This window comes from Paraburkholderia tropica (assembly GCF_014171495.1).
GTDB classification, from domain to species: Bacteria; Pseudomonadota; Gammaproteobacteria; order Burkholderiales; family Burkholderiaceae; genus Paraburkholderia; species Paraburkholderia tropica.
The window spans coordinates 1197432-1253785 of record NZ_CP049135.1 but is presented as its reverse complement, the minus strand read 5'-3'; the positions used below and the strand labels follow the sequence as shown (position 1 = coordinate 1253785).

At 66.0% G+C, this 56354-nt stretch carries 52 protein-coding genes (1 of these 52 only partly in view); 29 read left to right on the top strand and 23 right to left on the bottom strand.

Annotated elements, in window-relative coordinates; all coding sequences use genetic code 11:
* The 4 genes from G5S35_RS20400 to G5S35_RS20385 form a co-directional block, all read left to right on the top strand.
* Nucleotides 1-861, top strand: partial view of a LysR family transcriptional regulator gene (locus G5S35_RS20400; RefSeq protein ID WP_110325907.1) — the 3' portion only. It extends 48 nt beyond the left edge of the window; 861 of the gene's 909 nt are visible here — the last part of the coding sequence; its start codon lies beyond the left edge, outside the window; the stop codon is at nucleotides 859-861.
* Nucleotides 862-1371: 510 nt separating this feature from the next.
* Complete coding sequence (ahpC, locus tag G5S35_RS20395) at nucleotides 1372-1935, top strand: alkyl hydroperoxide reductase subunit C (protein WP_065057593.1); 564 nt, start codon at nucleotides 1372-1374, stop codon at nucleotides 1933-1935.
* 178 nt (nucleotides 1936-2113) lie between these two features.
* Nucleotides 2114-3715, top strand: a complete 1602-nt coding sequence (ahpF, locus tag G5S35_RS20390) for an alkyl hydroperoxide reductase subunit F (RefSeq protein WP_065057594.1) — start codon at nucleotides 2114-2116, stop codon at nucleotides 3713-3715.
* A 174-nt stretch (nucleotides 3716-3889) separates the two neighbouring features.
* Nucleotides 3890-4156 carry a cupin domain-containing protein gene (locus tag G5S35_RS20385; RefSeq protein ID WP_065057717.1) on the top strand — a complete coding sequence of 89 codons (267 nt, stop codon included), beginning with the start codon at nucleotides 3890-3892 and terminating at the stop codon, nucleotides 4154-4156.
* An 81-nt stretch (nucleotides 4157-4237) separates the two neighbouring features.
* On the opposite strand, the gene G5S35_RS20380 is transcribed toward G5S35_RS20385, so the two are convergent.
* Both G5S35_RS20380 and mprF read right to left on the bottom strand, forming a co-directional pair.
* The gene (locus G5S35_RS20380) at nucleotides 4238-5674 is read right to left on the bottom strand and encodes a virulence factor family protein (protein WP_237181385.1); all 1437 of its coding nucleotides are present in this window, start codon (nucleotides 5672-5674) and stop codon (nucleotides 4238-4240) included.
* Nucleotides 5671-8235 (bottom strand): bifunctional lysylphosphatidylglycerol flippase/synthetase MprF, encoded by a 2565-nt coding sequence (gene mprF, locus G5S35_RS20375; RefSeq protein ID WP_183039465.1) that lies wholly within the window; start codon nucleotides 8233-8235, stop codon nucleotides 5671-5673. Before mprF ends, G5S35_RS20380 begins: the two co-directional genes overlap by 4 nt.
* Before the next feature lie 707 nt (nucleotides 8236-8942).
* On the opposite strand from mprF, the gene G5S35_RS20370 reads away from it, so the two are divergent.
* Nucleotides 8943-10106, top strand: a complete 1164-nt coding sequence (locus G5S35_RS20370; protein WP_065057596.1) for a porin — start codon at nucleotides 8943-8945, stop codon at nucleotides 10104-10106.
* 121 nt (nucleotides 10107-10227) lie between these two features.
* Here the strand turns inward: G5S35_RS20370 and G5S35_RS20365 are convergent, their stop codons facing one another.
* Entirely contained in the window at nucleotides 10228-10683 is a 456-nt protein-coding gene (locus G5S35_RS20365) for a DUF2917 domain-containing protein (RefSeq protein ID WP_074981231.1), read from the bottom strand.
* Between the two features lie 679 nt (nucleotides 10684-11362).
* Here G5S35_RS20365 and G5S35_RS20360 point away from each other — a divergent pair.
* The 5 genes from G5S35_RS20360 to G5S35_RS20340 all read left to right on the top strand — a co-directional run bounded on the left by G5S35_RS20360 (nucleotide 11363) and on the right by G5S35_RS20340 (nucleotide 16012).
* Entirely contained in the window at nucleotides 11363-11593 is a 231-nt protein-coding gene (locus G5S35_RS20360) for a hypothetical protein (RefSeq protein WP_065057598.1), read from the top strand.
* On the top strand, nucleotides 11574-12302 hold the full coding sequence (locus G5S35_RS20355; protein WP_065057599.1) for a GntR family transcriptional regulator: 729 nt from the start codon (nucleotides 11574-11576) through the stop codon (nucleotides 12300-12302). The genes G5S35_RS20360 and G5S35_RS20355 overlap by 20 nt, the downstream gene beginning before the upstream one ends.
* Nucleotides 12303-12850: 548 nt before the next feature.
* Nucleotides 12851-14098, top strand: a complete 1248-nt coding sequence (frc, locus tag G5S35_RS20350; protein WP_065057600.1) for a formyl-CoA transferase — start codon at nucleotides 12851-12853, stop codon at nucleotides 14096-14098.
* A 44-nt stretch (nucleotides 14099-14142) separates the two neighbouring features.
* Nucleotides 14143-14976: a fumarylacetoacetate hydrolase family protein gene (locus G5S35_RS20345; protein ID WP_110326030.1), complete on the top strand. Its 834-nt coding sequence runs from the start codon at nucleotides 14143-14145 to the stop codon at nucleotides 14974-14976.
* Between the two features lie 46 nt (nucleotides 14977-15022).
* Complete coding sequence (locus G5S35_RS20340; RefSeq protein ID WP_065057601.1) at nucleotides 15023-16012, top strand: hypothetical protein; 990 nt, start codon at nucleotides 15023-15025, stop codon at nucleotides 16010-16012.
* Between the two features lie 109 nt (nucleotides 16013-16121).
* Here G5S35_RS20340 and G5S35_RS20335 read toward each other — a convergent pair whose 3' ends face one another.
* Together G5S35_RS20335 and G5S35_RS20330 are read right to left on the bottom strand one after the other, a co-directional pair.
* Nucleotides 16122-17066 carry a LysR family transcriptional regulator gene (locus G5S35_RS20335; RefSeq protein ID WP_065057602.1) on the bottom strand — a complete coding sequence of 315 codons (945 nt, stop codon included), beginning with the start codon at nucleotides 17064-17066 and terminating at the stop codon, nucleotides 16122-16124.
* A complete protein-coding gene (locus tag G5S35_RS20330) occupies nucleotides 17063-17308 on the bottom strand; it encodes a hypothetical protein (protein WP_183038914.1) in 246 nt (81 codons plus the stop codon). Before G5S35_RS20330 ends, G5S35_RS20335 begins: the two co-directional genes overlap by 4 nt.
* A 129-nt stretch (nucleotides 17309-17437) precedes the next feature.
* Here G5S35_RS20330 and oxlT point away from each other — a divergent pair, with 129 nt between their 5' ends.
* Entirely contained in the window at nucleotides 17438-18766 is a 1329-nt protein-coding gene (gene oxlT / locus G5S35_RS20325) for an oxalate/formate MFS antiporter (RefSeq protein ID WP_065057603.1), read from the top strand.
* A 21-nt stretch (nucleotides 18767-18787) separates the two neighbouring features.
* The gene (locus G5S35_RS20320) at nucleotides 18788-19894 is read left to right on the top strand and encodes a LysR family transcriptional regulator (RefSeq protein WP_110326032.1); all 1107 of its coding nucleotides are present in this window, start codon (nucleotides 18788-18790) and stop codon (nucleotides 19892-19894) included.
* Nucleotides 19895-20022: 128 nt separating this feature from the next.
* Here the strand turns inward: G5S35_RS20320 and G5S35_RS20315 are convergent, their stop codons facing one another.
* The 3 genes from G5S35_RS20315 to gltS all read right to left on the bottom strand — a co-directional run bounded on the left by G5S35_RS20315 (nucleotide 20023) and on the right by gltS (nucleotide 23143).
* Nucleotides 20023-21000 (bottom strand): 2-dehydropantoate 2-reductase, encoded by a 978-nt coding sequence (locus G5S35_RS20315; protein WP_065057604.1) that lies wholly within the window; start codon nucleotides 20998-21000, stop codon nucleotides 20023-20025.
* Between the two features lie 212 nt (nucleotides 21001-21212).
* Entirely contained in the window at nucleotides 21213-21833 is a 621-nt protein-coding gene (locus tag G5S35_RS20310; protein WP_183038913.1) for a LysE family translocator, read from the bottom strand.
* A gap of 104 nt (nucleotides 21834-21937) precedes the next feature.
* On the bottom strand, nucleotides 21938-23143 hold the full coding sequence (gene gltS, locus G5S35_RS20305; RefSeq protein ID WP_176079663.1) for a sodium/glutamate symporter: 1206 nt from the start codon (nucleotides 23141-23143) through the stop codon (nucleotides 21938-21940).
* Nucleotides 23144-23417: 274 nt separating this feature from the next.
* Between gltS and G5S35_RS20300 the strand changes: the two genes are divergently transcribed.
* From G5S35_RS20300 to G5S35_RS20260, 9 genes are all read left to right on the top strand, one after another.
* Nucleotides 23418-24833 carry a DUF2252 domain-containing protein gene (locus G5S35_RS20300; RefSeq protein ID WP_065057607.1) on the top strand — a complete coding sequence of 472 codons (1416 nt, stop codon included), beginning with the start codon at nucleotides 23418-23420 and terminating at the stop codon, nucleotides 24831-24833.
* Nucleotides 24834-24998: 165 nt separating this feature from the next.
* Nucleotides 24999-25883: a LysR family transcriptional regulator gene (locus G5S35_RS20295; RefSeq protein ID WP_065057608.1), complete on the top strand. Its 885-nt coding sequence runs from the start codon at nucleotides 24999-25001 to the stop codon at nucleotides 25881-25883.
* 35 nt (nucleotides 25884-25918) lie between these two features.
* Nucleotides 25919-26716 carry an SDR family oxidoreductase gene (locus G5S35_RS20290; protein ID WP_065057721.1) on the top strand — a complete coding sequence of 266 codons (798 nt, stop codon included), beginning with the start codon at nucleotides 25919-25921 and terminating at the stop codon, nucleotides 26714-26716.
* Nucleotides 26717-26841: 125 nt separating this feature from the next.
* Nucleotides 26842-27054 (top strand): oxidoreductase-like domain-containing protein, encoded by a 213-nt coding sequence (locus tag G5S35_RS20285; protein ID WP_110325915.1) that lies wholly within the window; start codon nucleotides 26842-26844, stop codon nucleotides 27052-27054.
* A gap of 30 nt (nucleotides 27055-27084) precedes the next feature.
* Entirely contained in the window at nucleotides 27085-27978 is an 894-nt protein-coding gene (locus tag G5S35_RS20280) for an NAD-dependent protein deacetylase (RefSeq protein ID WP_065057610.1), read from the top strand.
* A 106-nt stretch (nucleotides 27979-28084) separates the two neighbouring features.
* Nucleotides 28085-28702 (top strand): pyridoxamine 5'-phosphate oxidase family protein, encoded by a 618-nt coding sequence (locus tag G5S35_RS20275; RefSeq protein WP_124260608.1) that lies wholly within the window; start codon nucleotides 28085-28087, stop codon nucleotides 28700-28702.
* Nucleotides 28703-28800: 98 nt separating this feature from the next.
* Nucleotides 28801-29454 (top strand): DUF938 domain-containing protein, encoded by a 654-nt coding sequence (locus tag G5S35_RS20270; RefSeq protein ID WP_074981390.1) that lies wholly within the window; start codon nucleotides 28801-28803, stop codon nucleotides 29452-29454.
* Between the two features lie 138 nt (nucleotides 29455-29592).
* Nucleotides 29593-31005 carry an NADP-dependent phosphogluconate dehydrogenase gene (gene gndA, locus G5S35_RS20265; protein WP_065057612.1) on the top strand — a complete coding sequence of 471 codons (1413 nt, stop codon included), beginning with the start codon at nucleotides 29593-29595 and terminating at the stop codon, nucleotides 31003-31005.
* Nucleotides 31006-31252: 247 nt separating this feature from the next.
* Nucleotides 31253-31579 carry a DUF4148 domain-containing protein gene (locus G5S35_RS20260; protein WP_065057613.1) on the top strand — a complete coding sequence of 109 codons (327 nt, stop codon included), beginning with the start codon at nucleotides 31253-31255 and terminating at the stop codon, nucleotides 31577-31579.
* 793 nt (nucleotides 31580-32372) lie between these two features.
* Here the strand turns inward: G5S35_RS20260 and G5S35_RS20255 are convergent.
* The gene (locus G5S35_RS20255; RefSeq protein ID WP_183038912.1) at nucleotides 32373-33236 is read right to left on the bottom strand and encodes a DUF2968 domain-containing protein; all 864 of its coding nucleotides are present in this window, start codon (nucleotides 33234-33236) and stop codon (nucleotides 32373-32375) included.
* A gap of 127 nt (nucleotides 33237-33363) precedes the next feature.
* Complete coding sequence (locus G5S35_RS20250; RefSeq protein WP_065057615.1) at nucleotides 33364-33684, bottom strand: hypothetical protein; 321 nt, start codon at nucleotides 33682-33684, stop codon at nucleotides 33364-33366.
* 337 nt (nucleotides 33685-34021) lie between these two features.
* Between G5S35_RS20250 and G5S35_RS20245 the strand changes: the two genes are divergently transcribed.
* Both G5S35_RS20245 and ltaE read left to right on the top strand, forming a co-directional pair.
* Complete coding sequence (locus G5S35_RS20245) at nucleotides 34022-34765, top strand: peptidoglycan DD-metalloendopeptidase family protein (RefSeq protein ID WP_065057616.1); 744 nt, start codon at nucleotides 34022-34024, stop codon at nucleotides 34763-34765.
* 190 nt (nucleotides 34766-34955) lie between these two features.
* The gene (ltaE, locus tag G5S35_RS20240) at nucleotides 34956-35960 is read left to right on the top strand and encodes a low-specificity L-threonine aldolase (RefSeq protein ID WP_065057617.1); all 1005 of its coding nucleotides are present in this window, start codon (nucleotides 34956-34958) and stop codon (nucleotides 35958-35960) included.
* Nucleotides 35961-36074: 114 nt separating this feature from the next.
* On the opposite strand, the gene G5S35_RS20235 is transcribed toward ltaE, so the two are convergent.
* Nucleotides 36075-37421, bottom strand: coding sequence for an MFS transporter (locus tag G5S35_RS20235; RefSeq protein ID WP_080180825.1), 1347 nt, complete (start codon nucleotides 37419-37421; stop codon nucleotides 36075-36077).
* A 575-nt stretch (nucleotides 37422-37996) separates the two neighbouring features.
* Here G5S35_RS20235 and G5S35_RS20230 point away from each other — a divergent pair.
* On the top strand, nucleotides 37997-40450 hold the full coding sequence (locus G5S35_RS20230) for a glycogen/starch/alpha-glucan phosphorylase (RefSeq protein ID WP_065057618.1): 2454 nt from the start codon (nucleotides 37997-37999) through the stop codon (nucleotides 40448-40450).
* A 121-nt stretch (nucleotides 40451-40571) separates the two neighbouring features.
* Here G5S35_RS20230 and G5S35_RS20225 read toward each other — a convergent pair whose 3' ends face one another.
* The 4 genes from G5S35_RS20225 to G5S35_RS20210 form a co-directional block, all read right to left on the bottom strand.
* A complete protein-coding gene (locus G5S35_RS20225; RefSeq protein WP_110325923.1) occupies nucleotides 40572-40994 on the bottom strand; it encodes a DUF6232 family protein in 423 nt (140 codons plus the stop codon).
* Nucleotides 40995-41183: 189 nt separating this feature from the next.
* Nucleotides 41184-42344, bottom strand: a complete 1161-nt coding sequence (locus tag G5S35_RS20220; RefSeq protein WP_065057620.1) for a porin — start codon at nucleotides 42342-42344, stop codon at nucleotides 41184-41186.
* 490 nt (nucleotides 42345-42834) lie between these two features.
* Complete coding sequence (locus tag G5S35_RS20215) at nucleotides 42835-43974, bottom strand: succinylglutamate desuccinylase/aspartoacylase family protein (protein WP_065057724.1); 1140 nt, start codon at nucleotides 43972-43974, stop codon at nucleotides 42835-42837.
* Between the two features lie 269 nt (nucleotides 43975-44243).
* A complete protein-coding gene (locus G5S35_RS20210; RefSeq protein WP_065057622.1) occupies nucleotides 44244-45011 on the bottom strand; it encodes an ABC transporter substrate-binding protein in 768 nt (255 codons plus the stop codon).
* 220 nt (nucleotides 45012-45231) lie between these two features.
* Here G5S35_RS20210 and G5S35_RS20205 point away from each other — a divergent pair, with 220 nt between their 5' ends.
* A complete protein-coding gene (locus G5S35_RS20205; protein ID WP_124260603.1) occupies nucleotides 45232-45489 on the top strand; it encodes a hypothetical protein in 258 nt (85 codons plus the stop codon).
* Between the two features lie 18 nt (nucleotides 45490-45507).
* On the opposite strand, the gene G5S35_RS20200 is transcribed toward G5S35_RS20205, so the two are convergent.
* From G5S35_RS20200 to phnG, 7 genes are all read right to left on the bottom strand, one after another.
* Nucleotides 45508-46641: an alpha-D-ribose 1-methylphosphonate 5-triphosphate diphosphatase gene (locus G5S35_RS20200; RefSeq protein ID WP_183038911.1), complete on the bottom strand. Its 1134-nt coding sequence runs from the start codon at nucleotides 46639-46641 to the stop codon at nucleotides 45508-45510.
* Between the two features lie 106 nt (nucleotides 46642-46747).
* Nucleotides 46748-47533 carry a phosphonate C-P lyase system protein PhnL gene (phnL, locus tag G5S35_RS20195; RefSeq protein WP_183038910.1) on the bottom strand — a complete coding sequence of 262 codons (786 nt, stop codon included), beginning with the start codon at nucleotides 47531-47533 and terminating at the stop codon, nucleotides 46748-46750.
* 13 nt (nucleotides 47534-47546) lie between these two features.
* Nucleotides 47547-48317: a phosphonate C-P lyase system protein PhnK gene (gene phnK, locus G5S35_RS20190; protein ID WP_074981256.1), complete on the bottom strand. Its 771-nt coding sequence runs from the start codon at nucleotides 48315-48317 to the stop codon at nucleotides 47547-47549.
* Nucleotides 48314-49252 carry an alpha-D-ribose 1-methylphosphonate 5-phosphate C-P-lyase PhnJ gene (locus G5S35_RS20185; protein WP_176079656.1) on the bottom strand — a complete coding sequence of 313 codons (939 nt, stop codon included), beginning with the start codon at nucleotides 49250-49252 and terminating at the stop codon, nucleotides 48314-48316. The genes phnK and G5S35_RS20185 overlap by 4 nt, the downstream gene beginning before the upstream one ends.
* Entirely contained in the window at nucleotides 49249-50343 is a 1095-nt protein-coding gene (locus G5S35_RS20180; protein WP_074981260.1) for a carbon-phosphorus lyase complex subunit, read from the bottom strand. The genes G5S35_RS20185 and G5S35_RS20180 overlap by 4 nt, the downstream gene beginning before the upstream one ends.
* Nucleotides 50343-51014, bottom strand: a complete 672-nt coding sequence (gene phnH / locus G5S35_RS20175; protein WP_237181384.1) for a phosphonate C-P lyase system protein PhnH — start codon at nucleotides 51012-51014, stop codon at nucleotides 50343-50345. The genes G5S35_RS20180 and phnH overlap by 1 nt, the downstream gene beginning before the upstream one ends.
* Nucleotides 51011-51451: a phosphonate C-P lyase system protein PhnG gene (gene phnG, locus G5S35_RS20170; RefSeq protein ID WP_183038909.1), complete on the bottom strand. Its 441-nt coding sequence runs from the start codon at nucleotides 51449-51451 to the stop codon at nucleotides 51011-51013. Before phnG ends, phnH begins: the two co-directional genes overlap by 4 nt.
* A 315-nt stretch (nucleotides 51452-51766) precedes the next feature.
* Between phnG and phnF the strand changes: the two genes are divergently transcribed.
* The 4 genes from phnF to G5S35_RS20150 all read left to right on the top strand — a co-directional run bounded on the left by phnF (nucleotide 51767) and on the right by G5S35_RS20150 (nucleotide 54898).
* Entirely contained in the window at nucleotides 51767-52522 is a 756-nt protein-coding gene (gene phnF / locus G5S35_RS20165; protein ID WP_065057629.1) for a phosphonate metabolism transcriptional regulator PhnF, read from the top strand.
* Nucleotides 52519-53298 carry a DUF1045 domain-containing protein gene (locus G5S35_RS20160; protein WP_124260597.1) on the top strand — a complete coding sequence of 260 codons (780 nt, stop codon included), beginning with the start codon at nucleotides 52519-52521 and terminating at the stop codon, nucleotides 53296-53298. The genes phnF and G5S35_RS20160 overlap by 4 nt, the downstream gene beginning before the upstream one ends.
* Nucleotides 53295-53870, top strand: a complete 576-nt coding sequence (phnN, locus tag G5S35_RS20155) for a phosphonate metabolism protein/1,5-bisphosphokinase (PRPP-forming) PhnN (RefSeq protein WP_183038908.1) — start codon at nucleotides 53295-53297, stop codon at nucleotides 53868-53870. Before G5S35_RS20160 ends, phnN begins: the two co-directional genes overlap by 4 nt.
* 134 nt (nucleotides 53871-54004) lie before the next feature.
* On the top strand, nucleotides 54005-54898 hold the full coding sequence (locus tag G5S35_RS20150; protein WP_183038907.1) for a LysR family transcriptional regulator: 894 nt from the start codon (nucleotides 54005-54007) through the stop codon (nucleotides 54896-54898).
* Between the two features lie 58 nt (nucleotides 54899-54956).
* Here the strand turns inward: G5S35_RS20150 and G5S35_RS20145 are convergent, their stop codons facing one another.
* A complete protein-coding gene (locus G5S35_RS20145; protein WP_074981269.1) occupies nucleotides 54957-55781 on the bottom strand; it encodes an IclR family transcriptional regulator in 825 nt (274 codons plus the stop codon).
* Between the last annotated feature and the right edge of the window lie 573 nt (nucleotides 55782-56354).

Genomic DNA, 56354 nt, shown 5'->3' with positions numbered 1-56354 from the left:
AATTTCACGGCGGCGGCCCACCGGCTGCGGCTTTCCAAGCAGTTCGTGAGCCGCCGCGTGGCCGCGCTGGAGGCCGATCTGGGCGCGCGGCTGCTGGTGCGCAACACGCGCAAGCTGGCGGTCACCGATCTCGGCCAGGACTTCTACGAGCGCGCGAAACGCATCCTCGCCGACGTGAACGAGGCCGAGCAGGCCATGTCGGCGCGGCGCTCGGAGCCGCGCGGGCTGCTCAAGGTCAGTGCGCCGATGTCGTTCGGCATGGCGCATCTGTCGCCGCTGGTCGCGGAATTCCTGCGCGAGCATCCGGACGTGCGCTTCGACATGGATCTGAGCGACCGCAGCGTGGACGTGATCGGCGAGGGCTTCGACATGGCGCTGCGCATCGGGCGGCTCGCCGATTCCACGCTGGTGGCGCAAAAGCTCATCGACGTGCGCATGATCGCGTGTTGCAGCCCCGGCTACCGCCGCCGACGCCGCGCGCCGCAAACGCCCGAGGATCTCGCGCAGCACGACTGTCTGCCCTACGGCCAGCAGGGGCGCGCGCCGTGGGAATTCATGGTCGGCGGCGTGCGTACGCCGTTCGAGGTGCATGGGCCGCTGCGCGCCAACAATGGCGAGGTGATCCGCGACGCGGCCATCGCGGGGCTCGGCATCTGTTATCTGCCGGACTTCATCGTGGCGGGATCGGTGGACGCGGGCGTGCTCGTCGAAGTGCTGGAAGACTACATGCCGCCGCCGAACGCGCTGCACGCGCTTTATCCGCAGCACCGCGAGGCGTCGGTGACGATCCGCGCCTTCACGCAATATCTGCGTGAACGGCTGGCCGCGCGGGCGGCCACGGCGCGCGGCGGCGCGCTTTGATGCAAGGCGCATGCGTGTTGTGCGGCAGACTGCGCCGGGCCTTGAGGAATAGCGGTTGCGCCTGCATCTGTTGAATACAGCGCGCGCAATAACTGGCGTCAGTTCCCCGGAACCCGGCGCGGGTTTGCGCGATCACAGCGGTTGCGGCTGACGCCCAGTCGCCCGTCGCGGGTCCTCATTTGTCATCAAGCCAGAGGCAAACTGGCGAGAACAGCCGCATGACGGCCGTTCTGCCGCCCTCGGATGCACCAAAGTGGGGCGCAAACGCGGCAGTGAAGTGAGGCGCGATGTCGCAGTTTCGTTGTATGCTCACCGCCCCGACGGTTGCGCGGGCCGCCCCCGGGCGGCGCGGACGCCCGGCTGGCGGGCATCGGCGGCTCTCATAGGGCTTTTCCGGGGTCCGATAGGCACGGTTTATTCCCGCGATCAAAGCAACCAATTTTTCAAATGGGCGTAGATCCCTTAATCTTCGTCCATACCTTTTCCCAACCCAGAGCGAGGAAACAACGCATGTCTCTCATCAACACGCAGGTCAAGCCGTTCAACGCAACCGCATACCACAACGGCAAGTTCGTTCCGGTCTCTGAAGAAAACCTGAAGGGCAAGTGGTCGGTTGTCGTGTTCTACCCGGCTGACTTCACGTTCGTGTGCCCGACGGAACTCGGCGATCTGGCCGACCAGTACGCAGAATTCCAGAAGCTGGGCGTTGAGATCTACGGTGTGTCGACCGACACGCACTTCACGCACAAGGCATGGCACGACACGTCGGACACCATCGCCAAGATCCAGTACCCGCTGGTCGGCGACCCGACGGGCGCGATCACGCGTAACTTCGACGTCATGATCGAAGAAGAAGGTCTGGCACTGCGCGGCACGTTCGTGATCAACCCGGAAGGCGAGATCAAGCTGTGCGAAATCCACGACAACGGCATCGGCCGTGACGCCAAGGAACTGCTGCGCAAGGTGCAAGCTGCTCAGTACGTGGCATCGCACCCGGGTGAAGTCTGCCCCGCCAAGTGGACGCCGGGCGCAGAAACGCTCAAGCCGTCGCTCGACCTGGTCGGCAAGATCTAAGCGTCGTTTCACCCGCGCGATCGTCATGACCGCGTGACGCTGAAGCTGTACCGCTGTATCTCCGGGCCGCGCCTTCGCGGCAGCGGCCCGGACGCCTGATCCGCCCCTGTGCAGGACGGCGAAATTTGCCAGGCAATACTTAAGAATTCCCCCGCTTCTTCTCTAGCCGGAAAACGCCATGCTCGACGCCAATCTCAAGACCCAACTGAAAAGCTACCTCGAAAAAGTCACGCAGTCGATCGAGATCGTCGCGTATCTGGACGACGGCGAGAAGTCGCAAGAACTGCAGCAACTGCTGCAGGACATCGCACCGCTCTCGGACCGTATTGCGCTCGAAGAACGCCGTGGCGCCGCAGCCGGCGACGCGCGTACCCCTTCGTTCGAGATCAAGCGCGCCAATTCGGACGTGAAGGTCACGTTCGCGGGCATTCCGATGGGCCATGAATTCACGTCGCTCGTGCTGGCGCTGCTCCAGGTGGGCGGCTACCCGGTCAAGCTCGAAGACGAAACGATCGAACAGGTCAAGTCGCTCGACGGCGTGTTCTCGTTCGAAGTCTATATGTCGCTGTCGTGCCAGAACTGCCCGGAAGTCGTGCAGTCGATCAACGCGATGGCGGCGCTCAACCCGAATGTGAAGATCGTCACGATCGACGGCGCGCTGTTCCAGGGCGAAGTCGAGAAGCGCCAGATCATGGCCGTGCCGACCATCTACCTGAACGGCGAAGTGTTCGGCCAGGGCCGCATGGGCGTCGAGGAAATCCTCGCGAAGCTCGATACGGGCGCCTCGGCGCGTGCCGCCGAAAAGCTGAATCAGAAGGACGTGTTCGACATGCTGATCGTCGGCGGCGGCCCCGCCGGCGCGGCAGCCGCGATCTACTCGGCGCGCAAGGGTATCAAGACGGGCGTGCTGGCCGAACGTTTCGGCGGCCAGGTGCTCGACACGATGTCGATCGAAAACTTCGTCTCGGTGAAGGAAACGGAAGGACCGAAGTTCGCGGCGGCGCTCGAACAGCACGTGCGTGCCTATGACGTCGACATCATGAACCTGCAGCGCGCCGAAGCCATCGTGCCGGTCGGCAAGGGTTTCGAAGTGCGCACGCAAAGCGGCGCGACGCTGCGCGCGAAAAGCGTGGTGCTGGCGACCGGTGCGCGCTGGCGCAATGTCGATGTGCCGGGCGAGCAGGAGTACAAGAACAAGGGCGTGGCGTACTGCCCGCACTGCGACGGTCCGCTGTTCAAGGGCAAGCGCGTGGCGGTGATCGGTGGCGGCAACTCGGGCGTCGAGGCGGCGATCGACCTCGCCGGCATCGTGAGCCACGTCACGCTGCTCGAATTCGGCGCGCAACTGCGTGCGGACGAAGTGCTGCAACGCAAGCTGCGCAGCCTGCCGAACGTCACGGTTCACGTGAACGCGCAGACGACCGAAATCGTCGGCGACGGCCAGAAGGTCACGGGCCTTGCGTTCCTCGAACGCACCACGGGCGAGAAGCATCATCTCGAACTCGAAGGCGTGTTCGTGCAGATCGGTCTGGTGCCGAACACCGAGTTCCTGAAGGGCACGGTGGCGCTCTCGAAGCACGGCGAGATCGAAGTGGATGCGAAGGGTCAGACGTCGGTGCCGGGTCTGTTCGCGGCGGGCGACGTCACCACGGTCCCGTTCAAGCAGATCGTGATCGCCGTGGGTGAAGGCGCGAAGGCTTCGCTCGGCGCGTTCGACTACCTGATCCGCTCGTCGGCGGACGACGAGGAAGATGCGAAGGTCGCCGCCGCGGTGGTCTGACGCGCGCCTCACACCGAAAGGTTTTAGCAGTCTCTCTTTGCGCCGGCTTCGTGCCGGCGTTTTTTTTGTCCGCGAATTTGTCTGTGGAATGCGGGCGCGGATACCCCGTGCAAGCGCCTCGCGGACGTGACACACTAAATGCACGGCGCGTTGCCGATCGAGAAGGAGACTGCCGTGGACCGCGAAACCTTTGTTCGCACGCTGGCCGAAGAAGGCTTTCCCGAACCCGTGCTCGTGACGCGCGAGCATGGCGCGATGGACGAGCATACGCATCCGTTCGAAGCGAAAGCGCTGATCGTGATGGGCGAGATCACGATCGGCGCGGATGGCGAGGAGCGGCTATATCGTGTCGGCGACGTGTTTCATCTGGCCGCCGGGCAGCCGCATGTCGAGCGCTATGGGCCGCAGGGCGTGCAGTATCTGGCGGGACGCAAGGATTGAGTCGAAAAAAATGGCTGCCGGAAGGCAGCCATTTTTCCTTGCAGCGATGCGCGAATCCAGGGACGCGTGGACCCGCACGGTCTAACCCCGCGCCGCAATTTCCTTCTTCCACCCTTCGATGATCTTCGCCGCAAGCGCGTTGTAATCGCCGTCGAAATGGTGGCTGCCGTTGGTCCTCACGAGATCGATGCCGGTGTTCGCGAGCGCCGGGCACAGCGTGTCCTTTTCGTCCTCGCCGTACACGCACTGCACGATCGACGGCGGCACTTTCGCGAGTTCCGGGCGCACCTTGAGCGCCTTGTCGCTCGCGGGCATGCCGAGCCAGCCCGTCACGCGGATCTGGAAATCGGCGTCCGGCGCGAAGCCGAGCAGCGACATGTACGACACCTTCGCGCGCAGCGCGTCGGGCAGGCGGTTGTAGGCGAACGGCATCACATCCGCGCCGAACGAGTAGCCCACGAGCGCGATGTGCTTCGCGTGCCAGCGCGACGCGTAGGTGTTGAGCACGCGTGCGAGATCGTGGCTCGTCTGCGCAGGCGGCTTCTCGCTCCAGAAATAACGCAGCGCGTCCCAGCCGACCACCGAAATACCCTGCTTTTGCAGGGCTTCCGCGATGGTCTTGTCGAGATCGCGCCAGCCGCCGTCGCCGGAAATCACCACCGCGAGCATGTCGGTCGGATGCGCGGCGGGCAGCTCGATCAGCGGCAGATCGGAGACGTCCTCTTCGCTTTCCGTCTGCGCGCGCAGATGCGGTGCGGTCAAAGTCGCGAGCTTGTCGGCATCGGAAAGATTCGCGGCGAACACGCGTGGCGCGGCGCCGTTCGATGCGGGCGCAACTTTCTCGCCGTTCGCCTGCGAGGCGGTCACGCCTTGCTCGAAGAAGCCGGGCAGACCCTTGCCGCGCGAAAGCGTCGGATCGGCGGGGCAGGGCGCGAAGCGCGCGTCGAGCGGTTTCGTCGACGGATCGAGCGACACCGCGCCCGCCATCGTGTTCGCGGGCGACTGCGAGAGCATGCGTTGCGCGATGAGCGCGCCGGTGCCGCTGCCGATCGCGATCGGCGCGAAATACTCGTTCGATCCCTGCTGGCGTTCGAGCTGATGGCTCAGCGCTTCGGCATCGCTGTAGAGCTTGTGGCAGGTCTCGTTCTTGATGGCGCCGAGGTTCGACGCGTAGCGCGCCGTGTCCACGCCCACGACCAGCGCGCCGTGCTGCGCGAGCGCGTCGGCGCGCGTCTGGTCGGCGGCGTTCCAGTGTTCGCCCGCCGAGAACAGCACCGCGAAGCCGCGAATCGCGCCAGCGGGTCTGGTCATCGCCACTTCGCCGTAGCGGCCGCCCGAGACGTGTTCGATGGCGTTTTTTTCAGCGCTTTTTTCAGCACTATTGGCGGCTTTGGCCGTCGACGTGGAAAGCGTGGAAGCCGTGGAAGCGAACGCGCCATGCGACGCGCCGGCGACGAGCAGGACGGCGCCCGCCGCCGCGCGAAGCGTGCGCGGCAGCGTGGAAAAACAATGCATCATGAACGCCAGCCTCCTGCCAGCAGCGATAGATCCGCAAGGGTGATGAACACGCTGATCGAGCCCGAAGCGGCCAGATAGCGCGGTTCCCAGCGCGGCGCGAACTTGTTCTTGAAGCCGCGCAGCCCACGGAAGTTGTAGAACTTGCCGCCGAAGCGCCAGATCAGCCCGGCAAGGCGATGCCACGACGACGCGAGCGGCGTCGGGCCCATGCCGGAAAGCGGCGCCATGCCGAGCGAGAGCGACTGAAACCCGGCGGCCTTGAGATGCAGCGCGAGCTGCGTGAAGAGATATTCCATCGCGTAGGGCGACGCGCCCGGCAGATGGCGCATGACGCCGACCGTCGCGTCGGTGTTCAGGTCGGTCGTCATGAAGGTGACGAAGGCGAGCGGCTCGCCGTTCTGACGCACCAGCAGCACGTGCTGGGCGGCGAGGTAATCGTCGTCGAATGCGGCCACCGAGAAGCTCTTTTCACGCGCTTCGCGGTCTTCGAGCCACGCGTCGGAAATCGCGCGCAGCGTCGGCAGCGTGTCGGGCATCTGCGACGGATCGATGTGATCGAAGGTGAAGCCGTCGCGCTCGCCGCGCTTGAGCGCGTAGCGCAGATGCGCGCGCTGCGGGCCCTTGAGGTCGAATTCCTGCAGCATCACGCGCGCTTCCTCGCCGAGCTTCATCAGCGTGAGGCCGGCGTCGAGGTAGAGCGGCAGGGCGTCGGCGCGCACCTGATAGAACGCGGCGCGGCCGCCGTGCGCGTGCGCGAGCGAGACGAATTCGCGGATCAGCGCGGGCCATTCGTCGCGCGGTCCGACCGGATCGTGCAGCGCGGCCCACGTGCGGCCGCGCTTGGCGTACATGAGGAACGCGCTGCGCGACTGCGAGAACAGGAAGCTCTTGTCGCCCATCAGCGCGAGGCCGGCGTCGCTGCGTTCCTGCGCGCGCACGATGCGCGCGGCTTCGATCAGGTCTTCGCTCGCGGGCATCACGAAACGCCCGGCCGCCGGACGCAGCAATTGCCACGACGCCAGCGCGGCGGCGAACACGCCCGCGCCGAGCGTGGCGCGCAGCGCACGCGGCGCGCGTTCGTCGAAAGCGAATTGCCACCAGAGATGCTGCGAATAATCGACGTCGCGGAACGCGAACAGCAGCACCCACACGGCCAGCGCGATCACGCAGCCGACCGAGGCGAGCCACGCGGGCGTGAAGCGCTCGGTGAACAGCGACGAATGGCGATTGAAGCGGCGGCGCGTGGCGAGCAGCAGCGCGATCAGCACGCACAGCACGCCCGCTTCGACGAACGCGAGGCCCTTCATCAGCGAAAGCGCGAGGTTGGCGACGGCCAGCATGAGCGCGAGCCACCACGCGGCGTCGAGGCGGCGCAGCAGGCCGCGCGCGACGAACAGCAGCAGCACGCCGAACAGGCTGCCGAGCATCTGCGAGCTTTCGAGCACCCAGAGCGGCAGCACGGTTTGCAGCAGCGCGATGCGCTTGGCGAACGCGGGCGTCGCGCCGGAGATCACGAGCATGCTGCCCGTGACGAAGGTGACGATGGCGAGGAACAGCGGGGCGAGTTGCGAGACGCCGTCCGCGCCGCGTTTCGCGATCGTCGTGCTGAGCGGGTTCGTGAGCGCGCGGCCTTCGAACACGGCGAGCAGCGCGGCCGAAAGCGCGAGCGGCGCGCCGAAATAGATCGCGCGGTAGGCGAGCAGCGCGGCGAAGACCTTCGAGCCGGGCACGCTGGAACCGAGCGCGAATACCATCGCGGCCTCGAATACGCCGATGCCGCCGGGCGTATGGCCGATCAGGCCGAGCAGCATCGCGGCGGTGTAGACGGTCAGGAAATCGGCGAAATCGATGTGCGCGTGCGGCATCACCGACCAGAGCGCGAGACCGGCGCCCACCACGTCGAGCGCGGCGAGCAGCAGTTGCGCGACGAGGTCGCGGCGCGCGGGCACCGAGAAGCGCGCCCAGTCACGCTTGAGCGGATTGATTTCGCGCGCCGTGGCGGGGCAGGCCGCGATCGTCGCGGCGCCGAGCGCGAGGACCGCGCCGCCGATGCCGCGCAGCGCGTCGGGCGAGAGATGGAGCAGGCCGGAGAGCGTCGGCGCCGCGCAGACCATGCCGAGCGCGGCCATCAGCGCGAGGGCGAGCGCGAGCGTGACGCTCGTGAACACGGTCATGCGGCCGATCTGCGCCGGCGTGACGCCCGAGCCGCCGTAGACGCGGCAGCGCACCGCGCCGCCCGTGAGCGCGCCGAAGCCGGTCACGTTGCCGAGCGCCGAGCCGGCGATCGCGCCGACCCAGAGCGGGCCGCGCGGCACCTTCATGCCGAGATAGCGCAGGCCGATGGCGTCGCGTCCGACGAGCGCGATGAAGCTCAGCGCGGTCGCGCCCAGCGCGCCGATCCACTGGAATGCGCTCAACTGCCAGAGCTGGCGGATCACCGAGCGGTAATCGACGGATCGCGACAGATGCTGGAACACGACCAGCAGCAGCGCGCAGATGCCAAGCGCGAGCGCCGGCGCGACGAAGCGTTGCAGGCGCAGGGCGCGAGCGCGGCGGCGCATCGCCACGAGGGCGGCGCGCGCGATGCGCGAGGGGGGTGATTGAAGCATGGATCGGTCTGGCGAGTCTGCGATGGCGCCAATGCGCCGTGGGCGGCGTCCCCGGGGACGGCATCGCGTTCTGGTCGTCACGTTCTTCCGGTGCCGGCGCCGCTCGATCGCGTCGCGCAGTAATCAGAGCCGGGACGGCGAGCCAAAACGTAAACGTTCGGTAAATGACTGGTAATCCAGAAAACGCGCTGGGCGGCCTGACGGTTGACTAAGTGGATAAAGAATCCCGGAAAGTGAACGATCGGGCAGCTGATCGGCGGGCGTCCGAAACCGCGTTTTCGGCGCCTTCGGCGGTTAAATGGGTCGTTAAACGTTTGTTAATGACCGGCGCGCCGGATTGCGGATTTCGCAAAAGCGGGGCATGAGACGACAGCATCGATTCAAAGCGGAACACGGCGGAAAAAACCTCGTTTAACCCGACAGGACGAACACGCCGGCAGCCCTGCTGCGCAAGGCATCGGCGAAAATGGGGCGCGCCATTGTTTCATCGCGCGACAGAATGATTTACGGCAGCACGCGACCTTTTCTGAATCCGCTGTGACCCCGCTGTGACCAATTGGATACACGCTTTTTAAATCTTTTACTTCCCCTCGCCGTGGAGTTAGTCTGAATACCTCGGGCGACGTATGACTGCGATTTGACCGTGCGAGGAGAATGACGTGAACAGACTAGCCTTGACTTCGCTTTCGCTCGCCGCGCTCGGTGCAGCCGGCATCGCGCAGGCTCAGACCAGTGTCACGCTGTACGGCACCATCGACACGTCGATCACCTACGTCAACCACGCCAACGGCAGCAACAGTCTCTGGTCGCTCGGCAACAGCAGCTTCGGCAATCTGTCGGGCTCGCGCTGGGGCCTGAAGGGCGCCGAAGATCTGGGCGGCGGCCTCAAGGCGATCTTCCAGTTGGAAAACGGCTTCAATCCGTCGACCGGTCAGTCGGGGCAGGGCGGCCGCATGTTTGGACGCCAGGCGTACGTGGGCCTGACCGCCGAGCAATACGGTTCGCTCACGCTCGGGCGTCAGTACGATCCGCTCATCGACCTCGTGCAGGGCATCACGGCCGACAACTACTTCGGCTCGGCCTTCGCCACGCCCGGCGACGTCGACAATTACGACAACAGCTTCCGCGTCAACAACGCCGTCAAATACACCACGCCGGTGTGGAACGGCTTGCAGGCCGCCGCGATGTATTCGTTCGGCGGCATCGCCGGATCGACCGGTTCCGAGCAGTCGTATTCGGCGGCGGTCGCCTACAACAACGGCCCGATCGCCGTCGCCGGCGGCTACTTCTACGCGGCCAACAGCCAGGCCGGACTGGGCATCCGCACCGACGGCTGGACCAGTACCTCGGACGGCACCTTCGACGGGCCGGTCAATTCCGGGTATGTGAGCGCACACTCACTTTCTATCGCGCGGGCGGCGGCGCAGTATTCGGCGGGTCTCTTCACGTTCGGGCTCGGCTACAGCAACGCGCAGTACGCGTCGGATGCGAGTTCGGTGTTTCGCGACACGGAGAAGTACAACACCGGCCAGGGTTTCGTGAATTACCAGCTCAACCCGGCGCTGCTGCTCGGGCTCGGCTACACCTATACGCACGCGAGCGGCGACACGAACGCGAACTACCATCAGGTGTCGATCGGCGCGGATTACAGCCTGTCGAAGCGCACCGATCTCTATATGACCGCGGCCTGGCAGCACGCGAGCGGCGAGCAGGGCGATGGTTCGGGCGGCTCGATGCCGGCGGAAGCGTCGATCGGCTCGTATGGCTACAACGGCACGTCGTCGCAGACGATGGTGAACTTTGGCTTGCGGCACAAGTTCTGAGGCAAGCACTTTTTAGCGCGTTTCGAGACCTGCGCCGGGCGTCCGTTTTCATGGACGCCCGGCGTTTTGCTTTTTCTCTTGTATGTTGTCGGCCACGCCTGCCGGCTTTCACGTCGCGCCGCTAACGCGCGCGCCGCAAGAGCCGCAAGACCCGCAAGTCGAGCCACGCCGCGAGACGTTCGACGGCCACGCTGGCAAAACTCGGTTGCCGCCAGGCGCTCGTGAGCGTCACGCGCGCGAGTGGGCGGCGCGTGGCGGCGTCGGGCGTGTGGTCGGTGTCGTTGATGTCATCGGCGCTCAGCCACAGACGTTCGCCGCGATGCACGCGCAGCATGTCGCCGGGATTCAGCCAATGATCGTAGGGAGAGCGTGCGCGCGTGAGCCAGATGCGCGCGCCGTAGACGCGCAACGTGCCGTCGGCGCTGACGCGCCAGGTGAGCGTGGTCGCACGCGGTACGGCGAAGTGAATCGACAGCGCGGGCAAGGCGACATCGTGTGCGGCAAAGTCTGCACCGAAATCCGCGCCAAAAGCGGGAACGGCGCTGCACACGCCGGGCTGCTGTGAAGCTTCATCCATCGTCATCTCCAGAGTGGGAGCCGACCGACGGGGCGCTTTCTTCTGCCCTTGCTGCTTGTTCGATGCTCACAAAACAAGAAGCCCCGTCGATGCCGGCGGGGCTTTGTGATTTGCGTAAGACGGACTGCCTGTATTACCCGTTCGCACACACTCCCCGTGACTCGCCAGTATTCGGCGTGTGCCACGGATGATTCATCGCGGTCGTGAGGGTGAGGGGACGCATGTGCATGAACCGAGTGTGCGGGGGCGAGCCGTGTGGTGTCAACAGAATTCGCTGCGAGGCGAGGCGCCGGACGTGAGCGCTGACTGCGCTGAATACGCTTGTTTGCGCTCGCTTACGCTCGACCGATCTGGCGAGGGAGACAACGGCGAGCGGAGGCGAGATCCGTTTCATCTGCCCCCTTGCCGCTGACGGGCATTTCCTCCAGGATGGGTTGTTTTCTCATCGGAACTACCGGAATTACCGGGACTACTAGCGGGACCATTGGGGCCATCGGGACCCGCCGCGCGAATGGGCCGCCTTGCCGGGCGGACGATTCGCCAACGTGCCACCGTCGCCGTTGCAGAAAGGTCACATTAGAACAGATCCTCTCTGATATACCACATACAGAATATTGCTTTTTGTCGCGACGCAGCATATGATTCAGTCATTCGATGACTCAATCTTGCGGAGCTTCAAATGGATCTCGTCTCTCTTGCACTCTTTGCGACGGCAGTTGTGGCCTTGGGTGCCGCCGCTACGGTTATGATCGCGAAATGGCTGCCGCAATCGGCCATCGAGCAGGCCGCACAGCACGGCCGCTTCGTCGGTCTGGGCGAGGCGCCGCGCGCGCAGCCCGCACGTTCGGTCCGCCCGCTGGTTCGTCCGCAGGTCGGTAAAGAGGCAATGAATGTCGTCAGAACACACTGAAGCAGTCGCCACCCGGGACGCCGCGCCGCTCACGCTGGCGCTGCAGCCCATCAACGCCACGCTAAGCCTGCGCGATCAGGCTTATGCGATGCTGCGCCAGGCTATCGCCGACGCCGATATCTATCAGACGCGCGAGGAAATCCGCCTCGACGAACGCGTGCTGAGCGAAACGCTCGGCGTCAGCCGCACGCCCGTGCGCGAAGCCATGACGCTGCTCGAACAGGAAGGCTTCCTGCGTATGGTGCCGCGTCGCGGCATCTATATCGTGCGCAAGAGCAAGCGCGAGATCGTCGAGATGATCCAGATGTGGGCCGCGCTCGAGAGCATGGCCGCGCGCCTCGCCACGCTGCACGCCACCGACGAGGAAATCGCGAAGCTGCGCCATATGTTCGACAGCTTCCGCGACAGCACGCCCGCCGAGCACATTGCGGAATATTCGGACGCCAACATCGCCTTCCACCAGGCGATCGTCGAGCTTTCGAAGTCGCAGATCATCCTCGATACGATCAAGAACATCTTCGTGCATGTGCGAGCGATCCGTCGCATGACCATCTCGCAGAGCGATCGCGCGTCGCGCTCGATCGTCGATCATCTGCGCATCATCGAAGCGCTGGAGCAGCGCGATACCGAACTGGCGGAACGGCTCACGCGCCAGCATTCGCTGGATCTCGCCGCTTACGTCGAAAAGCATTGCGACTTTCTCGATTGAGCGCGTGACAGGGCGCGTTATGCGCTGACGGGACACAAAAACGGGAGACCTGCGGGTCTCCCGTTTTCATTTGCACGCAGCGCGCTCACGCGCTCTGTGCTCGGAGCGGATGAGACGGCGCTGGCGGAAACTTTATGCGCATCAAGGCCGGCGGCGGGCGGTGCGAGCCGCCCGAACGCGCTTGCCCAATCGGCAAACTCCAAGCGCAGTAAGCGTTCCACGCACTCGGACGCCTCTCCATTTTCCACACGCGATCTGAAATATTTGCCCGCGTTCGCTCGGGGTTTTCCCGTTCGTGCGCTGCAGCAAACGCGCGCCGATTCCCTCAACGCCTTATTCCACAAGCTTTTCCGCCCACTTTTCGACGCGCTGTGCCGGATAAATCCCCCTTGCTTCGTTGTGATATATCACATACCGTATTGTTCAAGGACGCAGCTCGCATCGCAATCAGCCAGCGATGAACGCAACATCCGGCGACCGCCCCGGCGCCTTTGCAACCTGACGATTTCGAACTCTCGCCCGGCCACGATTAAACAAGGAGACATGACATGGGCAAGGCACTGGATGGTGTGCGCATTCTCGACTTCACGCATGTGCAGTCGGGCCCGACCTGCACGCAACTGCTCGCCTGGTTTGGCGCCGACGTGATCAAGATCGAGCGCGCTGGCGCCGGCGACATCACGCGTGAACAGTTGCGCGATATCCCCGACGCGGACAGCCTCTATTTCACGATGCTGAACAGCAACAAGCGCTCGCTCACGCTCGACACGAAGAACCCGGAAGGCAAGCGCGTGCTCGAACGGCTGATTCGCGAATGCGACGTGCTCGTCGAGAACTTCGCGCCCGGCGCGCTCGATCGCATGGGCTTTAGCTGGGAGCATATTCAGTCGCTCAATCCGCGCATGATTCTCGCGTCGGTGAAGGGCTTCGGCGCGGGGCCGTACGAGGACTGCAAGGTCTACGAGAACGTGGCGCAGTGCGTCGGCGGCGCGGCCTCGACCACGGGCTTCGACGATGGTCCGCCGGTCGTGTCCGGCGCGCAGATCGGCGATAGCGGTACGGGTCTGCATCTCGCGCTCGGCATCGTCACGGCGCTGTTTCAGCGCACGCACAGCGGACGCGGCCAGAAGGTGCTCGCCGCGATGCAGGACGGCGTGCTCAACCTCTGCCGCGTGAAGCTGCGCGATCAGCAGCGCCTCGATCGCACCGGTGTGATGAAGGAGTATCCGCAATATCCGAACGCCGGTTTCGGCGATGCGGTGCCGCGCGCGGGCAACGCGTCGGGCGGCGGTCAGCCGGGCTGGATTCTGAAGTGCAAGGGCTGGGAAACCGATCCGAACGCGTACATCTATTTCATCGCGCAGGCGCCGGTGTGGGACCGCATCTGCAAGCTGATCGGCCGCGAGGAATGGATCGACGATCCGCGCTACGCCACGCCGAATGCGCGCCTGCCGCATCTGAAGGAGATCTTCGCGGAGATCGAGCACTGGACCATGCATCGCAGCAAGTTCGAAGCGATGGCCGCGCTCAATCGCCACGACATTCCGTGCGGCCCGATTCTCTCGATGAAGGAAATCGCCGCCGACGAATCGCTGCGCGCGAGCGGCACGATCGTCGAGGTCGAGCATCCGGTGCGCGGGACCTATCTCACGGTCGGCAATCCGATCAAGCTCTCGGACAGCCCGACGAACGTGACGCGTTCGCCGCTGCTCGGCGAGCACACCGATGAAGTGCTCGCGGAATTCGGCTACAGCGAAACCGAGATCCACTCGCTGCGCGCGGCAGGCGCGCTCTGAGCGGCGAAGCGTGCACATGCACACATGACACGATGGAGCAAAGCATGGATACATGGATGCGCTTGATGGCCAACGACGGCAGTATCGTGTTTGGCCGCGTCGAAAACGGTTATCTGCACGAATACGAAGGACTCGATCAACCGGTGCCCACGGGCGCGGTGCTGTCGTTGCGTGCGCTCACGCCGCTCGCGCCTTGCGCGCCAGGCAAGGTCGTCGCACTGTGGAATAACTTTCACGCGCTCGCGTTGAAGCTGGAAAAGCCGGTGCCCGAGCATCCGCTTTTCCTGATCAAGCCGGCGAGTTCGGTGATCGGTTCGGGCGATGCGATTCGCCGTCCTGCTCACTATGCGGGCAAGATCGTGTTCGAAGGCGAATTGGGCATCGTGATCGGCAAGCGTTGTCGCGATGCGAGTCTCGAAGAAGCCGAGGCGTCGATCTTCGGTTACACGATCGTGAACGACGTCACCGCTGCGGGCCTGCTCGCCGAGAATCCGCACTTCCCGCAATGGTGTCGCGCGAAGGGTTTCGATACGTTCTGTTGTCTGGGGCCGGCGATCGTGTCGGGTTTCGACTGGCGCAGCGCGCGCGTGGTGACGCGGCTAGACGGCGTGGAGCGGCAGAATTATCCGCTCGACGACATGGTGTTTTCGCCCGCGCAGCAAGTGAGCCTGATTTCGCAGGATCTCACGCTCGAACCGGGCGACGTGATTGCGTGCGGCACGTCGCTGGGCGTGGGCTCGATCGGTGAGGGCGCAACGGTCGAGGTGACGATCGAAGGGATTGGCGCGCTCGTCAACGCGCTGGGCGTGCCCGTGCGCGATCGGGCCGATGCGGCGCAATCCGCAAACGAACGCGAGAAACCCGCTGTGGTGTGGTAATAGCGACGACGCGTGCGGCCACGCCGCCGACGCGCGAGGAGGAGACATGCCGGAGCAACTGGCGGGCGAGATGGCGTGGCTGGGCGGCGGCGTGCTGTTCGCCTGGCTCGTCTGTGCACTGGCGCAACTGGCCGCGCTCGCGCCCGCATGGGCGCGGCGCGAGCCTGCGCGCGCGAAGCCGCGATGCCGTCGTGCGCAAGACGAAGTCAGCAAACCTGCGCGTCACGCGGCCTTCGCTATTGCGTTCGCGCTGCTGTTGACGATTCCGCCCGGTGTGCTGGCGGCATCGCTCATGCATGGCGCGGCGGCGGTGGCTGTCGTCGAGGCGGGCGTGATGGCGGGACTGTGGCTCGGCGCGCGCCACGATTTGACGAAGCGCGCGCGCGTGGCCGGCGTGGCGGGATGCTTGCTCGGCGCGAGCGCGATGGTCGCGGCGTTCGCGAGTTGTCTGCTGTGGCCCGCGCAAAACGTTGTCGAACGCGTCACGCTCTATGCGGGCGCGACGTTCGGCGCGCTGCTGTTCGGCGCAGCCGCGTGTGCCTGGTCGCTGAGCGCTCGGGGTAAAGCGATCAGGCGTTGGCGTGCGCGTGCGCCGGCTCGAAACAGCGACGTGATTCTGCACGCCGCGGCGATCGTGCTCTGTGCGGCGCTCGGCTATGGCTTCGCGATTGAGCGGATTGGCGCGTCGGCGGAATTCGGCGCGTCGGTGCTCGTGGGCGCGTGCGTGTTATGCGCCGCGCTGGGCGTGCGTCTGATGGGCGGCGCGCGACGGCGCTCACCGCACGCGCGTCAACACGCGCTGTTCGCGCCACCCGCTCCACCTACACATTACGCGCGGTTCGCAGGCGTCCCCGACGAATGGCTCGTCGCCGCCTTCGACAGCAACGCGAGCGACGCCGCGTATTTCGATACGTGGAGCGCCGACTATGCAACGCCGCCCGAATGGGCGCGCGCCGCGCAGCACGCTTCGCAGCATATGCCGCGTCGGCGGCGTAGTCGTCATCGCGCGCTCAGGCAACGCCAGGGGCCGCATTGATTCAAGCGAGTTGAAGGTGGCGTGCATTCATCGCCATTCTGCGCATTCACGCCTTCGATCACGCGAATCATTCAGCGCAATCAATAGATTCGCGCCGATCTATCTCTCCTTACTTATGGAAAGTCGATTCGGAGACGCGTGTAATGTTTTCGATAAGTTGCGCGCCTTCTTCCATCAGGAAGCGTTTGAAGGCCAGCGCGACGGGCGGCAGACGCTTGTTCTTGCGATGCACCACATACCAGTTGAGCATGACCGGAAAGCCCTCCACGTCGAGCACGACGAGGTGGCCGACCTGCAATTCGAGGCTGATCGTATGCGCCGATAGAAACGCGATCCCCATGCCGGCGATCACGGCCTGCTTGATGGTTTCCGTGCTCTGGATTTCCATCGCGATCTTGAGGTTGGTGATCTTGCCCGCGAAGCCTTCTTCCATCGAATTCCATGTATCCGAGCCGCGCTCGCGCACGATGAAGGCCTCGTTGGCGAGCGTGCTGAGCTTGATGCTGCGCTTGTGCGCGAGCGGGTGCGAGGGCGCGGCGACGATCACATAGGGATGCGGCGCGAAGGGCTCGTTGATGGCGTCGGTGGTATGCGGCGGACGCACCATGACCGCGAGATCGGTCTGATTGCTCGAGAGCTGATGCAGCAATTGCTCGCGGTTGTGCACCGAGAGATTGAGCGTGACGCCTTTGTAGCGGCGCGTGAATTCGGCGAGCAGACGCGGAAAGAAGTAGTCGCCCGCGCTGATCACGGCCACGTTGAGCTTGCCGCCGGAGACGCCCTTCAACTGGCTCATCGCCTCGTCGACTTCATGGAACTGCTGAATGATCGCGCGGCTGTAGTGCAGCATCTCGGTGCCCGCGGGCGTGAGATAGATCTTCTTGCCGAGCTGCTCGAAGAGCGGCAGACCCGCGTGCTCTTCGAGCTGGCGGACCTGCGTGGAAACGGCCGGCTGCGTGAGATGCAGCTCTTCCGCGGCGCGCGAAAAACTGAGGTGGCGTGCGACGGTTTCGAACACCTTGAGCTGGCGCAGCGTGGCATTTCTCATGGTCATGGCCGATCCATAAAGGATGGTGAATCAACATAATAACAAACTTTAATTGTGACTAATCGAACAATCACCCTAGCATGAGTTGAAAGGAGTCCGAATGCCAATGGAACGGTGTGCGGGTTAACGCGTAAAAACGCGAAAAAGTGCCTTTTAAAGCGGGAAAACCCGTAGTCGGTGGCTTCTGTATCGGCGTATTCAGGCAATTCATGGAATTGTCGAATGAAAGGGAATTCACGAATTTCCATTCGATTTTTCGTGTGCTGTTTCGAATGGAATTCAGAAAGTAAGCAGGGAAGAATTAAAACGATAAGTAAATATCTATGCAGGCCGGCGAAAGTACCGGCATCCATGAATGGATAGCGGAGACAAGCGAGATGAATGCAATCAGTCAGAGGAGCGAGGGCGGTCCGTTCTGGACGAACCGCTGGTTTCAACTGGTGGTGGGCATGCTATGCATGGCACTCGTCGCCAATCTGCAGTACGCGTGGACGTTGTTCGTCGCGCCAATGAATGCGCGTCACCACTGGGGGGAAGCGTCCATTCAGCTGGCGTTCTCCATTTTCATCCTGACTGAAACCTGGCTCGTGCCGATCGAAGGCTGGCTGGTCGACAAGTTCGGCCCGCGTCCGGTCGTGATGGTCGGCGCGGTCTGCGCGGGCCTCGCCTGGGTGCTCAACTCGTACGCGAGCACGCTGCCGATGCTGTATGTCTCCTCGGTGATCGCGGGCATCGGCGCGGGCGGCGTGTACGGCACCTGCGTCGGCAACGCGCTCAAGCTGTTCCCGGATCGCCGCGGTCTCGCGGCGGGCCTGACGGCGGCGGGCTTCGGCGCGGGCGCGGCGGTGACGGTGATCCCGATCGCCAACATGATCACGCGCTCGGGCTACGAGCACACGTTCTTCTTCTTCGGCATCCTGCAGGGCGTATCGATTCTGCTGCTCGCGCTCGTGCTCGTGAAGCCTGTGACGCGCGCCGGCGCCGCGGCGGGCCGACGTCTCGTCACGCGTGTCGACTACACGCCGGGGCAGATGGTCCGGCAGCCGGTGTTCTGGCTCATCTACGTCTCGTTCGTGGCGGTGGCGGCGGGCGGCCTGATGGCCACGGCGCAGATCGGACCGATCGCGAAGGACTGGGGCCTCGCGCGCATTCCGATGACCGTGTTCGGCGCGACGCTGCCGCTGCTCACGCTCACGCTGTCGATCGATAACATCTGCAACGGCTTCACGCGTCCGTTGTGCGGCTTCATCTCCGACAAGATCGGCCGCGAAAACACAATGTTCATCATCTTCACGGGCGAAGGGCTCGCGCTGCTCGGCATGATGCAGTACGGCACGAACCCGTATGCGTTCATGACGTTCGCCGCGCTCATCTTCCTGTTCTGGGGCGAGATCTTCTCGATCTTCCCGGCGATCTGCGCCGACACCTTCGGCAGCAAGTACGCCGCGGCCAATGCGGGCACGCTCTACACCGCGAAGGGCACGGCCGCACTGCTGGTGCCGGTGGCCTCGGTGCTCTCGGCGACGGGCGGCTGGAGCGCGGTATTCATCGCCTCGGCGGTCATCACGATCGCGGCCGGTGTGAGCGCCAAGTTCATCCTCGCGCCGATGCGCCATCGTCTGATCGAGCAGAGCGACGAGCACTCCGCCACGCTCGCGACGAATCCCGCCGGGCTGCAAAGCTGGCCCAACCGCAGCGGCGAATGACGAACGGGCGGCACGATGTCGATGAACGTATCGCTTCAGCAACTCAAGGTGTTCGTCGCCGTGGCGCGCGCGCGCAGCTTCACGCGCGCCGCGCGCGAATTCGGGCTCACGCAGTCGGCGGTCAGCCGCTGCGTGCGCGAGCTCGAAGAAGCGGTCGATCTCAAGCTGTTCGATCGCACCACGCGTCAGGTTGAACTCACGGTCGCCGGCAGCGGGTTCGAGCGGCGCATCGGGCGTCTGCTCGACGAGATCGACATGGCGCTTTCCGAAGGCCGCGACGCGCATCAGGCCCATAGCGGCGTGGTGCTCGTCGCGAGCAATCCCGTGCTTTCCTCGGGCTGGGTGCCCGCCGCGATGGCGCGCTGCGCCGCGGCCTTTCCCGCGCTCACGCTGCAATTGCAGGACCTGCCGCAAGCTGCCGTGTTGCAGGCCGTCGAGCAGGGCGAGGCCGATTTCGGCGTGATCGCCGATTGCGTGCCGTTCGCAAGCGGCAATCTCGACGTGCAGCCGCTCAGCGCGACGCCGCTGTGCGCCGTGCTGCCCGCGCAGCATCCGCTCGCCTTGCAGGGCGCGTTGCGCTGGGACGATCTCGCGCGCGAGCCGCTCGTCACGCTCAATCGCGATGCGGGCTGCCGCGCGGCCGTTATGCGCGCGCTCGAAGGTTTGCGTCCCGAGGGCCGTCCGTTGCAGGAGTTCGCGCATGTGGCGGGCGTGGCGCGCATGGCGCAGCTCGGCATGGGGATCGGCGTGCTGCCGGTGTGCGGCGACGATGGCCGCGATGGACGCGTAACGGGCGATGCCGCGGGACTTTCATCGAGCGCCGCGTGTCACTGGCCCGCGCCGCCGGGACCGCTCGTCACGCGCGTGCTGCATCCGGTCGTGCAGGTGAGCACGATGCTCGTGCGGCGGCGCAATCGTTCGCTGCGTCCGTGCGCGCAGGCCGCGTGGTCGCAGTTCGTGAGCGATGGCCGTACGACGGCATCGGATGTCGTGTCGAATTCAAGCGACGCGCTGGCCGACAATCGCGCCGCTCGCGCGCGCAGCAACGACGCCAGCGAATCCCGGCGGGGTGCCGCGCTGTTCGAAAGCGCATTGCGCGCCTCGCGCGAGCAGGCGCGCGTGGAGTGATCCTCGCTGGCGCTGTCTGCGTCGCTGTCTGAGTTTCGCACCTTCGCACACTTTCCCGCATCGGCAACAAAAAACGGACCGCATCTTCATGCGGTCCGTTCGTTTTAGCGCTTGAAACAGGGTGTTTTCTACGCCGCCAGCTTCGCCATGCGTTCGCGCTGCTTGATGAGTGCGAGCACGGTGTCGATGGCGGGCGTGGGCTCGCCCACGAGCAGGCCCATCTCCTGCACGACGGTCAGCAGCGGATCGATTTCCAGCGGCCGCCCCTGTTCGAGATCGACGAGCATCGAGGTCTTGTGCGCGCCCACCGCGCCCGCGCCGTTGATCCGCCGCTCCAGATCCACGCGGAAGTGCACGCCGAATTGCTCCGCGATGCGCTGGCCTTCGAGCATCATCGTGCGCGCGACGGCGCGCGTGGCCGGATCCTGCGTGATGACGTCGAGCGTCGCGTGCGTGAGCGCGCTGATCGGATTGAAGCAGAGATTGCCCCACAGCTTGAGCCAGATTTCGTCGCGGATATCGTCGCGGATCGGCGCGTCGAAGCCGGCCGCCGTCATCGCTTCATGCAACTGGACGATGCGCGGCGTGCGCTCGCCCGACGGTTCGCCGATCGGAAACTTCTTGCCGTACACATGGCGGATCAGACCCGGCTCGTCGATTTCGGCGGCCGGATAGAGCACGCAGCCGATGGCGCGCTCGGGCCCGAGGCGCGTCCATTGCGAGCCGTCCGGATCGATGCTTTCGAGCCGCGTGCCTTCGAACTTGCCGCCGTGACGATAGAAGTACCAGTACGGAATGCCGTTGGTGCCCGTGACGATGGCCGTGTGCTTGCCGAGCAGCGGCTGCATCGAGTCGATTACGCCCGCCACCGAATGCGCCTTGAGCGTGACGATCACCACGTCCTGCACGCCGAGTTCGCGCGGATCGCTCGTGCAGCGCACTTTGGCGACGTACTCCTCGCCGTCCATCAAGAGGCGCGCGCCGCGCTCGCGCATGGCGGCCAGGTGCGGGCCGCGCGCGACGAAGCTCACGTCGGCGCCCGCGCGTGCGAGCTGCACGCCCATCATGCCGCCGATCGCCCCCGCACCGAAGATGCAGATCTTCATATCTATTCCCCAATGACGTTGAAAACCGCGTGTCCGCTCGATGGCCGCAAGCGTCGTGTGCCGTGCGTTCAATACGCATGCACGCCCGCGCGAGGGACGATGATTCGAGCATAGGGGCTGCCGTCGATTAACGACAGTTAAAGTTTCTCGCCAAAATCATCAGCGAAACGTTATGGATGACGGGTGCGAAAAGCGCCTTGCCGGACGCGTTTTCAGCCGCGCCGGACCAGCAGAAAACTCACGCCGATCGCACCGAGAAACGCGCCGCATGTGCGGTTGAACCAGCGGCGCACGACGCTGCGCGTGAGCCAGCGCGCGAGGTACATGCCGGCGAGCGAGTAAAGCGCGATGGCCACGGTTTCGAGCACGAGAAAGCTCGCGCCCAGCACGCCGAACTGCGCGAGCATCGGCTTCGTCACGTCGACGAATTGCGGCAGAAAGGCCGTGAAAACCAGAATCGCCTTCGGGTTGCCCGCCGCCACAAGACACTCGCGCCAGGCGAGCCGCGCGAGCGTGGCGTCGCTGTCGAGCTTCATGCCGATGGGCGCGTCGTCGCTGCGCCAGAGTTGCACGGCGAGCCACACGAGATAGGCCGCGCCCGCGAGCTTGATCGCGAAGAATACGGCTTCGGAGGCGCGCAGCACGACCGCGAGGCCGGTGGCCGCGAGCGCGATCATCGCCGCGAAGGCCAGCAGCCGGCCAAGGCCGCCCACGAACGCGCGCGCGAAGCCGCGGCGCGCGGCCACGTTGATCGACAGCAGGTTGTTCGGCCCTGGCGCCATGTTCAGCGCGAAGCAGGCGGGCAGGAAAAAGAGCCAGGCGGAGAAGGACATGATCGTGCTCGATGAGGACTCGCGCGAACGCGCATCCGCCGATTCTAACGCGCCGCCGCGCGCCGTCTCGTACGCGCAAAAATCACGCGAATTTCACGCGGCGATCACGCGAAAAACGGCAACGCGAGAAACAGCTTGATGACGATGGCGTTGGCGATATCGATGAAGAACGCGGCTACCATCGGCACGACGAGGAAGGCCAGATGCGAGTGGCCGAAGCGCGCGGTCACGGCCTGCATGTTGGCGATGGCGGTGGGCGTCGCGCCGAGGCCGAAGCCGCAATGCCCGGCGGAGAGCACGACGGCGTCGTAGTTGCGGCCCATCACGGGGAAAGTCACGAACAACGCGTAGAGCACCATCATCACGGTCTGCGCGACGAGGATCGAAAACACCGGCAACGCGAGCGCGGCGAGATCCCAGAGGCGCAGCGTCATGAGCGCCATCGCGAGAAAGAGCGCGAGGCTCACGTTGCCGATCAGCGCGACCGCGTGTTCGGCGACGGGGCGGCCCATGAACGCGAGCGCGTTGGCGAGCAGCACCGCGATGAACAGCGTGCAGACGAAACCCGGCAATTCGAACGGCGTGCCTGCGATCCATCCGGCGATCACGTCGCCCGCGGCGAGGCTGATGGCGATCAACGTCAGCGTTTCGATGAAGACGGCGGGCGTGGTCGCCTGTTCGGCTTTGGGTTCCTCGAAGGCGTAGGGCGCGTCGGCGGGGGCGTCGGCATCGGCCGTGTTGTCCGTGTGGCCGATGCGTTTGAGCAGGTGCTGCGCGACCGGGCCGCCGAGTATGCCGCCCATCACGAGGCCGAACGTCGCGCACGCGATGGCCGCTTCGGTCGCCGATTGCAGGCCGTGATGCTCGGTGAAGACCTTGCCCCACGCGGCGCCCGTGCCGTGTCCGCCCGCGAGCGAGACGGAGCCGCCGAGCAGCCCGAACAACGGATCGACACGCATCGCGAGCGCGAGTCCGATGCCCACGACGTTCTGCAACACCAGCAGGCCGATCACCACGGCGAGAAAGCGCACCAGCATCGGGCCGCCGGATTTCAGGCTCGCGAGATTGGCGTTCAGTCCGATGGTCGCGAAGAACGCGAGCATCAGCGGCGCTTGCAGCGAGGCGTCGAAGCGTACGTCCACGTGCACGAACGTATGCAATCCGAACAACACGAGCGCGACGACGAGGCCGCCCGCGACGGGCTCGGGAATCGTCCATTTGCGCAGCAGCGGCAGCGCGGCCAGCAGCCGGTTGCCGAGCAGCAGGACGAGCGACGCGGCGACGAGCGTTCCATAGACACCGATATTCATGCGGGCCTCGTGATGCAACGATGGCGTGGCGCGTCGGCGCGCAGGCCGCGCCGTCCCCGAAAGCTCAATGCGCACGGTACACGAGCGTCGCGCGCGTTGCGCGCACGTTGCGCAGCGCTTTGGCGCGATGCGGACGGGCGGCCGCGGCAACCGTGCCGCGCTTGCGCAAAAGGGGGCCGCACGCTTAAATACGGCTGGCGCGGCGCGCCTTTGCGGACACGCCGATGCGGCGCGCATCACGGGTCGTCACTCTCATCCGGAACGGGAGCCGTTCATGAATGGAAAGACCGTTGCAGAACGCGAAGCGGCCGGGCGCGCCGCGCGCGAGCGGGCGAAGCGTTCGAGCCACAAGCAGACCGGCGAGCTGCATCGCGATCCGCTCAAGCTGCTGGAAGCGAGCAGCGAGGGCCGCGTGCCGAACCTCGTGCCGCTGCGTTATGGCCGCATGATCGTGTCGCCCTTCACGTTCTTTCGCGGCAGCGCGATCCTCCAGGCGCACGATCTCGCCCACGTGCCGAACACCGGCATGGTCATGCAGATCTGCGGCGACGGCCATCTGCTCAACTTCGGCGGCTTCGCCACGCCCGAGCGACAACTCGTGTTCGATCTCAACGACTTCGACGAAGTCGCGCCCGGCCCGTGGGAGTGGGACCTCAAGCGCCTCGTCGCGAGCTTCGTGGTGGCGGCGCGGCACATGCGCTATTCGCGCGGCGTGGCCGAGGATCTCGTGATGACGGTGGTGAACACCTATCGCGACCGCATGCGCCAGTACGCCGACTACGGCGCACTCGAACTCTGGTACGACAAGATCACGTTCGACCGCATGGTGGAGACGGCGCTCACGCCCGAGGGCCGCCGTCTGATCCGGCGCGGCATGGAGAAGGCGGCCGGGCGCACGCACGAAAGCATGCTCGAAAAGCTCGCGCATCGCGACGACGCGTCGGGCCACTGGATCGTGCGCGACGCGCCGCCCGCGCTTTTTCACGTGCACGGCCCGAACTCGCTCTACGAAGCCGAGGACAACTGGCTCACCTTCGACGACTGGCGCACACTCATCACGCCCACTTACGAAGCCTATCTGAAGACGCTCGCGCCCGACCGCCGCGAACTGCTCGAACACTTCGCGTTGCAGGATCTCGTCTTCAAAGTCGTGGGCGTGGGCAGCGTGGGCACGCGCTGCCTCGTGATCCTGCTCGTCGATCATCACGGCAAGCCGCTGTTCCTTCAGGTCAAGGAGGCGCGCCGCTCAGTGATCTCGCAGTTTTTCAAGTCGCCGCCGTTCAAGCACGAAGCCGCGCGCGTCGTGCAGGGGCAGCGCCTGCTGCAGGCCGCGAGCGATATCTTTCTCGGCTGGTCGACGGGGCCGTCGGGGCGGCACTTCTACTTCCGCCAGTTGCGCGACATGAAGCTTTCCGTCGATCTCGAACTGCTCGACAGCACGCTGCTCGCGGGCTACGGACGCCTGTGCGGCTGGGCGATGGCGCGCGCGCATGCGAAGTCGGGCAACGCGGCGATCGAGATCGCTTCGTATATCGGACGCAGCGATCAGTTCGCCGAAGCGCTCGTGGGTTATGGCTTCGCCTACGCCGATCAGGTCGAGAAGGATTACGACCTGTTTGTGAAGGCTGCGCGCAGCGGCAAGATCCGCGCGCGCAGCGACGAGGACATGGCCGCCGATTTCCGCGTGTGAGGGTGCGTCGATCGGTGCGGAACGCGGAGTACGCCGGGCGCTCGACGGGCACGTCGTCGGCGCTCGCATTCGCGTGTGCGCGCTGATCCACGCTGATCCGCACGCGCGAACGCGCTATCCTTGCGCTTTTGTTCAGCCGCACGCGGACCGTGCGGCCCGCGCCTCATGCGTCTACGCCACATCGAAGTCTTCCACGCGATCATGCGCACGGGCTCGCTGTCGAAAGCCGCCGAGCTGCTGTGCGTGTCGCAGCCCGCCGTGAGCAAGGTGCTCGCGCATGCCGAGCGCAGCGCGGGCCTCAAGCTGTTCGCGCGCGCGCACGGCCGGCTCCAGCCGACACGCGAAGCCGAACTGCTGTTCGCCGAAACCCAGAAGCTGCAAACGAGCCTCGACAGCATCCGCGACCTCGCGCGCAATCTCGCGCTGCAACCGCAGGGGCTGCTGCGCATCGGCTGTCTGCCGAGTCTGGGTTTGAGCCTGATTCCGCAGGCCGTGCAGGCGTTTCGCGCCAGCTATCCGGAAGTCTCGCTGCAGATCCAGACGCGTCACACCAACGAGCTGTTCAACGCGCTGCTCACGCGCGAACTCGACGTGGGCGTGGCGATCAATCCGCCCGCGCGGCCCGGCATCGCCTCGCTCGAACTCGGGCGCACGGCCGTGGTCTGCGTCGCGCCGCCCGACGAACCCACGCCCGCCGATGCACCGCTCGCGCTGCAGGACGTCGTCGCGAGCGACTGGATCAGCATCGGCAATGTCGATCCGCTGGGCGAGACCATCGGGCATCTGCTCGAAACGCAGGGCGTGGAAGGGCGGCTCGCGGTGGTCGAAGCGCAGACCTGGTATGTGGCGCGTTCGCTGGCGGCGCGCGGCGTGGGGCGCGTGTTGCTCGACGAAATCACCGCGAAGAGTGCGGGCGAACCGGTCGCGATCCGTCGCGTGGAACCGGCATTGAGCGTGGGCGTGTTCGCGCTGTGGCGCGACGGCGGCATGGATTCGCAGGCGGGCAACGCGTTCGTCGACGTGTTGCGCGCGGGTTTCGCGCAGGCTTGAAGGTCAACAACATCGAAGCAAACGAGGCGGGAACGATGACAGAGTCAACGCAGGAAATCACCCAGGACCGTGGACAAAACACCGCTCGCAAGGTGGCGATCGTGACGGGCGCGGGCAGCGGCATCGGCCGCGCGTGCGCGCGCAAGCTGCTCGCGAACGGCTACGCGGTCGTGCTCACGGGCCGCCGCGCCGAGCCGCTCGACGCGCTCGCCGCCGACGCGCGCGCGGCGGGCCAGGAAGCGCTGGCCGTGCCGTGCGACGTCAGCGACGCGGCCGCGGTCGAAGCGCTGTTCGACACGGTGCGCCAACGTTATGGCCGCCTCGATCTGCTGTTCAACAACGCGGGACGCAACGCGAAGGCCGTCGATATCGACGAGTTGTCGGTGGAAGACTGGCGCGCCGTGGTCGATACGAACCTGACCGGCGTGTTCCTCTGCACGCGCGCGGCGTTCGCCTTGATGAAGCGGCAGAACCCGCAAGGCGGCCGCATCATCAACAACGGTTCGATTTCGGCCCACGCGCCGCGTCCGTTCAGCATTGCGTACACGGCGACCAAGCACGCCATCACCGGGCTGACGAAGTCGGTGTCGCTCGACGGACGGCGCTACGACATCGCCTGTGGGCAGATCGACATCGGCAATGCGGGCACCGAGATGGCCGAGCGCATGGCGCGCGGCGTGCCGCAGGCCAATGGCGAGATCGCCGTGGAGCCGCTGATGGATGTGGAACTCGTCGCCGATGCGGTGCTGCACATGGCGCAGTTGCCGCTGGCCGCGAACGTCCAGTTCATGACGATCATGGCCACGAAGATGCCGTTCGTTGGGCGAGGATGAGTGTGCGTAGCGATACGTAGACCGATTTAGCCGTTGGCGCGCAAGGCGTGCGGGCGGTGGGGCGCCCGCACGCGCAAACGCGCGCTCCCGTATACTGGACGCCGAATCATTACGACGTTCGCCCCATGTCTTTGCCTTTACATCCCGAGGACGACCCGCGCCCGGAACCGCCCGAGCGGCCCAACGACGGCGACTGCTGCCAGAGCGGCTGCAGTCCCTGCATCTTCGATCTCTACGCCGAAGAGGTGCAGCGCTGGCGCGAAGCGCTCGCGGCGTGGGAAGCGCGCCAGGCGCCCCGCCACGCGGCAGAGGCCGCCGAGGCCGAACCGCCGCGCTGAGCGGCGCGCCCCACACTACGCCGAGCCGTCATGTCCGAATCCCTCGATCTTCCCGCCGCCGCCTCTGTCGTCACCTCTGCCGTCAAGCCCGCTGATGCACTCACGGCGCTCGATGCGCTCCAGGCGTTCGCCGAGCGCCATCCGCGCCTGTTCGTGCTGACCGGCGCGGGCATCAGCACGGATTCGGGCATCCCCGGCTATCGCGATGAAAACGGCGCGTGGAAGCGTTCGCCGCCCATCACGCTGCAGGAGTTTCTCGGCTCGGACAGCGCGCGCCGCCGCTACTGGGCGCGCAGCATGCTGGGCTGGCCGACCGTCGGGCTCGCGCAGCCCAACGGCGCGCATCGCGCGCTCGCGCGGCTCGAAACGGCGCGGCGCGTCGGCACGCTCGTCACGCAGAACGTCGACGGCCTGCATCAGCGCGCGGGCAGTCATGGCGTGATCGAGCTGCACGGCAGCATCGGCCACGTGCATTGCCTCGCCTGCGGCGCGCAGTACTCGCGCGCCTCGATCCAGCCGCAACTGGAGGCGCGCAATCCGGCGCTCGCGGGCGCGTTCGCGGAACCGGCCGCCGACGGCGACGCCCATCTCGACTTCGATGGCGAACACGCCTTCGACATTCCCGCATGCGACGCTTGCGGCGGCATGCTCAAGCCGTCGGTGGTGTTTTTCGGCGAGAACGTGCCGCGCGAGCGCGTGGCGGCGGCGTCGGCGGCGCTCGACGAGGCCGACGCGGTGCTCGTGGTCGGTTCGTCGCTGATGGTGTATTCGGGCTATCGCTTCTGCGCGTGGGCGCAGCAGCGCGGCAAGCCCGTGGCCGCCATCAACCTCGGCAAGACGCGCGCCGACCCGCTGCTCGCGCTGAAAGTCGAAGCGCCGTGCGCCGCGACGCTCGACGCGCTCGCCGCGCGGCTCGGCGCCTGAATCGCGCCGTTTTTCATCGCCGATCACGGGTGCTTATTGGCGTTCATCGGCGCTCATTGGCGTTCTTGCGCCGCAAGCCGCCAGGAAATCGAGAGGACCCCGACCGATGCTGACCACGACCGACGAACTCGAAGCGCACTACGGCACGCCGCACGAGCGCGCGCTGCGCAAGGAAATCGACCACGTGAACGCGGATTACCGCCGCTTCATCGAGCTGTCGCCGTTCGTCGTGCTCGCGACGGGCGGCCCGGACGGCCTCGACTGCTCGCCGCGCGGCGACGCGCCGGGCTTCGTGCGCGTGCTCGACGAGCGCACGCTCGCGCTGCCCGACCGGCCCGGCAATAATCGCGTCGACAGTCTGCGCAACGTGGTGGCCGCGCCGCAGGTCGGCCTGCTGTTCATGGTGCCGGGCGTGGGCGAGATGCTGCGCGTGAACGGCCGCGCGCGCGTGAGCGTCGAGGCCGGGCTGCTCGACCATTTCGCCGTCGACGGCAAGCCGCCGCGCTCGGTGTTGCTGATCGACATCGAGAGCGCCTATTTCCACTGCGCGAAGGCGATCGCGCGCTCGCATCTCTGGGACGCGTCGCGCCACGTCGAGCGTTCGCAGTTGCCGAGCGCGGGCGACATGTTGCGCCGCGTAAACGACGAGCAATACGGCGAGTCATTCGACGTCGAGCGTTACGAGGCCGATCTCGCCGAGCGCATGAAGAAAACGCTTTATTGAGCGCTTGCGGTGTCGTCTCCACTTTCGTCTGCATGTTCGCCCGCGTATTCGCCTGCATGTTCGTCCGCAATCAGCGCCACTCTTTTTTCCCGCTTCAGATGACCGATTCCGTTTCAAGCTCCGCTTCCACGCCGCGCCCCGAGCGCCTGCACGCGCCCGCCGCCGAGCGCAACGCCGCGCCGATCCTCGACGTGCTGCGCAGCGCCTTGCCCGCGCGCGGCACCGTGCTTGAAATCGCGAGCGGCACCGGCCAGCATGCGGTGCATTTCGCGTCGGCGCTGCCCGGCGTCGACTGGCAGCCGAGCGACGCCGATCCGCGCGCCCGCGCTTCGGTGTCCGCGTGGCGCGCACACACCGGGCTCGCCAATCTGCGCGAGCCGCTCGATCTCGACGTGCGCCGCGAACCCTGGCCGATCGGCGAGGTCGATGCCATCGTCTGCATCAACATGATTCATATCGCGCCGTGGGAGGCCGCTGTTGCGTTGCTGAAAGGCGCGGGCGCGCGGCTTGCGGTCGGCGGCGCGCTGGTGCTGTACGGTCCGTACCGGCGCGGCGGCGCGCATACGGCGCCGAGCAACGCGGCCTTCGACGCCGATCTGCGCGCGCGCGACCCGTCCTGGGGCGTGCGCGACATGGAGGCCGTCGAGGCGCTCGCGGCCGCCGAAAGGCTCGTCTGCGAGGCCGTGGTGGCGATGCCGGCGAACAATTTCAGCCTCGTTTTCCGCAGGCAGGCGGCGGCGGGCCGCGAGTAGGCGATAATCGCGGCCCTCGGGCGGGATGCCGTGCGCGCCATCGCGCAGCGCACGGGCGTTTCCCTTATGCTTGCACGATCGACGCGCTGCGCGATGCCGCGCGTGCGTCACCCCAATTGATTGAAGTGGAGAGTCAACATGAGCAAACAGGCAATCGGCGTGGTGGGTCTGGCCGTGATGGGACGCAATCTTGCGCTCAACATCGAAAGCCGCGGCCATGCGGTGTCGGTGTTCAACCGCAGCCGCGAGAAAACCGATGAGCTGATCGCTGAATTCCCCGAGCGCAAACTCGTGCCGGCCTACACGCTCGAAGAGTTCGTGGCGTCGCTCGAAAAGCCGCGCCGCATTCTGCTGATGGTCAAGGCAGGCGAACCGACCGACGCCACCATCGCCGCACTCAAGCCGCTGCTGGAGAAGGGCGACATCCTGATCGACGGCGGCAACACGCATTTCACCGACACGATCCGCCGCAACCAGGAACTCGCGAAGGCGGGCCTGCATTTCATCGGCACGGGCGTGTCGGGCGGCGAGGAAGGCGCGCTCAAGGGCCCGTCGATCATGCCGGGCGGCCAGCGCGACGCTTACGATCTGGTCGCACCGATCCTCACCGAAATCGCGGCGAAGGCGCCGGCGGACGGCGAGCCGTGCGTGGCCTACATGGGTCCGGACGGCGCGGGCCACTACGTGAAGATGGTCCATAACGGCATCGAATACGGCGACATGCAGTTGATCGCCGAAAGCTACGCCGTGCTCAAGCAGGTGCTCGGCCTCTCGAACGAGGAACTGGGCGAGGTCTACACGGAGTGGAACGCGGGCGAGCTGGACAGCTACCTGATCGAAATCACCTCGAAGATCTTCCAGAAGAAGGACGACGAAACCGGCCAGTATCTCGTCGACGTGATCCTCGATCGCGCGGCGCAAAAGGGCACCGGCAAGTGGACGAGCCAGAACGCGCTCGACCTCGGCGCGCCGCTGCCGCTGATCACGGAAGCCGTGTTCGCGCGCGTGCTCTCGTCGCTGAAGACGCAGCGCGTGGCGGCGAGCAAGGTGCTCGCGGGCCCGGACGCGAAGCCGTTCGCGGGCGACCGCAAGGCGTTCATCGAGTCGGTGCGCCGTGCGCTGTATTTCTCGAAGGTGATCTCGTACGCGCAGGGTTTCGCGCAGCTGCGCGCCGCTTCGGACGAGTACAAGTGGGATCTGCAATACGGCACGATCGCCAAGATCTTCCGTGCGGGCTGCATTATCCGCGCGCGCTTCCTGCAGAAGATCACCGACGCCTACGCGAAGAACGCGCAGCTCGACAATCTGCTGCTCGATCCCTATTTCAGCGATATCGCCGCCAACTATCAGGCCGCGTTGCGCGACGTGGTGGTCGAAGCGGTGAAGGTCGGCGTGCCGGTGCCGGCGTTCTCGTCGGCGGTCGCGTACTTCGACGCGTATCGCTCGGAGCGCGTGCCCGCGAATCTGGTGCAGGCGCAGCGCGACTTCTTCGGCGCGCACACGTTCGAGCGCATCGACAAGCCGGGCAGCTTCCACGCCGACTGGTCCTGATCGCCCGCTGCGTGCGCCTGTCAGCGGGCGTTGCGTCGGCGGACTGAGGGGCTATCGGCCCGATAGTTTTTGCGGGCTTTTGTCTGAATAAAAGGGGAACCTTCCGGGTTCCCCTTTTTTGTTAACGATTTTGCAACGGTGTTTTTTGTTATTAGGGTTTTCCCTAGATCAAAGAAAGGCCTAGACTTTCATCAAGCGCTGAGGAAAACAGAGCCCAAAGCGCAAAAAAACAGATGGAGGTTAGATCATGAACAAGCTTATTCCCGCCGTTGTCGTTGCAGCAGCACTGGCCATCCCGGCGATCTCGTTCGCCCAGTCGAGCCAGCAAGGTCTGACCCGCGCACAGGTCCGCGCGGAGCTCGTCGAACTCGAGCAGGCCGGTTACAACCCGTCCGCCGATCATGTGAATTACCCCGAAAACATCCAGGCCGCTCAGGCCCGCGTGAACCAGGAAAAGCTGGCGAACGGTGAAACCAGCGGTTACGGCGCGCCGGCAGTCGGTACGTCGCAGTCGGGCGCCCCGGTGCAGCCCGCGCATGTCGCCCCGTCGCAAGCCGTGTATTTCGGCCACTAAGTTCGGGCGTGAAGTATCCGTGAGATCGCCTGACGCGGTCTCACCATCAAGGCAGTGAAGCCAGGCAGTGAAGCCGTCGAAGTTGTTGTGAGTTGCGAGCAGAGAGCAGTTGTTGTTTGTTGTGGATGTAGAAGTTGCAGGTGCAGGACCTCAGTACGTAGTTGCAGTATGTAGTTGCAGCAGGCAATAGAAGTAGCAGTGCGTAGTTGCAGGTCGATGTAAGCAGCAAGAGGTTGCAGTTTGCAGTGAGCAGTTGCTGTAGAAGTTGCAGGTCGAAGTAAGCACACAGAGGTGCAGTACGCAGTAGAGGTTGTAGTAGGCAGTTGAAGTTGCAGTGCGCAGTAGAGGTTGCAGCAGGCAGTTGAAGTAGCCGTACGCAGTAGAGGTTGCAGCAGGCAGTTGAAGTAGCCGTACGCAGTAGAGGTTGCAGCAGGCAGTTGAAGTAGCAGCACGCAGTAGAGGTTGCAGTACGCAGTCGAAGTCGAAGTAAGCAGTAGAGGTCGCTTTAAGCAGTAGAAGCACGCAGTAAGCAGTAGATGTTGAAGTCCGTAGTCAGCAAAGAGGTTGAAGTTGGCAGTTGCAGTGCGTAGTGAGCAGTAGCAGGAGTCGCTGTATGCAGCAGAAGTCCGCAGCAAGCAGTAGAAGTGAAAGTGCAGTACGCAGTAGCAGCAGTCCAGCGCGGCCCGGTCGAGAACCGGCCCGCGCTTTTCTTTTTGGCGCTCGCGTTGAGTGGCGCGTTTCGTGGCGCGTCAGATTGCGCGCGACGTGAAAAGCCCGGCGGCGTCGGGCCGCCTCAGCGTCCGTGCAGATGCGGCACGCCTTCGCTGCTCGTCACGCTCAACTGGTGGATCGTGCGGTGCGCCTTGTTCAGTTGCGCCTGCGCGGCGATGCGTTGCGCCTCCATCTGCGCCACGTCCTTGCGCACCTGATGCTGGCGCGCGCTCACGCGGTGCTCCTGCTCGGCGTGCCGTTGCAGATCCACGCGCAGCCGTTCGGCCTGCGCTTCCGAATCCTCGATTTGCCTCGCCAGCAGCACGTTTTGCGCGCTGAGCTGGGCGATGCGCGTTTCGCCATCGGCGAGGCGCGTCGCTTGCTCCTGCAGATGATGAAACACCGCGCCGGCCGAATCGATGTCAGCGGCCCGGAACGCATGCCAGAGCGCGCCATCCTGATGCAGCGCCACGAAATAGCCGAGCGTCTCGCCATGAAAGAGCAGCGTCACCGTGTAATCGAAGCTGCGAAACGAGCGGAACGTGGTCATCGCGTGGGTCGCGACGAGCGCTTCGAACGACGCGCCATCGGCGATCTGCACCGGGCGGCCGCTCAGATGCGCGGGCATCGCGGGCACCGCGTGCAGCGTCGAAACCGGACGCGGCGCGCCGCCCGAGTGGATCGGCATGCGGGCGGTCGTTGCGGCGTCGGCGTGGTAATCGAGCGTGCCGGCGCCGTCGTGGTCGTGGTCGTTGCTATGGTCGTTGCTCTGTTGATGAGCGGTTTCGGCTTCGTGATGCGGGCCGGGTTCGCCGGCGGGGCGATGCGTGTCAACGCTCCCGGCGGGGTGGACGAGGTCGGCGGAAGAACTGTCGCGCGCGACCGCGACGAGATGCGACGGGCCGCCCGGTTCTGCGGCACGACGGCGGTTCAGGAATGATTTCACGGCGTTTCCCCCAGAAGATCACGCCGCTCGTCCACGGCGCGCGCGGGGCGGCCAAGGCGGCATGTCGGCAAGACGGGACAGGCGCGCGCCGGCGGGCGCGGTCCGCTCCGGGCGGTCCTGCGGCGCCTCAGTGCAGGAGGCGCGAGCGGCGTGCGATGTCGTCGAAGAGTGCACGGCCGGGTTCGAGCGCGAACAGCCAGGTTTCGTCGTAGCCGCTCAGGGTTTCGAGCGCGTCGCGCAGACGCTCGATCACCACGGCCGGAATCTGCACGGTCGGTTCGGCGTCCCCGGAAAGACCGGCGACGCTGGCGTGCTGGACCAGTTCGTCGGCGGCTTCGGCGACGTCGGCGGCAAAAACGAGATGGTTGTTGAGCAGTTCGACCAGCCCCGGAGACGCCGCGACGTCTTCGACATTGAGCTGGACGGACAGGAAAGTGGCTTTGTTCATGCTCGAAATCCTCACGGGACGTGGGGCCGCGGCGAGAGGCGCATCGTCTCTTTCGTCTGATTATCTGATGAGCAGCTTGAGGCAGTATAGGCGAGGGGGCGAACAGTGGAGTCGTGTTTGTCCTTGCAAACTGTAGGGTAGTTCTGACAAGCGTCGTATGCTGGTTGAAAACCGGGGCGCGTGCGCCTTGAAAGGGGTCACGCGTCCGGAAAGATATAATGGGGGCCGTTCGCCATAATCAGCGGAGGGTCTCGCGGGCGAACGCCGGCGGCCCCACGCGCATCCAGATATACGTATCCCCGACGTACGTAGCGAGGAACAAGCGAGGTATAGCAAGATGAATCGACAACGGCGAAACCCGGGCGCGTACGCGGCACTGGCCGCGCTCACGCTCGTCTGCAGCGCCTGTACGCTCACCCCGTGGGAGGGCCAGCCGAGTTCGGCGCCCACCGCATCGACCACGGGCGTCCCGGCCGGTTATTACCGCGTCAATCCTGGCGATACGCTCACGCGCATCGCCGCCGCCTACGGCCAGCGGCCGCAGGACCTCGCGAGCTGGAACCAGTTGCCGCCGAATGCGCAGGTGCTGCCCGGCCAGGTGTTGCGCGTCGCGCCGCCCGCGAGCTATGCGGGCGCCGTGCCCCAGCAGCCCGCGTTCGGCGCGCCCAGCTCCGCGCCGGCCGCCGCCGGCGTGGCCGTGCCCGCGCCCGTCGCGCCCCAGCTCACGCTCGCGTGGCCTGCGCGCGGTCCGATCCTGCAGCGCTTCGTGCCGGGCAAGTCCACCGGCATCGTGATCGGCGGCCAGCCGGGCGCACAGGTCCGCGCCGCCGCGGCCGGGCGCGTGGTCTACGCCGGCACGGGCATCGAGGCCTATGGCCCGCTCGTCATCATCAAGCACAACGATCAGACCGTCACGGCCTACGGCCATAACGGCAAACTGCTCGTGAAGGAAGACGACGCCGTCTCGCAAGGCCAGCCGATCGCCGAAATGGGCGTCGACAACAACGGCGTCGCGGGCGTGCAGTTCGAAGTGCGCAGCGACGGCAAGCCCGTCGACCCGTTGCCGCTGCTTTCGCGCTAGGCGCGTCTTCTCCCCGTCGAACGGATGCGCGGCGCTCGGGCGCCGCGCTTTCTCCTCCCCGCTTTTCCCTCCGCGTTCCCCGCCGATTTTTCGCGCGGTTGCCTCGCCGCGCCGTTTGAAAATACACTCGATGATTCCACGCCGCGCGGCCTGAGCGCGGCCACCACGAGGACTTCGAGGACTTCATCGCATGATCGATCTGCGCAGCGACACCGTCACCCGCCCGGGCCCCGCCATGCTTGCCGCCATGACCCGCGCCGAAACCGGCGACGACGTCTGGGGCGACGACCCCACCGTGCTGCGCCTCCAGGCGCGCGTGGCAGAGCAGGCGGGCAAGGAAGCGGGCCTGTTCTTCCCGAGCGGCACGCAGAGCAACCTCGCCGCGCTGATGGCGCATTGCGGACGCGGCGACGAATACATCGTCGGCCAGCTCGCGCACACCTATAAGTACGAAGGCGGCGGCGCGGCGGTGCTCGGCAGCATCCAGCCGCAGCCGCTCGATAACGCCGCGGACGGCTCTCTGCCGCTCGAGCGCATCGCCGCCGCGATCAAGCCGATCGACGACCACTTCGCGCGCACGCGTCTGCTGGCGCTCGAAAACACCATCGGCGGCAAGATTCTGCCGCCGGCCTATGTCGCCGAGGCCACGCAGTTCGCGCACGACCGCGGACTCGCGACGCACCTCGACGGCGCGCGCGTGTTCAACGCGGCGGTCGGCTCGAATCAGCCGTTGCAGGCGCTCACGGCGGACTTCGACTCGGTGTCGATCTGCTTTTCGAAAGGGCTGGGCGCGCCGGTCGGCTCGGTGCTGGTGGGCAGCCGCGCGCTGATCGAGTCGGCGCATCGCTGGCGCAAAGTGCTGGGCGGCGGCATGCGCCAGTCGGGCGTGCTGGCGGCGGCGTGTCTCTACGCGCTCGATCATCACGTCGAGCGTCTCGCCGACGATCACGCGAACGCCGCGCGCCTCGCGGCCGGGCTCGCGCAGATCGATGAAGTGAAGGTGATGTCGCACGCCACCAACATGGTGTTCGCGCAGTTTCCGCAGGCCGACTGCGCGCCGCTCGAAGCGTGGCTCAAGGAGCGCGGCATCCTCACGCAGATGCTCTACGCGTCGCGCTTCGTCACGCATCTGGACGTGAGCGCCGCCGATATCGACACCTTCGTCGACGCCGTGAAGGCGTACTTCACGCGCTGATCCAGCCGGGCGCGAGTTGCGCAATCCATCGCGCAACCCATCGCGCAACCCATCGCGCAACCCGTCGCGCAACCTTCCACGCGCGCGCCGCGTCAGCGCTTCACCGGCCCCGCGCTAATGCCCCGCGCGGTGCGACGGCGCGAACAGGCGCAAGCCGCTCACGATGCTCGCCGCCGCCGAGAACGCCGCGCCCAGACCGAGCGCGAGCGTCGGGCCGCGCGAACCCACGATCCCGAAACACAGCGCCACGAGCGCCGCGCCCGTGGTCTGCCCGAGCAGACGCGAGACGGCGATGGTGCCGCTCGCGCCGCCGCTGCGCTCGGGCGGCGCGGCGGCCATGATGGCGCGCAGGTTCGGCGACTGGAAGAAACCGAAGCCCGCGCCGCAGATCGCCATGCGGATCACGATGTCGGGCACGCTCGGATGCACGGGCAGCATCGCCAGCGACGCCATGCCCGCCGCGAGTATCGCCAGGCCGATCGCACCGAGCAGGCCCGGCGGATAGCGGTCCGACAGCCGCCCGGCGATCGGCGCGGCGGCGGCCACCACGACCGGCCACGGCGTCATCAGGAAGCCGGTTTCGACCTGGCTGCGCATCAGCACGGTTTCGAAATAGAACGGCAGCGAAACGAACGCGAGGCCTTGCGCCGCGAACGAGCAGACCGCGGTCAGCGAAGACAGCGCGAACACGGGCCGCTTGAACAGATCGACGGGCAGCATCGGCGCGGGATGGCCGGCTTCGCGGCGGATCAGCAGCAGGCCGAACACCAGCGCGATCACGGCGGCGATGCCGACTTCGCGCAGCGGCGCGCGCTGCGCCGCCTCGCCGAGCGCGAAGATCAGCGCGGCGAAGGTGACGAGATTGAGCAGCGCCGCGAGCGGATCGAAGCTGTGCTTGCCGCGCGCGGTGTGCGGCAGCGCGGGCATCGCGAAGACGAGCGCGAGCGCGCCGAGCGGCACGTTGATCGCGAACAGCCACGGCCACGTGCCCGCCGAGAGAATCAGCGACGCGACGGTCGGGCCCACGGCGAACGACACGCCGACGATCAGCGCGTTCATGCCGAGACCGCGTCCGAGCCGGTGCGTCGGATAGAGGAAGCGGATCAGCGCCGTGTTGACGCTCATGATCGCGCTCGCGCCGAGGCCCTGCAGCACGCGCGCCGCCGCGAGCGCACCGAGCGTGGGCGAGACCGCGCAGGCGAGCGACGCGACCGTGAAGATCGCCAGCCCCGCAATATAGATGCGCCGATGCCCGAGGATGTCGCCGAGCGCCGCGAGCGGCAGCAGCGTGGCGACCATCGCGAGCTGATACGCGTTGATGATCCAGACCGAAGCGGCGGGCGCCGCGTGCAGATCGGTGGCGATGGCGGGCAGCGCCGTGTTGGCGATCGCGGTGTCGAGCGTCGCGAGCGCGACGGCGAGCATGATTGCGGCCATCGCACGGCGGTTTTTCGCCGACATGGGCTCGTCGGCGCGCGGCGTGGTGTCGGGCTGCGCGGTGTGGGTATCGGACAAGGCGGCGGTCTCGGGCGAATCGAAGGGCAAGCGCAAGGCAGGCGCGCGCGACGCGCGCTGGTGCAATTGTTACAGACGCGGCGCGTTCGTGCAGCGCCTGCTTCAAAGCGTGAGGTGCTTGTAAGGCGGCGCGGTGTGCATTTTTGGCGTCGGGATTTTTGCGCCTCGAATGTCGTCGTCCGGCTTATGGAACGCAACTAACAGCCAAACTGGCCGCGTCCGCCCGAGTCGCCCGTCTCGCGTGCCGTGAGCGCTCGTGCAACGAGGCGAACCAGGCGCGTTTGCGATGGCGCGCCGCCGCACGCGATCTCAAAATGTCCTAATCTGCAAACTGATCTGCGCCCGCGGGCCAAGGTGAGGATGCGGCGCGAGGCGAGTCACGCAGGCTCGCGTGCGCCGCGCCCTGCACCGGTCCGCGTACCCGGCGTGCACCCGAACGGTGCTCGCGCGCAGCCCCTGAACGAACGCGCGCCGCCGCATCGACATGCAACGCGGCGCGTCGCTTTTCCGGGAGGCATTCGATGACAGCAGTCGGTCTTGAGTTCGACCAGTTGAAGAGCAGCGCCGATGCGCTGCGCCGTTCCATCTCCAATCGCCTGATGTACGGCGTCGGCAAGGACGCCGTCACGGCGGCGCCGCAGGACTGGCTGCACGCCGCCGCGCTCGCGGTGCGCGACCGCCTCGTCGAGCGCTGGATGATCACCACGCGCCGCCAGTACGACCAGGACGTCAAACGCGTCTATTACCTGTCGATGGAATTCCTGATCGGCCGCACGTTCTCGAACGCGCTGCTCGCGCTGGGCATCCATGATCAGATGAAAGAGGCGCTCGCCGACGTCGGCGTGGATCTCGATTCCGTGATCGACCTCGAACCCGACGCCGCGCTCGGCAACGGCGGTCTCGGCCGTCTCGCGGCGTGCTTCCTCGACTCGATGGCGACGCTCGGCATTCCGGGCTTCGGCTACGGCATCCGCTACGACTACGGCATGTTTCGCCAGCAGATCATCAACGGCGAGCAGGTCGAAGCGCCCGACTACTGGCTGCGCTCGGGCAATCCGTGGGAATTTCCGCGCCCCGAGGTGCAGTATCCCGTGCACTTCGGCGGGCGCACCGTGCAGCGCGACGGCCACGTCGAGTGGATTGACACGCAGCACGTCAACGCGATGGCCTACGACACCGTGATTCCCGGCTACGCCACGAGCGCGACCAACACGCTGCGCTTGTGGTCTGCGCGCGCCGACGAGGAACTCGACCTTTCGGCGTTCAACAAGGGCGATTATCAGCGCGCGGTGGAAGCGAGAAATATTTCGGAGAACGTATCGCGTCTGCTCTATCCCGACGACTCGACGATGGCGGGCCGCGAGCTGCGTCTGCGTCAGGAATACTTCTTCGTGTCGGCGACGATGCAGGATCTGATCCGTCGTTATCTGCGCACGCACAGCACGTTCGGGCGCTTCTCCGACAAGGTCGCGGTCCATCTGAACGACACGCATCCGGTGCTGGCGATTCCCGAGTTGATCCGCCTGCTCGTCGATATCCATCACATGCCGTGGGACGAGGCGATGGGGCACATCAAGCGCGTGTTCTCGTACACGAATCACACGCTGATGCCTGAAGCGCTGGAAACCTGGGACGTCGAACTATTGGCGCGCCTGCTGCCGCGTCACCTCGAAATCATTTTCGATATCAACGCCGCGTTTCTGCGCGAAGCGAGCGAGAAGGGCACGCACGATCTCGACTTCATCCGCCGCATTTCGCTCGTCGACGAATACGGCCAGCGGCGCGTGCGCATGGCGTATCTGGCGATCGTCGCGAGTCACAAGGTGAATGGCGTCTCGAAGCTCCATTCGCAACTGATGACGCGCGATATTTTCGGCGACTTCGCGCGGCTCTATCCCGAGCGCTTCACCAACGTCACGAACGGCATCACGCCACGCCGCTGGCTCGCGCAGGCGAGTCCGCCGCTGGCCGCACTCGTCGACGAAACCATCGGCACGCGCTGGCGCACCGATCTGTTCGAGTTGGGCGCGCTGCGCAAGCTCGCGGGCGACGCGGCGTTCGAAACCGCGTTTCGCGCGGCCAAGCGCGAGAACAAGGTGCGCCTGATCCGCCGGCTCACGGCGCGCACGGGGCTGTCGTTCAATCCCGATGCGCTGTTCGACATGCAGGTCAAGCGCATCCACGAATACAAGCGGCAGTTGCTGAACGTGCTGCATGTGATCACGCGCTACAACCGCATTCTCGCGGAGCCCGAGCGCGACTGGGTGCCGCGCGTGGTGGTGTTCGCGGGCAAGGCGGCGTCGGCGTATCGCATGGCGAAGATGATCATCCGCCTCATCAACGACGTGGCCGAGAAGATCAATCACGATCCCGTGGTGGGCGACCGGCTCAAGGTGACGTTCGTGCCGAACTACGGCGTGAGCGTGGCCGAAGTACTGATTCCGGCCGCCGATCTCTCCGAGCAGATTTCGACGGCGGGCACCGAGGCGTCCGGCACCGGCAACATGAAGCTCGCGCTCAACGGCGCGCTGACGATGGGCACGCTCGACGGCGCGAACATCGAGATCCGCGACGCGGTGGGGCCGGAGAATATCTTCATCTTCGGGCACACGTCCGATCAGGTCGATGCGCTGCGCTGCTCGGGTTATCGCTCCCGTCAGGTCTACGAAGAAAACGCCGAGCTGCGCACCGTGCTCGACCAGATCCGCACGGGCTTTTTCTCGCCCGGCGATCCGGCGCGCTACACGGATATCTTCCACACGCTCGTGGATTGGGGCGATCACTACCTCGTGCTGGCCGACTATGCCGCGTTCGTCGAGGCGCAGGAGGCCGCCGACCGCCGTTTCGTCGACGTGCCGGGCTGGACCGCGAGCGCGATCGAGAATGTCGCGGGCATGGGGACGTTTTCGTCGGATCGGGCGATTGCCGAATATGCGCGCGACATCTGGCACACGCGGCCGATCGATCTGGAGTGACGACGCGGGCGTGGCCGGAAAACAGGTAGCTGGCGGGAGAAGCTGGCTGGGTGCGCGGGCCGCTTATTGTTGCCAGGGGCCGCGCGGTGTGCGGATCGGGTGACTGCTCAGGCGCCGCCGCTCAGGCTGCCGGCGTGGCGCCGGGTGCAGTGGGTGCGGCGGGCGCTGCTGGGGCGTCGGCCTTCGCGGCGCGCACGGCCTGTTCGACGCGTTCGAGGAAGGCGCGGTCGCCGCTCGTGACGGCTTCGCGCGGCGCGCCGCCCACCACCACGATCAGGCGGTGCGAGACTTCTTGCCAGATCCACGCGAGCCAGCCGACCACGATCAGCATCACGCCGCAGCCGAGCGCCGCGCCCGCGCCCCAGACGCCGCCGGCCGCGGCGATGGCCACGCCGATCAGCGAGATCACAATGGGCACCACGCGGCTGCGCTCAACGGTGACGATGCGGGTGTCTTCGATGTCGCGCATCGCGATGACCTGACCGGCGGCGGACAGCGAGGTGCGAGTGACCGTCACGGCCGCTTCGTTGAAAGGAAGTTCCATCGATTCGAATGCTGCGAGTGGAAAGGCCGCAGCGTACCAGAAGCGCGCGCGCGGCGGCAGGTCCTGTGCTGCCGCAGACCGCGTGCGGAGCGCGAGAAGCGGCTGTACAAAAGAGAAAGGGCGTCCCGAGGGACGCCCTTTTTTCGCGCGCGCACCACGCCCGCAAGGCGGGCGCGGCGTCGTGCGTGCTTAGAACTTGTGGCGGATGCCGACGCGAACGGCGAGCTGGTTCTGCGAACCCGAGCCCGACGGCGCGAAGATGCTCGACGACGAATCGCCGATCTGCGCCTGCACCGGCGTGCCCTTGTACGAGCCCGACGCGTCTTCGAAAGCGACCAGGCCGTAGACGTCCGTGCGCTTGCTCAGCGCGTAGTCGACCGAACCGTTGACCTGGTTCCAGTGCGCCGTGAAGAGACCCGAAGCGCGCGAGTACGTGTAGCCGACCGCGCCCGTCAGGGCCGGCGTGAAGGCGTACTTCACGCCTGCTTCGTACGCGTTGTACAGCGTCGACGAACCCGTGATCGGCTCGAAGCGCGTGTTCGTCCACAGCAGCCATGCCGTTGCCGGGCCGAACACGTAGCGGCCGCCGAAGCCGAACGAGCGCAGGTCGCGGATCGCGCTGACGGCCGTGCTGACGTTGGCGAGCGAGGTCGAGAACGTCGTCGGCGATGCGGCTGCCGGGTACGTGATGTCGGCGTATGCGCCGCCGATGCTGAACGGACCGTACGCGTAGTTCGCGCCGAAGCTGTAAGCGCGCGACGAAGCCGTCGTGCTGCCCGACGGTGCGCCGGCGAACGACGTCGTGTTCGAGAAGCCATACAGGCCGCCGAACGTGAAGCCCGAGAAGTTCACGCTCTGGAACTTGACCGCGTTGCTGATACGGCTCGACGTGAGTTGGTCGACGTCGTTGACGTGATACGCCCAGTTGCCCGACACCGTGTTGCCGCCGGTCGAGTACAGCGAACCGAGGATGTCCGTGTTGAACGAGTATTGACGACCGAACGTCAGCGAGCCGATGTTGTTTTGCGTCAGACCGACGTAGGCTTGACGGCCGAACATCGAGCTACCCTGGCCAGCCGTGCCGTTGCCGCTGTTGAAGCCGTTTTCGAGCACGAAGATTGCCTTGAGGCCGCCGCCCAGGTCTTCCGAGCCGCGCAGGCCCCAACGGCTGCCTTGCGCCACGCCGTCACCGTACTGGAATGCCTTCGAGCTGCCCTTCGTCGCGTTTTGCGTGTGATTGATGTAGCTCACGCCTGCGTCGATCAGGCCATACAGGGTCACGCTGCTTTGAGCGTGGGCCGCGCCCGCGATGGTTGCAAGGATAGCGGTGGTCAGAATTTTCTTTTTCAACTGTTGCTCCGGATGAAGGAAAAGTATGTGCCGGCCTCTTTTGGGCCGGTCTGTGCGACGCGCTGCAATTTAAGGGTCGAGGACGAAAGGATTGTGACAGTAAGGAAATGCCACATGAATGTCGCTACTCTGTGGTGTAAATGCGACAGCGGGCTTGCCGACGGGAGCAAACGGCGCAAATCGAGCGCTGGCGCGGCTCGCGAGGCGATAGGAAAGAAAATCCGGGCAAAAAAAGCGCGATTTAGCGCGTTATAAAATTTTCTGCTTTCAACGATTGGATTTCGTATATGGATCGCTTTTTATGGTGGTTTTATTGGCGAATCCATTCGATTTATCGACGCAGGGAATGAGTCGCGCGTGGCGTGTTTTATCGAATTCATGAAGTTGGGATTGCGAAATAATCCGTAAAACGATCTGCCCGGCAATGGAGATGGACGTGTGCAGTCATGGCTCATCGGTGCGATGAGCCATGACAAAACGGCGAGGGGAGTTACAGCGAGAGCAGCGAGCCCGTGCGGATCGGCGTGTCGCCGGCGATGCGCGCGACTTCCATGCCGGCCGTCGCAAAACGCGCGCTGTGACGCGCGTACATCACGCCGCTCACGCTGGTGTGCAGCGTGACCAGCTCGTCGGTGAGCGGATCGACGATATCGGCGACCGGCGCGCCCGCTTCGAGCCATGCGCCGCATTCGGCGCGGAACACGATCACGCCGCTTGCCGGCGCGACGATCGGCTCCGTACCCGCGAGCGGCGTGGCCGGATGCGCGAGCGGCGGCAGCGGGGCGGCCGCGCCGGCAATCACGCCGCGCGCGGTCAGATACTCGACGATCGCCTGGGCGTCGTGCTCGGCGAACTCGTGCGAGACGTCGCGCTGGCTGCGCAGTTCCACCGTCACCGAAATCGAGCCGTGCGGAATCGGGAAACGCTCGCCGAAGCGCTCGCGCAGCTCGCTCCAGCAAAAGCTGTGAATCTCGTCGAACGGATTGCCGATCGAATTCAGCGCCAGCAGCGACGCCTTGGCGTCCAGATAGCGCGCGAGCGGCTCGACTTCCGGCCACAGCTCCGGGTTCGTGTAGATGTGCATCGCGGCTTCCCAGTCGCAATGCAGGTCCAGCACGATGTCGGCGTCGTACGACAGGCGTTGCAGCGCGAGGCGTTGCGAATCGAGTTCGGTCCTCGGCTGCTGCGCCGCGAGCGCCTCGCCCATCGCGTGGCGGATGGTCTTGAGGTTCGTGGCGGCGTCCGTGCCCAGACGCGCCTCGATGTGCGGCAGCACGAGCGCCGTGAGGTCGTGGAAATTGCGGTTGAAGTTCTGCGCGGTGTTCGATTCGAAGCGGCCCACGAGATGGCCGAGCCAGTGCTGGTTCAGGCCGATAGGATTCGCCACCGGCACGATCACGATCTCGCCGCGCAGGCGTCCGGCGGCTTCGAGCGCGGCGAGCTTGCGGCGCAGCGTCCACGAGACGAGCATGCCGGGCAGTTCGTCGGCGTGCAGCGACGACTGGATGTAGACCTTCGGCGCGCCGGTCTGGCCTGCGGACGGATCAGCCGCCGGGCCGTAGTGGAAGCTCGTGATCTGTCGCGCGGTACCGAGCGCGGGTGCGATCAGCGGATGGTTGCGGGTTTGCATGATGAGTGCGTGCGACGCGGTTGAGCGCGAGGCGCGTTCGGAGTGGCAGTAGGTTTGGTCCGCGGGCGGACCGGTGCCCATGATCTTAGCCGATATGCGCGGTGGGCTGAATCGGGGTGCGGCGTCGCGTGTGGACTGGCCGATGCGTGGCCTTTGCCGGATCTTCGCATCGCTGCGCGCGCCGCAAAGCAAAAAGCCCAGACCGAGGTCTGGGCTTTTTCCATCTTGCGGACCGCACGGCGGCGGTCGCAAGAAGGGAACGGCGATGCTTAGTTGCCGTACACGTCGAAGTCGAAGTACTTGGCTTCGATCTTCTTGTACGTGCCGTCCTTGATCATGTCGGCGATGGCCTTGTCGATCTTCGCCTTCAGGTCGGTGTCTTCCTTGCGCAGGCCGATGGCGGCAGCGCCCGTCGGGATTTCCTTGCCCGCGAACTGGAAGCCCGCGCCGCGCGGGGTCTTCAGGAAGCCGAGGTCGGCTTGCACTTCGTCTTGCAGCGCGGCGTCCAGACGGCCCGAGATCAGGTCGGCGTAGACCTGGTCCTGGTTCTGGTAAGGCACCACGTTCACGCCCTTCGGCGCCCAGTTTTCCTTGGCGTAGGTTTCCTGGATCGTGCCTTGCTCGACGCCCACCGACTTGCCCTTGAGCGAGTCAGCCGTCGGCTGGAAGCTCGTGCCCTTCTTGGCGACGAGGCGCGTCGGCGTGTTGAACAGCTTCGCCGAGAACGCGATCTGTTCCTGGCGCTGCGGGGTGATGGTCATCGACGAGAGCACGCCGTCGAACTTCTTCGCCTTCAGGCCCGGAATCATGCCGTCGAAATCCTGCTCGACCCACACGCACTTCGCGTTCATGCGCTTGCAGATTTCGTTGCCGAGGTCGATGTCGAAGCCGACCAGCTTGCCATCGGGTGCTTTCGATTCGAACGGCGCGTAGCTCGCGTCGACGCCGAAGCGCACGGTGGTCCAGTCCTTGGCTTGGGCGGCACCGGCCGAGACGGCCAGCAGGGCAACCGACAGGGCGGCAAGCAGTTTCTTCACTATGTGTACTCCTCGTATGGTTCAGGGCGCGCGGCGTGCGGTCGTGCCGCCGCCGTGCTGTGTTCCGGCGCGGCTCGCGCTGGAACTGTGGTGGCCTCGCACTTCACGTTTGAGCGTGTTGCGAGCGGCGCCGCAAAGCTTACCCGGTCAAAATTGCTGCGTCGCTAGTGAAATACCGGATGGCGGGCGAGCCAACGCTCTAACGGTCGCCGGCGAATCGATGACGCTGGCCGCAAAGCCTTGCTGGACAAGGCGCGCGGCGTATCGGCGCAAGACCGCGGCGCGCGTGCGGGAGCGCGATTGCGATGCTCTGCCGCAACAGTCGGATGATTGCGCGAGCACCGATACGGCGCAAGGCGCGGTACCTGAAGGGAAGTTGAAATCGAAACGACGGCGCGCCGTTGGCTTGATCGACAGCCTCGGCGCGCCGTTACTGCAACGCAGCAATCTTGCGGCTTCTACTTCAATGCATGCTTAAAGCGTGCTCACCACGCGCTCACACCACGCGCTGCCCCGCGCGCCACGTCGCGCGCGGCACCGGCAGCGCATCGAGCATGGTCACGCGCACGAAGTCGGCGCGCAGGCCCGGTTCGATCGCGCCGCGGTCGTGCAGACCGGCCTTGCGCGCGGGCTCCCACGACACCGTGGCGACGGCGCGCGGCAGCGTCCAGTCGGCCTTGGTCACGAGGTCGAACGCGGCGGTCAGCAGGCTCGACGGCACGTAGTCCGACGAGAGGATGTCGAGCAGATCCGCCTGCGCCAGTTCGAGCGCCGAGACGTTGCCCGAATGCGAACCGCCGCGCACCACGTTCGGCGCGCCCATGATGGTGGCGATGCCGCGCTGCTTCGAGGCTTCGGCGGCGAGGCGCGTGGTCGGGAATTCGGCCAGCACGATGCCTTCTTCCGCGGCCTGCTCGACGTGCTCGATCAGCGTGTCGTCGTGGCTCGCGAGCGGAATGTTGCGCGCGCGGCAGCGCCCGACGATCTCGCGGCGGTGCGCATCGGCGTAACGCTCCTGCTCGGTGGCCATTTCGGCGAGCAGGTTGTCGGCGTGCTCGTCGGTCCATTTGCCGTGGCGCTCCTGAAAGCGGCGCCACTGCGCGCGGTCGTGCCATTGGCGCTGGCCGGGCGTGTGGTCCATCACCGAGGCGAGGCGCAGCAGCGGATGCGCGCTGAGTGTATCGAACAGCTCGATCACGTCTTCGGTGGCGATCTCGCAGCGCAGATGCAGGAAGTGATCGGCGCGCAGCAGCTTGCGTTCGGTGAAGCGCGACAGCGCGGTGGCGCTCGCAAGCTGCACGTCGCGGCCGCGCACGCCCACGGAAAGACGCGTGCCGATGGCGAGCGCGTCGAACACCGTGGTGATGCCCGCGGCGGCGATCTGCGCGTCGTGGATCACGAACGCGGCGTCGATGTTCCACTGCACGCCGGGACGCGGCGCGAGGTGTTTTTCGAGGTTGTCGGTATGCAGTTCGACGAGGCCGGGCAGCAGGAAATCGCCTTCCCAGTCTTCGGCTTCGGGCGCGGCGGTCGTGCCGCGCGACAGCTCGCGGATCATGCCGTCTTCCACGCGCAGCGTGCCGGTGAATACGTCGTCTCGCGTCACGATGCGAGCGTTGGTGATCAACATCGTCGGGCTCCGGAAATCAGGTCGTCATCAGGGTGGGACGCGTGCGGCGCACAGGCTTCAGTGTGCGCGCGGCGCGTGACACAGTGCAGTTTCTTCGCGTCGTTTTTCAGGCGACGGCGCGGGCTTCCATCCCGGCTTGCAGGCCGATCGGCGCGCGCGGCGCGGCGAGCGTCAGCACGCGCGTGGCGACGCGCTCGCGCGTGTCCTCGTCATGGAACACGCCGACGATCGCCGCGCCGCGCTCGCGCGCCTCGACGATCAGTTGCGCGACGACGGCGCGGTTTTCCGCATCGAGCGACGCCGTGGGTTCGTCGAGCAGCAGCACGCGATGCTGCGCGATCAGTCCGCGCGCGATATTCACGCGTTGCTGCTCGCCGCCCGAGAACGTGGCGGGCGCGAGCGGCCACAAACGCTGCGGCACGTTCAGGCGCGCGAGCAGCTGCGCGGCCTGTTCGCGCGCTTCGTCTTCGTCGACGCCGCGTGCAACCAGCGGCGCGGCCACGATATCGAGCGTGCTCACACGCGGAATCACGCGCAGGAACTGGCTGACGTAGCCCACCACGTTGCGGCGCAGACGCAGCACGTCGTGCGGTTCCGCGCCCGTGATCGCCAGATGCTGTTGCGGCAGCGCGTCGTCGCGGATCGCGATGGTGCCGCCGCTTGCGAGATAGTTGCCGTAGAGGCAGCGCAAGAAGGTGCTCTTGCCCGCGCCCGAGGGGCCGACCAGCACGACGCATTCGCCGCGTTCGACATCGAGCGACACGCCCGCGAGCGCCTCGATGCCGATGCCGCCCTGGCCGTGCAGCGTGAAGGTCTTGCGCACGTCTTCGGCGCGCAGCATGAGCGCGGGGCGCTCGGCGAACGCGCGCGCGGATGAGGGATTGAGAGTCATCGTGTTCACCATCCTAGACCGGCAGCACCGAGGCCACCAGCGTCTGCGTATAGGGATGCTGCGGGTCGTCGAGCACCTGATCGGTCAGGCCCGATTCCACGACCGTGCCGCCTTGCATCACCATCAGACGATGCGCGAGCAAACGCGCCACGCCGATGTCGTGCGTGACGATCAGCACCGAAAGATGCAGCGTGGTCGTGAGCGTGCGCAGCAGGTCGAGCAGGCGCGCCTGCACGGAGACGTCGAGGCCCGCGGTGGGCTCGTCCATGAACACGAGGCGCGGACCGGTAACGAGATTGCGCGCGATCTGCAGACGCTGCTGCATGCCGCCCGAAAACGCCGACGGTAGTTCGTCGATGCGCGTGGCGTCGAGTTCGACGCGCGACATCCATTGCTGCGCGGTATGGCGGATCTGTCCGTAATGACGCGCGCCCACGGCCATCAGCGGCTCGCCGATATTGGCGCCCGCCGAAACGCCCGCGCGCAGTCCGTCGCGCGGATTCTGCTGCACGAAGCCCCATTCGGTGCGCGCGAGCAGACGGCGCCGCGGCTCGGAGAGCGTGCGCAGATCGAGCGTCTCGCCGTTCACGTTCAGGTAGTTCAGCGCGCCGGAATCGGCGGCCGTGCGCAGCGCGAGCGTGTTGAGCAGCGTCGTTTTTCCCGAGCCCGATTCGCCGACGATGCAGAGCACCTCGCCGGGATACAGGTCGAAGCTCACGTCGCGGCAGCCGTTCTTGCCGCCGAACTGTTTCGTGAGCCGGCGGGCGCTGAGAAGCGGCGTCATGCGTGTTCTCCCGGTTGAATCGAATGCTCGTTCAGCGAATTTGATTCGCTATCCTGATGTTCTCGCCGATCGTGGCAATAATCGCTGTCCGAGCAGACGAACATGCGCTTGCCCGCATCGTCGACGATCATTTCATCGAGGAAACTCTCGCGCGAACCGCACAGCGCGCACGCGTGCTCCCAGCGCTGCACCTCGAACGGGTGATCGTCGAAGTCGAGCGATTTCACCGGCGTATAAGGCGGAATCGCGTAGATGCGGCGCTCGCGGCCCGCGCCGAACAATTGCAGCGCGGCGTTCATGTGCAGCTTCGGATTGTCGAACTTCGGGATCGGCGAAGGCGAGGTCAGATAGCGGCCGTTCACCATCACGGGATAGTCGTAGGTGGTCGCGATGCTGCCGTGCTGCACGATGTCCTCGTAGAGTTTCACGCTGATGAGTCCGTAATCGGCGAGCGCGTGCAGCTTCTTGCACTCGGCCACGCGCGGCTCCAGGCGGTACAGCGGCTCAGGCATCGGCACCTGATAGACGAGAATCTGCTTCTCGCTGAGCGGCGTTTCGGGAATGCGGTGGCGCGTCTGCACGATGGTCGCTTCGCGCGTGCGGCGCGTGGTGGCCACGCCCGTCGTGCGCGCGAAAAAGCGGCGGATGTTCACGGCGTTGGTCGTATCGTCGGAACCCTGGTCGATGACCTTGAGCGTGTCGTTCGCGCCGATGATCGCCGCCGTCACCTGAATGCCGCCCGTGCCCCAGCCATACGGCAGCGGCATTTCGCGCGAGGCGAACGGCACCTGGTAGCCGGGCACCGCCACCGCTTTGAGCAGCGCGCGGCGGATCATGCGCTTGGTCTGCTCGTCGAGATAGGCGAAGTTGTAGCCGTCGGCGGCCTGGGTTTCGTGCGAGGCGAGCGCCGTGTCGAACGTATCGGGAGCGTTCATGCGGCTTCTCCTTCGTGCTGCGCGCGCAGGCGGCGCACGAGTTCGAGTTCGGACTGGAAATCCACGTAATGCGGCAGTTTCAGATGCTGCACGAAACCCGAGGCCTCCACGTTGTCGCTGTGCGAGAGCATGAATTCGATGTCCTGGGTGGGCGAGGCGAGCGTCTCGCCGAGTTCTTCCGCACGCAGCGCGCGATCGACCAGCGCCATCGCCATCGCCTTGCGTTCCGCGTGGCCGAACGTGAGGCCGTAACCTTGCGTGAAGGCGGGCGGCACGTCCTTGCTGCCTGCGAACTGGTTGATCATCTGGCACTCGGTCAAATCGATTTCGCCGATCTCGACCGCTTCGCCCAACTCGTCGAGCACCATTTCCACGGCCACCGAACCGAAGCGGATCTCGCCCGCAAACGGATGCGAATGTGCGTAGCCGCGCTGCGTGGCGTAGCCCATCGCGAGCAGAAAGCCTTCGTCGCCGCGCGCGAGGTTTTGCAGACGCACCGAGCGGTCGGCGGGAAACGACAGCGGTTCGCGCGACAGATCGCCGGGTTCGGCGGCGTCGGGCGAGGCCGTTTCCTGTTCGATCAGCCCTTCCTTGTCGAGCAGCGTGACGACGCGTGGCATCGGCTCCGATTCCTGCTGTGGCTGTGCTGGCGAGATTGATTCGGTATCCGTATTATTATCGTCTTCCGCGAGCAGCGCGAAGTCAAGCAGACGCTGCGTGTAATCGTAAGTCGCGCCCAGCACCTGGCCGCCGGGCACGTCCTTGAAGGTCGCGGAAATGCGGCGCGCCACCGCCATGTTTTCCGTTTCCACCGGCAGCGTATAGCCGAAACGCGGCAGCGTCGTGCGATACGCACGCAGCAGGAAGATCGCTTCGACGAGATCGCCCGCGGCCTGCTTGATCGCGAGCGCGGCGAGTTCCTCGTCGTAGACCGAGCCTTCGGCCATCACGCGCGCCACGGCGAGGCGCATCTGTTCGCGGATCTGCGCGACGCTCAACTCGGGCACGGTCGTGTCGCCACGGCGTGCCTTGTCGAGCAGACGCCATGATGCTTCGATCGCGCGCTCTCCTCCTTTGACGGCGACGTACATCAGTTCACCTCCACGCGGGTCGTGCGCGGCAGGCCCATGAGGCGGTCGCCGCAGACGAAATAGAAGTCGATGCCGCACGGAAAGCGCGACGCGAGCGCGGCGCGTTCCTGCCAGAAACGCGCGGGCAGTCCGGCGGGCGCGATGGTGTGCGTCGATGCGATGCCGGGGCCGCGCAGCGTGAGCGGCGCGCCTTCGGTCAGCGAGTCGACGCGCACGAACACGGTGGCCGACTGCTCCGGCGATTCGGGCGTGCCGCTCGCGAACGCGTCGAGCGGCGGCAGTGCGGCGGCGTCGTGCACGTAGGCGAACGCGGCTTCGCGCGCCGTGTCGGCGAGCGGCGCGTCGGCGTGAAAGCGCAGCGCGGCGGCGAGCGCGGCGTCCGGCTGCGCGAGCCAGACCGGCGTGGCGTAATCGGCGAGCGTGAGCAGAGCCGCGAAGGCGGCGAGGCCCGCGCGGTCGTGCTGTTGTGGCTGCGATTGCGTCGATTGCGTCGACATGGCGGAAGCGGCGGCGGGCAGCGGCGTGTCGATCACGCCAATCGTGCCGGGACGCGCGAGCGCGTCGAGCAGCGTGCGGAACACCGTTTGCGTGTCGTGGACCGGATCGGCGAAACCGGGCGCGAGCGCTTCCAGCATCGCGTGGGAGTGCGTGTGTGTCAGAGCGTCGTTCATGCGTCGCCTCGAACCATCGTGAAGAACTCGACCTTGGTGCTGGCCGCTTCGTCGCGGCGCTCGGCGCGCTGCGCCGCGAGGCGTTGCGCGAGCGGCGCGATCAACTCGGCATGGAGTTGCGCGTGGCGAGCGGGCTGTTGCAGGAGCGCGTCGGCGAGCGCGGCCAGTTCGGCGCGGCGCTTGTCGCGGCCCAGATGGCAGGCGACGCCGACCGTGGCCGCCTCACCGTCATCCGCCCGCAGCCGCAGCGTGGCGCGCGTAACCGTGGCCTCGCCGAGATTGAAGGCATTACCGGTGCCGCCGACACGTCCACGCACCATCGCGAGACCTGTCTGGGGCGGCCGCAGCCAGTCGTAGGCAGGCGCCGGAGCGCCGCCGAGGGCGCGGGCGAGCGCCGTTTCGAGCTCGGCGCGCGAGGTGCGCGCGAGCACCGCCATCCAGGCGCGCCGGGCGGGGAGCCGGCGGCGGAGGGCGGGGCGGAAGATGCGTTCATCGGAGTTCCTGTGTCGAGAACGGGAGGATCATTTCAGACCACGACGGATGACTGCGCGAATCACTGCGACTGCGGGAAATCTGGCGCCACTTTCTTGCCGGATCGAGGCTAGACATTTGAGCATCTATTCATCTAAACGTCTAGACGTTTGGTCGTACAGTCGACCCGATCCGGCGCACGGGGCGTTTTCATATTTCCATCACGCCTTGCGCACTACAATGCGCAAAACGGTATTGGAAACCAGAGGAATGACAGCACCATGACATCGAACGACGAGGCGGCGCACAGCACGCTCGAACGCGGCGCGGGCGTGGCGGTGTGGCGGCAGATCGAGCAGATTCTCGCGGCGGAGATCGCGGCGAAGGGTTTCGGAGAGGACGGCCGCCTGCCGAGCGAAGGCGAACTGGCGCGGCGTTTCGACGTGAATCGCCACACGGTGCGGCGCGCGATGCTGGGTCTCGCGGCGCTCGGGCTCGTGAGCGTCGAGCAGGGGCGCGGCACCTTCGTGCAGCCCGGCGCGATCGACTACAGCATCGGCAAGCGCACGCGCTTTACGGAGAATTTGCAGCGTCATCAGCATTCGGCGGTGGGGCGGCTGCTCGCCTCGTCGCGCGTGAAAGCCGATCCCACGGCGGCGAAGGCGCTCGGGCTGCGTGCGGGCGCGCTGGTCTATCGGCTGGAAACGCTGCACGAGTCGGACGGCGTGCCGCTCACCTACGCGCGCAGCTGGTATCCGGCCGCGCGTTTCGCCGATCTGCCCGCCGTCATGGAGCGCGTGGACAGCACCTCGAAGGCGCTCGCCGAATTCGGCGTGACCGACTATCTGCGCAAGTGGAGCCGTATCGGCAGCGTGCTGCCCGAGCCGGAAGTGGCGCGGCGGCTGAACATCAATCGCCAGCAGCCGGTGCTGTGGGTGGAAAACGTCGACGTCGATCTCGACGGCACGCCGATCAAATACGGCATCACGCACTTCGCGGCCGATCGCGTGCAACTGATGGTGGAGCACGACCTATGAGTTCGCTCCAGGCGTTGCGGGCCGCGACGCTCGCGGAGGAAAGCTGGACCGGGTCCACGCGTTTCGCGCTCTATTACGCGCCGCCGCGCGAATCGGCCTGGTGGCGCGCGGGCTGTGCGTGGCTCGGACGCGATCCGGAAAGCGGCGAGACGCTGACGCCGCCGCTGATCGACGGACTGGCGAGGCCGCTCGATGCGCTCACTGCCGCGCCGCGCCGCTACGGCTGGCACGGCACGCTGGTGCCGCCGTTTCGTCTGGCCGCGGGCGTGACGCCCGAAGCGCTGTGCGCCGCGGTGCAGGCGTGGGCCGCCCGGCGCGCGGCGTTCGAGGTGGCGGCGGAAGCGGCTACGCTGGGCCGCTTCGTCGCGCTGCGCGCCGCCGACGAACGCGGCGCGGACGCCTTGCGCGAACTCGCCGCCGACGCGCTGCGCACGCTCGCTCCGTTACGCGCCACGCAGACGGCCGCCGAACTCGCGAAACGGCTCGACGCGCCGCTCACGCAACGTCAGCGCGAGTACGTCGAGCACTGGGGCTATCCGTATGTGTTCGACGAATTCCGCTTTCACATGACGCTCTCCGATTCGCTTCCCGATTCGCTTCCCGATTCGCTCGACGACAGCGACACGCGCACGCAACTCACGCAGGCCTGGAACGCGCGGATGCGCGACGCGGGCGCGCTGCCCGTGCATGGCGTGGCGCTTTATGTGGAGCCGCGTCCGGGCGCGCCGTTCGCGTTGTGGCGGCGCGCGGCCTTCGCGCCGGGAGGACGCGCATGACCATTCCGACGACACCACTCGCGGCCACACGCCTGATCTATGTGATGGGCCCGTCGGGCGCGGGCAAGGACACGCTGCTCGGCTATGCGCGCGCGCGTCTCGCGAGCGAAGGCGTGGTGTTCGCGCATCGCTACATCACGCGCGAGGACGGCGGGCCCGAAAATCACATCGCGCTGACCGACGCCGAATTCGAGTCGCGTTCGAAGCTCGGCCTGTTCGCGCTGCAATGGCGCAGCCATGCGCTGCGCTACGGCATCGGTGTGGAAATCGACCAGTGGCTGGCGCTCGGCTGCACGGTGGTCCTGAACGGCTCGCGCGCCTACGTGGCCGAGGCGCTCGCGCGTTATCCGCGCATGACGCTCGTGCATGTGGAGGCCGCGCCGCACGTGCTCGCCGCGCGTCTCGCCTCGCGCGCGCGGGAAACGCCCGAGCAGGTCGCCGCGCGGTTGGCGCGGCGCGCGCCGTTCGACGTGCCCGAAGGCGCGTCGCTCACGCGCATCGACAACTCGGGTCGTCTCGACGAGGCGGGCGCCGCCTTCGTGCGCGCCGTGCAGCGGGTGGCGCTGGACTAGCGTGGCATCGTGCGGGCCGTGTACGGCCGCCGTCGGCGTGCGTTGCGGTGCGCGTTATTTTTGGCCGCTCCAGAATGGCATGAGAAGATGCAGGCGACCCCGCGAATCATGCGCAAACCCCAACGAGAACGCCCTTGGACCGTTTCCAGGAGATGCAGATCTTTACGCGCATCGTCGACCGCCGCAGCTTCACGCAGGCGGCCGAGGATCTGAACCTGCCGCGCGCCACCGTCACCAATTCGATCAAGCGCCTCGAGACCCGTCTCGGCGTGCGTCTGCTCGAACGCACCACGCGCCACGTGAAGCCCACGCACGACGGCGACGCCTACTATCAGCGCTGCACGCGCCTGCTCGCCGACCTCGAGGAAACCGAGGAAGCGTTCCGCGAGACCGATCCGCAAGGCCGTCTGCGCGTGAACATGCAGGAGACGCTCGCGCGCTACTTCGTGATGCCGCGTCTCGGGCAGTTTCTCGCGCGTTATCCGCGCGTGGAGCTGTTCATCGGCTCGGGCGATCATTTCGTCGATCTGGTGCGCGAGGGCATCGACTGCGTGCTGCGTGCGGGCGAGCTGGCCGATTCGTCGATGGTCGCGCGGCGCGTGGCGCTGCTCGAACAGGTAACGTGCGCGAGTCCGGCGTATCTGGAACGTCACGGCGATCCGGCGTCGATCGATGCGCTGCTCGACGGCCATCAGGCCGTCAACTATCTCTCGCCGGCCTCGGGGCGCGCGCATCCGCTCGAATTCGCGTTGCCCGACGGCGTGCGCAACATCACGCTGCCCGGACCGGTGGCGGTGAACGGCGCGGAGTTGTACACGGCGGGCGCGGTCGCGGGACTGGGGCTCGTGCAGGTGCCGCGCTATCGCGTGCGCGAGCAACTGGCCAACGGCGAGCTGTGCGTCGTGCTGGCGGACCAGCCGCCGCCGCCGATGCCGGTGTCGGTGCTGTATCCGCAAAGTCGGCAACTGGCGCTGCGCGTGCGCGCGTTCGCCGACTGGCTCGTGCAGGCGTTCGCCGGCGCGGGTTGAGGTCGAGGTGGCTTGACGCCGAAGCGCGTTGAAGTCGAAGCGGCGCCGCCGTGGCGATTCAGGTGCGCCGCGAAACCATGCCGGAGACGCGCTGCGCAGCTTGCTGAAGCGGATCGAGGAAGGTCTTGACCATCTGCTTCGCGCTCGTGCGCTGGGCGTTGCCACTGATGTTCATCGCGGCGATCACGCGGCCCTGGCGGTTGCGGATCGGCGCGGAAATCGAAATCAGCCCGCCTTCCAGTTCCTGATCGACGATCGCCCAGCCCTGCGCGCGCACCTGCGCGATGATCTTCTTGAGCTCGTCCTTGTCGGTGACGGTGCGCGGCGTGTGCGCATAGAGCGGCGAGGCGCCGAGCGTGGCGTCGAGCGCGTCGTCGTCGAGCGCGGCCAGCAGCACGCGGCCCATCGACGTGCAATAGGCGGGCAGGCGGCTGCCGATCGAGAGGTTGATCGTCATGATCTTGTGCGTGGGCACGCGCAGCACGTAGACGATTTCGGTGCGGTCGAGCACGGCCGCCGAGCAACTTTCGTGGACCGTGGCCGAGAGTTCTTCCATGACCGGCTCGGCCAGATTCCAGAACGGCATCGACGTGAGGTACGCGAAGCCGAGGTCGAGAATCTTGGGCGTGAGCCGGAACAGCCGGCCTTCGGCCTCGACGTAGCCGAGCGTCTGCAGCGTGAGCAGGATGCGGCGCGCGCCCGCGCGCGTGAGGCCGGTGGCGGCGGCGACGTCGGTGAGCGTCTGCTCGGGGTGCGCGGCGTTGAACGCCCGGATCACGGAGAGTCCGCGCGCGAACGACTGCACGTAGGAGTCGCCCGGCTTTTCGGGCGTGTCCGGCTGCTCGTCGGAACGGTCGGGCGAGGCGCTGGTGGCGGAAGTCATGGCGTCGTGGCGTCGGATCAAGGGCGGGAGGCGGCGCGTGGGTAACCCATCACGATAGCGCAAGCGCATTGTTTCGCCAACAGACATAGGGAAAAGCTGCGGCGGCTTGACGCGAGCATGCGGCACGTCCACGCATTTTATCCGTAGATTTGATTTAGCTCAATTTTTGAGCCGAATAAGCACATTGACGATATTTTCTTCGCGCGATATTGCGAAGTTTTTATCGGATAAATGCATTGCCGGCGTGATTAACTCGGCTAATTAAATCGACGCCGGTAATCGGGCGTTTTTTCCGAATTCAGGGCGAAACCGAATGGGTCGCATTCAGGCCGCGCCGGGTGGGCATCCGGCTCGCGTCGGGTGATTGCCTGGATGGCGTCGAGCGCCGTCTTTGCGCCCAGGCAGGCGGGCGCAGCCCCGCGCCCGCGCCGCCTTCAAGGCAAGAAAGCAAATTGAAAGATATTTGCGTCTTTCCGTCGCGCCTGGCCGGGCGAGATTTGTCGCATTTGATAAACCTTGGCGAGGATCAAATTTTCGAATAGTTCCTTTCCGTAGAATTTCGCCAAATACGAT

Bases quoted from the DNA above. Each gene is read 5' to 3' on its own strand.
- ahpC (WP_065057593.1), top strand. From the start codon at position 1,372: ATGTCTCTCATCAACACGCAGGTCAAGCCGTTCAACGCAACCGCATAC.
- ahpF (WP_065057594.1), top strand. From the start codon at position 2,114: ATGCTCGACGCCAATCTCAAGACCCAACTGAAAAGCTACCTCGAAAAA.
- G5S35_RS20380 (WP_237181385.1), bottom strand. From the start codon at position 5,674: ATGATGCATTGTTTTTCCACGCTGCCGCGCACGCTTCGCGCGGCGGCG.
- mprF (WP_183039465.1), bottom strand. From the start codon at position 8,235: ATGCGCCGCCGCGCTCGCGCCCTGCGCCTGCAACGCTTCGTCGCGCCG.
- G5S35_RS20365 (WP_074981231.1), bottom strand. From the start codon at position 10,683: ATGGATGAAGCTTCACAGCAGCCCGGCGTGTGCAGCGCCGTTCCCGCT.
- G5S35_RS20360 (WP_065057598.1), top strand. From the start codon at position 11,363: ATGGATCTCGTCTCTCTTGCACTCTTTGCGACGGCAGTTGTGGCCTTG.
- G5S35_RS20355 (WP_065057599.1), top strand. From the start codon at position 11,574: ATGTCGTCAGAACACACTGAAGCAGTCGCCACCCGGGACGCCGCGCCG.
- frc (WP_065057600.1), top strand. From the start codon at position 12,851: ATGGGCAAGGCACTGGATGGTGTGCGCATTCTCGACTTCACGCATGTG.
- G5S35_RS20345 (WP_110326030.1), top strand. From the start codon at position 14,143: ATGGATACATGGATGCGCTTGATGGCCAACGACGGCAGTATCGTGTTT.
- G5S35_RS20340 (WP_065057601.1), top strand. From the start codon at position 15,023: ATGCCGGAGCAACTGGCGGGCGAGATGGCGTGGCTGGGCGGCGGCGTG.
- G5S35_RS20335 (WP_065057602.1), bottom strand. From the start codon at position 17,066: ATGACCATGAGAAATGCCACGCTGCGCCAGCTCAAGGTGTTCGAAACC.
- G5S35_RS20330 (WP_183038914.1), bottom strand. From the start codon at position 17,308: ATGGAAATTCGTGAATTCCCTTTCATTCGACAATTCCATGAATTGCCT.
- oxlT (WP_065057603.1), top strand. From the start codon at position 17,438: ATGAATGCAATCAGTCAGAGGAGCGAGGGCGGTCCGTTCTGGACGAAC.
- G5S35_RS20320 (WP_110326032.1), top strand. From the start codon at position 18,788: ATGAACGTATCGCTTCAGCAACTCAAGGTGTTCGTCGCCGTGGCGCGC.
- G5S35_RS20315 (WP_065057604.1), bottom strand. From the start codon at position 21,000: ATGAAGATCTGCATCTTCGGTGCGGGGGCGATCGGCGGCATGATGGGC.
- G5S35_RS20310 (WP_183038913.1), bottom strand. From the start codon at position 21,833: ATGTCCTTCTCCGCCTGGCTCTTTTTCCTGCCCGCCTGCTTCGCGCTG.
- gltS (WP_176079663.1), bottom strand. From the start codon at position 23,143: ATGAATATCGGTGTCTATGGAACGCTCGTCGCCGCGTCGCTCGTCCTG.
- G5S35_RS20300 (WP_065057607.1), top strand. From the start codon at position 23,418: ATGAATGGAAAGACCGTTGCAGAACGCGAAGCGGCCGGGCGCGCCGCG.
- G5S35_RS20295 (WP_065057608.1), top strand. From the start codon at position 24,999: ATGCGTCTACGCCACATCGAAGTCTTCCACGCGATCATGCGCACGGGC.
- G5S35_RS20290 (WP_065057721.1), top strand. From the start codon at position 25,919: ATGACAGAGTCAACGCAGGAAATCACCCAGGACCGTGGACAAAACACC.
- G5S35_RS20285 (WP_110325915.1), top strand. From the start codon at position 26,842: ATGTCTTTGCCTTTACATCCCGAGGACGACCCGCGCCCGGAACCGCCC.
- G5S35_RS20280 (WP_065057610.1), top strand. From the start codon at position 27,085: ATGTCCGAATCCCTCGATCTTCCCGCCGCCGCCTCTGTCGTCACCTCT.
- G5S35_RS20275 (WP_124260608.1), top strand. From the start codon at position 28,085: ATGCTGACCACGACCGACGAACTCGAAGCGCACTACGGCACGCCGCAC.
- G5S35_RS20270 (WP_074981390.1), top strand. From the start codon at position 28,801: ATGACCGATTCCGTTTCAAGCTCCGCTTCCACGCCGCGCCCCGAGCGC.
- gndA (WP_065057612.1), top strand. From the start codon at position 29,593: ATGAGCAAACAGGCAATCGGCGTGGTGGGTCTGGCCGTGATGGGACGC.
- G5S35_RS20260 (WP_065057613.1), top strand. From the start codon at position 31,253: ATGAACAAGCTTATTCCCGCCGTTGTCGTTGCAGCAGCACTGGCCATC.
- G5S35_RS20250 (WP_065057615.1), bottom strand. From the start codon at position 33,684: ATGAACAAAGCCACTTTCCTGTCCGTCCAGCTCAATGTCGAAGACGTC.
- G5S35_RS20245 (WP_065057616.1), top strand. From the start codon at position 34,022: ATGAATCGACAACGGCGAAACCCGGGCGCGTACGCGGCACTGGCCGCG.
- ltaE (WP_065057617.1), top strand. From the start codon at position 34,956: ATGATCGATCTGCGCAGCGACACCGTCACCCGCCCGGGCCCCGCCATG.
- G5S35_RS20235 (WP_080180825.1), bottom strand. From the start codon at position 37,421: ATGTCGGCGAAAAACCGCCGTGCGATGGCCGCAATCATGCTCGCCGTC.
- G5S35_RS20230 (WP_065057618.1), top strand. From the start codon at position 37,997: ATGACAGCAGTCGGTCTTGAGTTCGACCAGTTGAAGAGCAGCGCCGAT.
- G5S35_RS20225 (WP_110325923.1), bottom strand. From the start codon at position 40,994: ATGGAACTTCCTTTCAACGAAGCGGCCGTGACGGTCACTCGCACCTCG.
- G5S35_RS20215 (WP_065057724.1), bottom strand. From the start codon at position 43,974: ATGCAAACCCGCAACCATCCGCTGATCGCACCCGCGCTCGGTACCGCG.
- G5S35_RS20205 (WP_124260603.1), top strand. From the start codon at position 45,232: ATGACGCTGGCCGCAAAGCCTTGCTGGACAAGGCGCGCGGCGTATCGG.
- G5S35_RS20200 (WP_183038911.1), bottom strand. From the start codon at position 46,641: ATGTTGATCACCAACGCTCGCATCGTGACGCGAGACGACGTATTCACC.
- phnL (WP_183038910.1), bottom strand. From the start codon at position 47,533: ATGACTCTCAATCCCTCATCCGCGCGCGCGTTCGCCGAGCGCCCCGCG.
- phnK (WP_074981256.1), bottom strand. From the start codon at position 48,317: ATGACGCCGCTTCTCAGCGCCCGCCGGCTCACGAAACAGTTCGGCGGC.
- G5S35_RS20185 (WP_176079656.1), bottom strand. From the start codon at position 49,252: ATGAACGCTCCCGATACGTTCGACACGGCGCTCGCCTCGCACGAAACC.
- G5S35_RS20180 (WP_074981260.1), bottom strand. From the start codon at position 50,343: ATGTACGTCGCCGTCAAAGGAGGAGAGCGCGCGATCGAAGCATCATGG.
- phnH (WP_237181384.1), bottom strand. From the start codon at position 51,014: ATGAACGACGCTCTGACACACACGCACTCCCACGCGATGCTGGAAGCG.
- phnG (WP_183038909.1), bottom strand. From the start codon at position 51,451: ATGGCGGTGCTCGCGCGCACCTCGCGCGCCGAGCTCGAAACGGCGCTC.
- phnF (WP_065057629.1), top strand. From the start codon at position 51,767: ATGACATCGAACGACGAGGCGGCGCACAGCACGCTCGAACGCGGCGCG.
- G5S35_RS20160 (WP_124260597.1), top strand. From the start codon at position 52,519: ATGAGTTCGCTCCAGGCGTTGCGGGCCGCGACGCTCGCGGAGGAAAGC.
- phnN (WP_183038908.1), top strand. From the start codon at position 53,295: ATGACCATTCCGACGACACCACTCGCGGCCACACGCCTGATCTATGTG.
- G5S35_RS20145 (WP_074981269.1), bottom strand. From the start codon at position 55,781: ATGACTTCCGCCACCAGCGCCTCGCCCGACCGTTCCGACGAGCAGCCG.